This window comes from Sphingomonas sp. UYEF23 (genome assembly GCF_040546165.1).
Taxonomy (GTDB): domain Bacteria; phylum Pseudomonadota; class Alphaproteobacteria; order Sphingomonadales; family Sphingomonadaceae; genus Sphingomonas; species Sphingomonas glacialis.
Genome location: NZ_JBEPNG010000006.1, coordinates 57672 through 115342 on the forward strand (window position 1 = coordinate 57672; position 57671 = coordinate 115342).

General features: G+C 66.7%; 45 protein-coding genes and 1 tRNA gene (2 of these 46 cut by a window edge). 31 read left to right on the forward strand and 15 right to left on the reverse strand.

Annotated features, from left to right (window positions below):
* Positions 1-1308: the 5' portion of a rhamnogalacturonan lyase gene (locus ABIB28_RS12265; RefSeq protein ID WP_354288374.1), read on the reverse strand. The gene continues 600 nt to the left of window position 1, outside the view; 1308 of the gene's 1908 nt are visible here — the first part of the coding sequence; it begins with the start codon at positions 1306-1308; its stop codon lies beyond the left edge, outside the window.
* 313 nt (positions 1309-1621) lie between these two features.
* Here ABIB28_RS12265 and ABIB28_RS12270 point away from each other — a divergent pair, with 313 nt between their 5' ends.
* From ABIB28_RS12270 to ABIB28_RS12320, 11 genes are all read left to right on the forward strand, one after another.
* A complete protein-coding gene (locus tag ABIB28_RS12270) occupies positions 1622-4882 on the forward strand; it encodes a TonB-dependent receptor (RefSeq protein ID WP_354288375.1) in 3261 nt (1086 codons plus the stop codon).
* Positions 4883-5019: 137 nt separating this feature from the next.
* Positions 5020-5823 carry an IclR family transcriptional regulator gene (locus ABIB28_RS12275; protein ID WP_354288377.1) on the forward strand — a complete coding sequence of 268 codons (804 nt, stop codon included), beginning with the start codon at positions 5020-5022 and terminating at the stop codon, positions 5821-5823.
* Between the two features lie 29 nt (positions 5824-5852).
* Entirely contained in the window at positions 5853-6614 is a 762-nt protein-coding gene (lra1, locus tag ABIB28_RS12280) for an L-rhamnose 1-dehydrogenase Lra1 (RefSeq protein WP_354288378.1), read from the forward strand.
* Position 6615: 1 nt separating this feature from the next.
* Positions 6616-8121, forward strand: coding sequence for a rhamnogalacturonidase (locus tag ABIB28_RS12285; RefSeq protein ID WP_354288379.1), 1506 nt, complete (start codon positions 6616-6618; stop codon positions 8119-8121).
* Positions 8122-8207: 86 nt separating this feature from the next.
* Positions 8208-8522, forward strand: coding sequence for an L-rhamnose mutarotase (locus tag ABIB28_RS12290; protein WP_354288380.1), 315 nt, complete (start codon positions 8208-8210; stop codon positions 8520-8522).
* Complete coding sequence (locus ABIB28_RS12295; RefSeq protein WP_354288381.1) at positions 8515-11532, forward strand: beta-galactosidase; 3018 nt, start codon at positions 8515-8517, stop codon at positions 11530-11532. Before ABIB28_RS12290 ends, ABIB28_RS12295 begins: the two co-directional genes overlap by 8 nt.
* Entirely contained in the window at positions 11529-12758 is a 1230-nt protein-coding gene (locus ABIB28_RS12300; RefSeq protein ID WP_354288382.1) for a glycosyl hydrolase 53 family protein, read from the forward strand. The genes ABIB28_RS12295 and ABIB28_RS12300 overlap by 4 nt, the downstream gene beginning before the upstream one ends.
* Positions 12759-13874, forward strand: a complete 1116-nt coding sequence (gene bglB, locus ABIB28_RS12305) for a beta-galactosidase BglB (RefSeq protein WP_354288383.1) — start codon at positions 12759-12761, stop codon at positions 13872-13874. It begins immediately after the preceding gene.
* Positions 13874-16387 (forward strand): glycosyl hydrolase 115 family protein, encoded by a 2514-nt coding sequence (locus tag ABIB28_RS12310; protein ID WP_354288384.1) that lies wholly within the window; start codon positions 13874-13876, stop codon positions 16385-16387. The genes bglB and ABIB28_RS12310 overlap by 1 nt, the downstream gene beginning before the upstream one ends.
* Before the next feature lie 5 nt (positions 16388-16392).
* The gene (locus ABIB28_RS12315) at positions 16393-17937 is read left to right on the forward strand and encodes an MFS transporter (RefSeq protein WP_354288385.1); all 1545 of its coding nucleotides are present in this window, start codon (positions 16393-16395) and stop codon (positions 17935-17937) included.
* Complete coding sequence (locus ABIB28_RS12320) at positions 17934-18902, forward strand: glycoside hydrolase family protein (protein ID WP_354288386.1); 969 nt, start codon at positions 17934-17936, stop codon at positions 18900-18902. Before ABIB28_RS12315 ends, ABIB28_RS12320 begins: the two co-directional genes overlap by 4 nt.
* 176 nt (positions 18903-19078) lie before the next feature.
* On the opposite strand, the gene ABIB28_RS12325 is transcribed toward ABIB28_RS12320, so the two are convergent.
* The 7 genes from ABIB28_RS12325 to rhmD form a co-directional block, all read right to left on the reverse strand.
* Positions 19079-19906 (reverse strand): alpha/beta hydrolase, encoded by an 828-nt coding sequence (locus tag ABIB28_RS12325; RefSeq protein WP_354288387.1) that lies wholly within the window; start codon positions 19904-19906, stop codon positions 19079-19081.
* Positions 19900-20967: a glycoside hydrolase family 43 protein gene (locus ABIB28_RS12330; RefSeq protein ID WP_354288388.1), complete on the reverse strand. Its 1068-nt coding sequence runs from the start codon at positions 20965-20967 to the stop codon at positions 19900-19902. The genes ABIB28_RS12325 and ABIB28_RS12330 overlap by 7 nt, the downstream gene beginning before the upstream one ends.
* Positions 20964-22028, reverse strand: coding sequence for an L-rhamnose/proton symporter RhaT (gene rhaT, locus ABIB28_RS12335; RefSeq protein WP_354288389.1), 1065 nt, complete (start codon positions 22026-22028; stop codon positions 20964-20966). The genes ABIB28_RS12330 and rhaT overlap by 4 nt, the downstream gene beginning before the upstream one ends.
* Positions 22025-22930, reverse strand: coding sequence for an amidohydrolase family protein (locus ABIB28_RS12340; RefSeq protein WP_354288390.1), 906 nt, complete (start codon positions 22928-22930; stop codon positions 22025-22027). Before ABIB28_RS12340 ends, rhaT begins: the two co-directional genes overlap by 4 nt.
* 64 nt (positions 22931-22994) lie before the next feature.
* Entirely contained in the window at positions 22995-23744 is a 750-nt protein-coding gene (locus ABIB28_RS12345) for an SDR family NAD(P)-dependent oxidoreductase (protein WP_354288391.1), read from the reverse strand.
* On the reverse strand, positions 23741-24598 hold the full coding sequence (locus tag ABIB28_RS12350; RefSeq protein WP_354288392.1) for a 2,4-didehydro-3-deoxy-L-rhamnonate hydrolase: 858 nt from the start codon (positions 24596-24598) through the stop codon (positions 23741-23743). The genes ABIB28_RS12345 and ABIB28_RS12350 overlap by 4 nt, the downstream gene beginning before the upstream one ends.
* Before the next feature lie 17 nt (positions 24599-24615).
* Entirely contained in the window at positions 24616-25809 is a 1194-nt protein-coding gene (gene rhmD / locus ABIB28_RS12355; RefSeq protein WP_354288394.1) for an L-rhamnonate dehydratase, read from the reverse strand.
* 190 nt (positions 25810-25999) lie between these two features.
* Here rhmD and ABIB28_RS12360 point away from each other — a divergent pair, with 190 nt between their 5' ends.
* The 5 genes from ABIB28_RS12360 (at position 26000) to ABIB28_RS12380 (ending at position 32897) form a co-directional block, all read left to right on the forward strand.
* Positions 26000-26977 carry an alpha/beta hydrolase gene (locus tag ABIB28_RS12360; protein ID WP_354288395.1) on the forward strand — a complete coding sequence of 326 codons (978 nt, stop codon included), beginning with the start codon at positions 26000-26002 and terminating at the stop codon, positions 26975-26977.
* The gene (locus ABIB28_RS12365; RefSeq protein WP_354288396.1) at positions 26974-27735 is read left to right on the forward strand and encodes a (Fe-S)-binding protein; all 762 of its coding nucleotides are present in this window, start codon (positions 26974-26976) and stop codon (positions 27733-27735) included. The genes ABIB28_RS12360 and ABIB28_RS12365 overlap by 4 nt, the downstream gene beginning before the upstream one ends.
* Positions 27732-29129 (forward strand): lactate utilization protein B, encoded by a 1398-nt coding sequence (locus tag ABIB28_RS12370; protein ID WP_354288398.1) that lies wholly within the window; start codon positions 27732-27734, stop codon positions 29127-29129. Before ABIB28_RS12365 ends, ABIB28_RS12370 begins: the two co-directional genes overlap by 4 nt.
* Entirely contained in the window at positions 29126-29749 is a 624-nt protein-coding gene (locus tag ABIB28_RS12375) for a LutC/YkgG family protein (protein ID WP_354288400.1), read from the forward strand. Before ABIB28_RS12370 ends, ABIB28_RS12375 begins: the two co-directional genes overlap by 4 nt.
* Before the next feature lie 187 nt (positions 29750-29936).
* Positions 29937-32897: a TonB-dependent receptor gene (locus ABIB28_RS12380; protein WP_354288402.1), complete on the forward strand. Its 2961-nt coding sequence runs from the start codon at positions 29937-29939 to the stop codon at positions 32895-32897.
* Positions 32898-32940: 43 nt separating this feature from the next.
* Here ABIB28_RS12380 and ABIB28_RS12385 read toward each other — a convergent pair whose 3' ends face one another.
* Positions 32941-35406: a beta-galactosidase gene (locus tag ABIB28_RS12385; protein ID WP_354288404.1), complete on the reverse strand. Its 2466-nt coding sequence runs from the start codon at positions 35404-35406 to the stop codon at positions 32941-32943.
* Between the two features lie 253 nt (positions 35407-35659).
* Here ABIB28_RS12385 and ABIB28_RS12390 point away from each other — a divergent pair, with 253 nt between their 5' ends.
* The 9 genes from ABIB28_RS12390 (at position 35660) to arsH (ending at position 42698) form a co-directional block, all read left to right on the forward strand.
* Positions 35660-36454 (forward strand): IclR family transcriptional regulator, encoded by a 795-nt coding sequence (locus ABIB28_RS12390; protein WP_354288405.1) that lies wholly within the window; start codon positions 35660-35662, stop codon positions 36452-36454.
* 59 nt (positions 36455-36513) lie between these two features.
* Entirely contained in the window at positions 36514-37356 is an 843-nt protein-coding gene (gene kduI, locus ABIB28_RS12395) for a 5-dehydro-4-deoxy-D-glucuronate isomerase (RefSeq protein ID WP_354288406.1), read from the forward strand.
* Between the two features lie 229 nt (positions 37357-37585).
* Positions 37586-38890 carry an NRAMP family divalent metal transporter gene (locus ABIB28_RS12400; RefSeq protein WP_354288407.1) on the forward strand — a complete coding sequence of 435 codons (1305 nt, stop codon included), beginning with the start codon at positions 37586-37588 and terminating at the stop codon, positions 38888-38890.
* Positions 38891-38993: 103 nt separating this feature from the next.
* Entirely contained in the window at positions 38994-39176 is a 183-nt protein-coding gene (locus ABIB28_RS12405) for a CsbD family protein (protein ID WP_133190700.1), read from the forward strand.
* Positions 39177-39379: 203 nt separating this feature from the next.
* Positions 39380-39778 carry a cupredoxin domain-containing protein gene (locus ABIB28_RS12410; protein WP_354288408.1) on the forward strand — a complete coding sequence of 133 codons (399 nt, stop codon included), beginning with the start codon at positions 39380-39382 and terminating at the stop codon, positions 39776-39778.
* Between the two features lie 94 nt (positions 39779-39872).
* On the forward strand, positions 39873-40226 hold the full coding sequence (locus ABIB28_RS12415; protein ID WP_354288409.1) for an ArsR/SmtB family transcription factor: 354 nt from the start codon (positions 39873-39875) through the stop codon (positions 40224-40226).
* 59 nt (positions 40227-40285) lie between these two features.
* Positions 40286-40714 carry an arsenate reductase (glutaredoxin) gene (gene arsC / locus ABIB28_RS12420; protein WP_354288526.1) on the forward strand — a complete coding sequence of 143 codons (429 nt, stop codon included), beginning with the start codon at positions 40286-40288 and terminating at the stop codon, positions 40712-40714.
* Positions 40714-42000 (forward strand): arsenic transporter, encoded by a 1287-nt coding sequence (locus ABIB28_RS12425; RefSeq protein ID WP_354288410.1) that lies wholly within the window; start codon positions 40714-40716, stop codon positions 41998-42000. Before arsC ends, ABIB28_RS12425 begins: the two co-directional genes overlap by 1 nt.
* Positions 42000-42698 carry an arsenical resistance protein ArsH gene (gene arsH, locus ABIB28_RS12430; protein WP_354288411.1) on the forward strand — a complete coding sequence of 233 codons (699 nt, stop codon included), beginning with the start codon at positions 42000-42002 and terminating at the stop codon, positions 42696-42698. Before ABIB28_RS12425 ends, arsH begins: the two co-directional genes overlap by 1 nt.
* 252 nt (positions 42699-42950) lie before the next feature.
* On the opposite strand, the gene ABIB28_RS12435 is transcribed toward arsH, so the two are convergent.
* From ABIB28_RS12435 to ABIB28_RS12460, 6 genes are all read right to left on the reverse strand, one after another.
* The gene (locus ABIB28_RS12435) at positions 42951-44336 is read right to left on the reverse strand and encodes an alpha,alpha-trehalose-phosphate synthase (UDP-forming) (RefSeq protein WP_354288412.1); all 1386 of its coding nucleotides are present in this window, start codon (positions 44334-44336) and stop codon (positions 42951-42953) included.
* Positions 44333-46114 (reverse strand): glycoside hydrolase family 15 protein, encoded by a 1782-nt coding sequence (locus ABIB28_RS12440; RefSeq protein WP_354288414.1) that lies wholly within the window; start codon positions 46112-46114, stop codon positions 44333-44335. Before ABIB28_RS12440 ends, ABIB28_RS12435 begins: the two co-directional genes overlap by 4 nt.
* The gene (gene otsB / locus ABIB28_RS12445; protein ID WP_354288415.1) at positions 46111-46857 is read right to left on the reverse strand and encodes a trehalose-phosphatase; all 747 of its coding nucleotides are present in this window, start codon (positions 46855-46857) and stop codon (positions 46111-46113) included. Before otsB ends, ABIB28_RS12440 begins: the two co-directional genes overlap by 4 nt.
* A 364-nt stretch (positions 46858-47221) precedes the next feature.
* Positions 47222-47644, reverse strand: coding sequence for a hypothetical protein (locus tag ABIB28_RS12450; protein ID WP_354288416.1), 423 nt, complete (start codon positions 47642-47644; stop codon positions 47222-47224).
* A complete protein-coding gene (locus tag ABIB28_RS12455) occupies positions 47634-48617 on the reverse strand; it encodes a DNA/RNA non-specific endonuclease (RefSeq protein WP_354288417.1) in 984 nt (327 codons plus the stop codon). The genes ABIB28_RS12450 and ABIB28_RS12455 overlap by 11 nt, the downstream gene beginning before the upstream one ends.
* Positions 48618-48756: 139 nt before the next feature.
* Positions 48757-48843, reverse strand: a tRNA-Leu gene (locus ABIB28_RS12460).
* Between the two features lie 109 nt (positions 48844-48952).
* Between ABIB28_RS12460 and ABIB28_RS12465 the strand changes: the two genes are divergently transcribed.
* From ABIB28_RS12465 to ABIB28_RS12490, 6 genes are all read left to right on the forward strand, one after another.
* On the forward strand, positions 48953-49903 hold the full coding sequence (locus ABIB28_RS12465; protein WP_354288418.1) for a complex I NDUFA9 subunit family protein: 951 nt from the start codon (positions 48953-48955) through the stop codon (positions 49901-49903).
* A gap of 24 nt (positions 49904-49927) precedes the next feature.
* Positions 49928-50737: an undecaprenyl-diphosphate phosphatase gene (locus ABIB28_RS12470; protein ID WP_189676101.1), complete on the forward strand. Its 810-nt coding sequence runs from the start codon at positions 49928-49930 to the stop codon at positions 50735-50737.
* A gap of 154 nt (positions 50738-50891) precedes the next feature.
* Positions 50892-52346 (forward strand): NAD(P)-dependent oxidoreductase, encoded by a 1455-nt coding sequence (locus tag ABIB28_RS12475; protein WP_322161187.1) that lies wholly within the window; start codon positions 50892-50894, stop codon positions 52344-52346.
* On the forward strand, positions 52346-52924 hold the full coding sequence (locus ABIB28_RS12480) for a DUF2059 domain-containing protein (protein ID WP_189676103.1): 579 nt from the start codon (positions 52346-52348) through the stop codon (positions 52922-52924). Before ABIB28_RS12475 ends, ABIB28_RS12480 begins: the two co-directional genes overlap by 1 nt.
* On the forward strand, positions 52921-57432 hold the full coding sequence (gene gltB / locus ABIB28_RS12485; protein WP_354288419.1) for a glutamate synthase large subunit: 4512 nt from the start codon (positions 52921-52923) through the stop codon (positions 57430-57432). Before ABIB28_RS12480 ends, gltB begins: the two co-directional genes overlap by 4 nt.
* Before the next feature lie 206 nt (positions 57433-57638).
* Positions 57639-57671: the beginning of a hypothetical protein gene (locus ABIB28_RS12490; RefSeq protein WP_354288420.1), read on the forward strand. Its footprint extends 405 nt past the window's final position; 33 of the gene's 438 nt are visible here — the first part of the coding sequence; it begins with the start codon at positions 57639-57641; the stop codon falls past the right edge of the window.

A 57671-nucleotide genomic window follows, 5' to 3' on the forward strand; every position in this document is an offset into this window, starting at 1 on the left:
GCCCCACTTTTCGAGTCCCGGCCGCGTCGGATCGAGATCGGCGACGTGCATCGCATCGCCGTGGAACAGCGGATCGGTCCACAGCCCCTTGCCGTCATCGTCGAGCGCCATCGATCCGTAGATCACCTCGTCGCGCCCGTCGCCGTCGACATCGGCGATGCTGAGCTGGTGATTGCCGCGATCGGCATAATCGCCATTGCCCGGTGCGGACGAATCGAAGGTCCAGCGCTTGACCAGCTTGCCCGCGCGGAAATCCCAGGTGGCGACGACGGTGCGCGCATAATAGCCGCGGCCGAACACCATGCTCGGATGCTGCCCGTCGAGATAGGCGGTGCCCGCGAGGAAGCGGTCGGCGCGGTTGACATAGCCGTCGCCCCACGTGTCGCGCAGCTGCTCGAAGGTGGGGTTGCCGCCGGGATAGCGCGGCGGATCATAGGGCTTTGTGTCGAGCGCGCGGCCGCTGCGGCCGTCGAATACGGTTAGATATTCGGGCCCCTTGAGGATCCGCCCGACCAGCGGCGCGACCTTGCTGCCGTCGGCAAGCACCTTCGCGCCGGTCCGGTCGGGCTGCGGCACTTCGCCGCCATGCTCGCGCCAGTCGGCCGTGGCGTCGCCGATCACCGTGCCGGTGCCGTCGACGGTTCCGTCGGCGGTCTTCATCGCGATCTCGGCGCGGCCGTCGCCGTCATAGTCGGCGATCTGGAACTGCGTGTAATGCGCGCCCGCGCGGATGTTTTTGCCGAGGTCGATCCGCCACAGCCGCTTGCCCTCGAGCGTATAGGCATCGACGAAGACGTCGCCGGTATAGCCCGCCTGGCTGTTGTCGTGGCTGTTGGTCGGATCCCACTTCAGCACGATCTCATAGCGGCCGTCACCGTCGAGATCGCCGACGCCGGCATCGTTGGCGGTGTAGCTGTACGCCTCGCCAGCGGGGGTCGTACCACCCGGCGGCGGGGTCAGCGGGATCGACAGATAGCCGTTGGGCGCCATCAGGGCGGACCGCTTTTCAGGAGCGCCGTTCGCGACTGCCAGCGTGTAGCGCGCGTCGGCACTCCCCTGCGGATCGACGAAGGCGGTGGCATCGATGAGCGGGCGCGGCGTGATCTTGCGACCATCGCGATAGACGTCGAACGCGGTCGCGCGCGGATCGCTCGCCAGCAAGCGCCAGCTCACCAGCCAGCCGCCACCCTTTGCGGGCGTCGCGACGAGCCCGCGGTCGAGCGTCTCGATCGCACGCTGCGGCGGAGCCGCTGCTGCTGCTGCCGCCACGGCACCGAGCGCGACGCTCGCCCAAAAGTAGCTGCGCATCCGGATCATCCTGTCTCTCCCGTGGCGACGGTCAGCCTCGCCATATCTCAACAATTATGATTGCATTTCACCAAATGGCAACATAGAACGGAACAGCGATCCACAATGTGGATGTTACAGAACGAAGTCGATGGCGCTGGCACGAACCGCGCTGCACTACGAGGGGGGATGACGTGAAACGGCCAACGCATGCATGAACGCCGGTTCGATCCGCGCCGTCACGACAGCGCGCGGCATAGCTGAAGCAGCATCAGATCATAGCAGGACGTCCGAATGGTTCGAAAAGCCAGGACGCCCCAGGGGGAGGAATTTCATGACCATTATTCGTTCGGCACCGCGTCGGCAGCTTTTCCGCACGACCTCGGTCCTCGCATTGACGCTTGGCTGCGTCCTGCCCGCGATCGCCCAAGCACAGACCGCTCAGCCGCAGGCCACGCCGTCCAATCCCGCGGTCCAGCCGCAGCCACAGACCGCGCCGCAGAACGACCAGACCATCGCGCCCTCCTCCGCCACGGTCGAGCCGGCCACGCGCGACCGCGCTTCGGGTGACGTTTCGCCGCCGGCCGAGACGCAATCCGCGCAGGACGAGCCGCAGAACGCCGGACGCACCAGCCCCGACGTCGCGACCGCGCAGGACATCGTCGTCGTCGGCACCCGCGCTTCGTTGCAGTCGGCGATCAACCGCAAGCGCAACGCCGGCACGATCGTCGACTCGATCGTCGCCGACGACATTGCCAGCTTCCCCGACAAGAATGTCGGCGACTCGCTGTCGCGTATCACCGGCGTCCAGCTCAGCCGCGATTTCGGCGAAGGGACGCAGGTGTCGATCCGCGGCGTCGAGCCCGATCTCAACCGCGTCGAGATCAACGGCGTCAGCCAGGTCTCGGCCGGCGGCAGCCGCGCCGGCGATTTCCGCGAGCTCGCGACCGAACTCGTCAAGTCGATCGACGTCTTCAAGGGCTATGCCGCCGATTTGACCGAAGGCGGTCTTGGCGGCACCGTGCTGGTCGAAACGCGCAAGCCACTTGAACTGAAGAAGGCGCTCGGCAGCGTCGTCGTGTCGGCGCAGCATCTCGAGACAACGCAGGACTGGCGTCCGCGTGGCACGCTCGTGCTCGGCACGCCGCGGTTCCTGATGGATGGTCTCGGCGTCCTGCTCAACGTCACCTATGACGACAAGTCGACGCGGCAGGATTACGCCAGCAACACCAACTATAACCGCCTTGCGGACTTCGACCATTCGGACAAGCCGACGGTCGCTAACGCCGCCTATGCGGCCTTTCCGACCTATGCGAGCTGCGGCAACGTCGGCACCACCTCGACCCAGACCTTCGCGACGCGGCGTGCGGCGTGCGAAAACCAGTTCTTCGACTGGGCGCCGACCGTGCCGCGCTATCGCAACCTCGTCCGCCGCGACAAGCGCCTGTCGGGCGACTTCACGGTGCAATATGAGCTCGCGCACAATTTCCGCGCTTATGCCGAAGCGCAGATCAACAACCGCGACCAGCGGCTGTTCGACACCAATTACTCGCTCGATATGGGCCGCGTCCAACGCTACCAGCTCGACCCGGTGCTCGGCACCAGCTCAACCCAGCAGGTCAAGCTCGGCACCGCGACGATCAATCCCGACCATGTCGTAACGGGCTACACCACCGCGCTCAATTCGGTCGCGGTCAGCAGCACGGTCACCAGCGGCTCGAGCAATATCCTCGGCGTGCAGCGGCGCGATTTCCAGTACGACCAGAAGTCGCAATATTTCCAGGGCGGCTTCGACTGGAATCTCGATCGCTTCAAGGTCAAGGGCATGGTGTCCTATGCCAAGGCCAAGACGGTCGGCGAAACCAATCTGATCTCGATCAACACCGGCATCTCCGGCGTGAACGTCGATACGTCGAACGCGCTCGGCATCCCGGTCTTCACCTATCCGAGCAGCGTCAATCCGGCCGACCCGGGCATCTACACCGATCTCACGCGTCCCGGTAACGTCGCGCAATCAGGGCCGACGGTGCAGTATCGTCCGACGCAGACCTCGAACAGCGAGAAGCAGGCCAAGCTCGACGTCGATTGGGAGGTCGATTTCGGGCCGCTCAAGACCATCGAATATGGCGGCCAATATCGCGACCAGGACTATGTGTCGTACAATGGCGGCGGCTCGCGCCTGCTGACCGCGGTCGGTGTGACGCCGCAAGTCTATCAGGACACCGCGAACGTCTCCTATTCGACCAACATCGTCTCGGCGGTCACCGCGCGCACGACGAAGACGGGCAACGGCACCTACACCAACCAGCTGACACAGGCCGAATACGCGTCGCTCATCAACGCGCTCGGCGTCACAAGCGGCGGCGCGCCGCTGTTCACCGGGCTGCGCGGCGCACCCGGCGGCATTCCCGACCGGATCGCCTTTGCCAACTTCAATGCCGGCGAGATTTCCAAATATTACGATCTGTCGGGGTTCGACCAGGACCTGACGCTTGCCGCCAATGGCCTGCCGCAGATCCCGTCCTACACGATCAACGAGAAGATCGCCGCGGGCTATCTCAAGGGCAATTTCGAAACGCGCGTGTTCGGCATGCGGCTGACCGGGAACGCCGGCGTGCGCTATACCTACACGCGCGACGACGGCACCGGCGTCAACATCAGCCGCGTGACGCGCTTCACGCCGACCGGTGCGGTCGAGACGGTGGTGCTCAAGGCGCAGCAATCGACGCTCAAGAACAGCTATGGCGACGTGCTGCCTGCGTTCAACGCGGCGCTCGAATTCACGCCGAACCTGGTGCTGCGGGCGAACTGGGCGAAGAACCTCGCGCGCCCCAAGCCGACCGATCTGGTCGCGACGATCACCTGCACCGATGACGCCACCGTCGCCGCAGCCGATGACACCTGCACCGCGGGCAATCCCGATCTGGTGCCGTACCGCGCCGATCAGTGGGAGCTCAACATGGCCTGGTATCCGAACCGGGATACGCTCGTCAGCGTCGGCTATTACAAGAAGTATGAGAGCAGCTTCGTCGTGCCGAACGTCACCCGCTCGGGCGTCGATCTGTTCAAGGACGGCGTCCTCTATACCGTGCGCCAGCCCATCAACGGGTTCGGCGCCTTGCTCGACGGCATCGAAGGCAGCGCGCAGACCGCATTCACCTTCTTGCCAAAGCCGTTCGATGGCTTCGGCGCGTCGGCCAACGTCACCTTCGCGCGGGCGATCCGCACCAACCTGACCAACTCGGCGACCGGTCAGCCGCTGCTCGAATATCCCGGCCTGTCGAAGTGGACCTACAACGCCAGCATTTTCTACGACAAGGGCTTCCTCAATGCGCGGCTGAGCTACAATTATCGCTCCGACTGGCTGGTGACAGCGGCGGATTCGAACAACGGCAATTTGCCGATCTACCGCCAGGGCGAAGGCTATCTCGACGGGAAGATCACGCTGCGCTTCCCGAAATATCACACCAGCCTGTTCGTCGAGATGCAGAACATCAACAAGGCGTACTCGCGCTCCTTCGTGAAGGGGATCGGCACGTCGGAAGCCTATTACGCTGGCCAGCGGCTGTTCGCCGGCCTTCAGCTCAAGTTCTAGCGCTTGCGCCAAGCACCTTCCCTCCCCCCCTGCGGCTGGCTATCCTAACGGATGGCCAGCCGGTTTTTCCCGGGGGCGCTGGACCGACACTGGCTGGTCGATTGCCAACATACGGCGCGACATTCTAAGGGATGGACATGAACGCCCCCATCATCGACACCGAAATGCCCGAAACCGCAGGGCCAGCCGTCGGCGCCGGCAGCCAGACGCTGATGCGCGGGCTCGACCTGATCGAAGCGGTGAGCCACGAAGTGCTCACGCTGAGCGAACTCGCGGTCAAGCTCGACCTCACCAAGAGCACAACGCACCGCTTGCTGTCGGCGCTGGTCGATCGTGGCTACCTCGCCTTTACGCCGCGCGCAGGCTATCGGCTCGGGCCGAAACTGCTGCTGCTTGGTACGCTGGCGCAAGCGCAGGCCGATCTCGTCCAGGTCGCGCGGCCGTATCTCGAGGATCTTTCCGCCGCGACCGAGGATACGGTCCATCTCGGCATCCTCGATGGTGACTCGGCGCTGTATCTCGACAAGGTGCCCGGACGCCGGCGCATCACCATCTCGAGCCGGATCGGCGATCGCCAGCGGCTGACCTCGACCGGCCTCGGCAAGGCGCTGATCATCGATCACACGCCCGCTTACTGGCGCGAGCGTTTCGCCGCCGACCAGGCCGACGGCGCACCGCATGTCGACCCCGCTTTGTGGTTCGAGCGCATGTCGGGCTATGCCAGCCGCGGTCGCGCGTTCGATCTCGAGGAGAATGAGGATCAAGTGCGCTGTGTCGCCGCGCCGATCCGCGATGCCGGCAAGCGTATCGTCGGCGCGATCAGCGTGTCGAGCGCCGCGCAATATATGAGCGACGACCGCATGACGACGCTGACCGACGACGTCTGCGCTGTCGCGGCGGCGATCAGCCGCGAACTCGGCTTCGACCCCGCCGACGCCTGACCCTTCCTTCGTATTCCCAGGAGACCAGCATGTTACTCGCAGGCAAGACGGTGCTCGTCACCGGTGCATCGGCCGGCATTGGCCGCGCAGTGGCGATCGGCTGTGCGCGGCACGGCGCCGACGTCGCGCTCAACTTCGCGCGCGACGTGGCAGGTGCCGAAAGCGCCGTCGCCGAAATCGAGGCGCTCGGCCGCAAGGGCGTGGCGATCCAGGGAGATGTCGCCGATCCCAAGACCGCGACCGACTTCGTCACCAAGGCGGTCGCCGCGCTCGGGCGGGTCGACGTGTTCGTCAACAATGCCGGCATCTGCCCGTTCCACGCCTTTCTCGACATGCCGGTCGAGACCTTCGAGCGGACGATGCAGGTCAATCTGCACGGCGCCTATTTCATGGTCCAGGCCGCCGCCAACCAGATGGTCAAGCAAGGCGATGGCGGCTCGATCATCGCGATGTCGTCGATCTCGGCGCTGGTCGGCGGCGAGTATCAGACGCATTACACGCCGACCAAGGCGGGGCTCCACTCGCTGATGCAGTCGGTCGCGATCGCGCTCGGCAAGCACAAGATCCGCTGCAACTCGCTCTTCCCCGGCACGATCCTCACCGACATCAACAAGGACGACCTCGCCGACACCAAGAAGCGCGAATACATGGAAAGCCGTATCCCGCTCGGCCGGCTCGGCCAGCCCGACGATCTCGTCGGGCCGACGGTGTTCCTCGCGTCCGACCTCGCCCAATATGTCACCGGCGCCTCGCTGCTGGTCGACGGCGGCGCCTATGTGAACCTGCAGTGAGATGAACTGGACGCGGCGCGACCTAGCCCTGGGGCTGATGGCGGCCGCGCTCCCCTTCCCGGCGCATGCCGCGCGCCTATTCGACGTGCGGCGCTTCGGCGCGCGCGGCGACGGGCGGACGCTCGACACCGCTGCCTTCAACGCGGCGATCGCCGCGGCGGCGGGCGGCGGAACCGTGATCGTCCCGCCGGGGCGCTATCTCTGCTTCTCGATCCGGCTGAAGAGCAAGGTCACGCTCCAGCTCGCGAAGGGCGCGATCATCGAGGCGGCGGATCCTGCACGGCATTCCGGCAGCTATGACCTGCCCGAGTCCGGGGTCGAACAGCTCTACCAGGATTTCGGCCATAGCCACTGGCACAACAGCCTTATGTGGGGCGACGATGTCGTCGAAGTGGCGATCGCCGGTCCCGGGCTGATCGACGGCGCCGGGCTTACCCGAAACGGCCCCGGCGCGCGCTGGAAGGCGCAGACCGGCGAGCGCCCGCTGTCGATGCAGGGCATGAGCCAGCGCCAGATCGACCAGCTCGAACCCGCCACCGCGGCGATGAACGGCCAGGGCAACAAGGCGATCGCGCTCAAGAACGGTCGCGACATCGTGCTGTCGGGCTTCACGATGCGCCAGTGCGGGCATTTCGCGATCCTCGCCACCGGCACGCGCCAACTGGCGATCCGCGACCTGACGATCGACACCGATCGCGACGGCATCGACTTGGATTGCGTGCGCGACGTCGTGGTCGAGCGCTGCCGCGTCAACACCCCCAATGACGACGCGATCGTGGTCAAGAGCAGCTATGCGCTCGGCCACGCCGTGGCGGCGGAGAACATCGTCATCCGCCACTGCGCCGTCTCGGGCTTCGATCTCGGCACGCTGCTCGATGGTACGCGCCGTACGACACAAGAACTCGCACCAGACCGCGACCGCGTGACCGGGCGGATCAAGCTCGGGACCGAGAGCAATGGCGGCTATCGCAACGTGCGGATCGAGGATTGCAGCTTCACGCATTGCCGCGGCCTCGCGCTCGAGACGGTCGATGGCGGGGTGATGGAGCAGGTCGTCGCGCGCCGCCTGACGATGACAGACGTCACCACCGCGCCGCTGTTCCTGCGGCTCGGCGATCGGCGGCGCGGGCCTGCCGGCACCGGCATCGGCGCGATACGCGACGTGACGATCGAGGACGTCACCGCGACCGGGATCGACCATCGCTACCCGGCCGCGCTCGCCGGCTTGCCCGACCATCCGATCGAGCATGTCACGCTGCGCAACATCGCGCTCACCTATCGCGGCGGCGGCACCCCCGCGGACGCCGCGCGCCGCCCGGAGGAACACGCCTCCGCGTATCCCGAACCGAGCATGTTCGGGACCTTGCCCGCCTGGGGCCTGTGGCTGCGCCATGCGCGCGACATCACGATCGACGGCATGGGGCTGGAGACTGCCACGCCCGACGCCCGGCCGCGCTTTCTCGCCGATCATGTCGACCGTTTGAGCGTGCACAATACCCAGCTCTGACGCGCTTTGGGTTTGACCTTCCCCGCATTCGACGGTACCAAATAATACAAATCGGTGCCATATAATGGCCGGAGAGGGAGAAGGCTGTGTCGATCCATGCGTTCAAGATGCAGCTGAAACCCGGCGTTCTCGACGAATATCGCAAGCGCCATGACGAGATCTGGCCCGAGCTCTCCGCGCTGCTGACCGAGAGCGGCATCTACGATTATTCGATCTTCCTCGACGAGCAGACGCTGAGCCTGTTCGCCGTGCTGCGCGTCCGTGCGGACAGCACGCGCGATACGCTGCCCGAGCATCCGGTGATGAAGCGCTGGTGGGATTACATGGCGCCGCTGATGGAGGTCGAGCCCGACAACCGGCCCAAGGAATGGGCACTGCCGCTGATCTTCCACCATGCGTAAGCGCCCCGCGCGCTCGATCGTCGCGCTCGCCATCGCGCTTGCCGCCCCTGCCGGCGCGCAGGTCGCGCGCCCGACGCAGAACCTGCAAGCCCCGGTCAAGACCTTTGGCCGCGTCAGCTACGACGCGCGCTCGCTGATGATCGACGGCCAGCGCCGCATCATCTGGTCGAGCGAATTCCACCCCTTCCGCCTGCCCTCGCCCGATCTGTGGCGCGACGTGCTGCAGAAGATGAAGGCGAGCGGGTTCAACACCGTCGCGCTCTATTTCGACTGGGGCTATCACTCGCCCAAGCAGGGCGTGTACGATTTCAGCGGCATCCGCGACATGGATCGCGTGCTCGACATGGCGGCCGAGGAAGGGCTCTACGTCATCACCCGCGCCGGGCCGTATGTGAACGCCGAACTGTCGCGCGGCGGCTTCCCCGGCTGGCTGGTCAACCAGAAGGCGCGCGCCCGCACCGACGATCCCGCCTATCTCGCCGCGGCCGATGAATGGCTGACGCGGATCAACGCGATCGTCGCGCGGCACCAGATCAACGGCGACGGCAAGGGCCATAGCGGCACCGTCATCCTCCACCAGATCGAGAACGAGCTCGCGCTGACCACCCCGGCACAGCGCCGGTACATGGATCATCTCGCCGTCAAGGCGCGCGCCGATGGCATCACCGTGCCGCTGTTCCACAACGACCAGGGTCGCAACGGCTATTGGGTGCCGGAGTCGTCCAAGGTCGAGAACGTCGTCCACGGGCCCAACGATCTCTACGCGTTCGACGGCTATCCCGGCGGCACCTGCACCGTCGCGGGCAAGCCGACGCGCGGTTCGGCGGCGCCCGATTGGGGCTATTACGGCCCGGGCGGCGCCAAGGGCGGCGCGTCCGCCTCGCCCGACACCCCCGCCTTCCTCGCCGAATTCGGCGGCGGCTGGTTCGATTATTGGGGGTCGAACGGCGGCTATGACTGCAACGCGATCCAGCGCGGCAAGCGCTTCCAGCGCGTGTTCTACGGCACAAACCTCGCCAACGGCATCGACATCCAGAGCTTCTACATGGGCTATGGCGGCACCAGCTGGGGCTGGCTGCCAGCGCCGGTCGTGTTCACCAGCTACGATTACGGCTCGGCGATTTCGGAGGCGCGCGAGCTGCGCGAAAAGGCCGGGGAGATGAAGCAGCTCGGCGGGATGATCGCCGCGGTGCCCGATCTTGCGGGCATGGTCCCGGCCGGCGCGGTGACGGTGTCGTCGCCCAATGTGCAAGTCTATCACGACCGCAACCCGCAGAGCGACGCGCGCTTCCTGATGGTCACGCACAAGCCGTCGAACGGCCAGAGCGACGACAGCTTCACCGTCGCCGCGACCCTGCCCGACGGCGCGTACAGCTTTCCGATGCGGCTCAACGGCTTCGACGCCAAGTGGCTGCTTGCGGGGGTGACGCTCGGCGGCCAGCGGCTCGTTTACTCGACTTCCGAATTGCAGGCGACACTGACCGCCGATGGCCGCGACCTGCTGCTGCTCTACGGCCGCGCGGGCGAAGCGAACGAGACCGTGCTGCGCTACGCGTCGGCGCCCAAGGTGGAGGTGCTCGAGGGCGCGGCCACCAGCGCGTTCGATGCCGCCAAGGGCGATCTCAAGCTGACCTACACGCTCGCTGGGCGCAGCGTCGTGCGGATCACCGGTGGTGGCCGACCGCCGTTGACGCTGCTGCTCGCCGACGAGGCCGAGGGCGTGCGCTATTGGCGCCGCGACACCGCCGCCGGCCCGGTGCTCGTCCGTGGGCCCGCGCTGGTTCGCCGCGCCGATGCGACCGGCGCGACGCTCGCGCTGACCGGCGACACGAAGGAGGCCACGCCGCTCGAACTGTGGACACCCGCGCGGCTCACCTCGGTGCGCTGGAACGGCGTCGCGGTGCCGCTCGAGACCAGTGCGATCGGCAGCCGTCGCGCGCTCCGCCCGCTCGCCGGCCCGGCCCCGGTCACCCTCCCCGTCCTCACCAACTGGCGCGTCGCCGAAGGGACGGCCGAGGCGCGCCCCGATTTCGACGACAGCGGGTGGCAGGCGATCGACCGACGCGGGTCGGCGACGACCACCGCCAAGCCCGACGGCGAGCCGACGCTGGTGATGGACGCTTACGGCTTCCACGACGGCGATGTCTGGTATCGCGGCCGCTTCACCGGCACGCCCGACGCCAGGCAGCTGGCCTTGTTCTACGGCGGCGGCGGCGCTGGCATGGTGCAGGTGTTCCTCGACGGGAAACTGGTCGGCCAGGACGAGCTCCCCGGTGGCCTGCCGCGCCCGATCACCACCGCCGCGCCACGCTTCGACCTCCCCGCCGCCGCGCAGACGCCCGGCGCGCATGTGCTGGCGATCATGGTCCGCAACAACGGGCACAATTGGGATCTCGACTCCGACGATTTCCATAAGGAAGCGCGCGGCCTCGTCTCGGCCTCGCTCGAGGCACCGGGCGGACGCAGCTTCGCCGTGCCGATCGCGTGGAAGATCCAGGGCAAGCAAGGCGGCGAGGATCTCCCCGATCCCGCGCGCGGCGCCGCCAACAATGGCGGCCAATATGGCGAGCGGATGGGCTGGCATCTGCCCGGCTTCGACGACGCGCGCTGGACCACGGCGACGCTGCCCGCCGCCACGACGACCGCCGGCACCACCTGGTATCGCACGCGCTTCACGCTCGCTGTGCCCAAGGCGCAGGACACCACCGTCGCGGTCACGTTCGGCGACACCACCACGCCGCGCTCGGTCGCGCGCTATCGTGCGCTGCTGTTCGTAAACGGCTGGAACATGGGCCAGTTCATCGCGCATGTCGGCCCGCAGCGCGTCTTCCCGATCCCCGAGGGTATCCTCAACCATCACGGCGCCAACACGATCGCGCTCGCCGTCACGTCGGATGGCGCGGCGGGCAATGCGCTCGAACAGGTCAAGCTCGTCACGCTGCGCAGCGTGAAGGGCGGCGTGCCCGTCCAGATGGTCGCCGCGCCCAGCCGGCCGGACCAGCTGCAATGAGCGACGCGCTTGTCACCCGTCGTGGCTTCGGCGGCATCGCCGGCGCCGCCGCGCTCGCGGCGATGGCGCGCCCGGCCTTCGCTGCCGGGGCGGCGCGGCCGTGGCCGTATCTGATCGGCGCCGATGTCTCGTGGATCCCCGAGGACGAGGCAGTCGGCGCGACCTATTGGCAGGATGGCCGGCAACGCGATCCGCTCGCGATCCTCGCCGACGCCGGGTTCAATGCGGTCAAGCTGCGCATCTTCGTCGACCCCGCCAACGGCTATAGCAAGCGCAAGCCCGGCGGTCCGTGGTGCGACCTGCAGCAGACGCTGGCGTTCGGCCGTCGCATCAAGGCCGCCGGCTTCCATTTCTCGCTGACGCTGCACTATTCGGACGACTGGGCCGATCCGCAGAAGCAGACGAAACCCGCCGCCTGGGCCGACCTGCCGTTTCCCCGGCTGGTCGAGCGCGTCGGTGGCTATACCGCCGACACGATCGCCGCGCTCGTCCGCGGCGGGGCCGCGCCCGACATGGTGGTGATCGGCAACGAGACCACCTTCGGCATGCTCTGGCCCGACGGCCGCGTGCCGCTGACCATTCCGACCGGCAACCCGCAGACCGACGGCGTGCATCTCAATGCTGCCGGCGCCGGCGGCTATGACCAGTTCGCCGCGCTGCTCAAGGCGGGGATCGCCGGCGCGCGCGCTGCGGCGCCGCGCGCCAAGGTGGTGCTGCACAACCATCTCGGCCGCCATTGGCCGATCACGCAATATTGGACGGATACCCTGCTCCAGCGCGGCGTCCGCCCCGATGCCATCGGCTTCTCCTGCTACCAGCAGGCGGCGCAGGGCGACTGGCAGCATACGTTTGCCGAATTCGCCAAGGCCTATCCCGATCTCGGCTTCCTCGCGTTGGAATATTCCGCGCGCAAACGCTATCTCAACGATCTCGTCCATGCCGAACCGCACGGCTGGGGCAGTTACATCTGGGAGCCGACGCGCCACCAGGAAGCGATCTTCCGCCACGACGGCAAGCCCGCCGGCGAAGGCGCCCGCCCCGATCTGCTCAGCCAAGGCATCAACGCCGCGGAAGCCCCCGGCGCCGCGCCCGGCGTGCCGACCCAGACGCCGCCCGACGGCCATCAGGGCCGGTACGACATCGATCCCCAGTTCCGCACCCTCTATCGCACCATGGCGCACGATTACGGTCTGAAGCCCGTGCGCCTTCCTACCAGGAGAAGTTAATTGGCCGCCCTTACCCACGACGTGCCGCGTGCAGACGTGACCGCCGCGATCGCCCGACTGATGGACAATCTCGTCAACATCACGGACGAGACCGGCGAGTTCCTGCTCCATCTCGAAGACGGGCGCATCATCGACACCAAGGGCTGGGCCGGCTGGGAATGGACCCACGGCGTCGGCCTGTTCGGGATGTGGCGCTATTACGAGCAGACCGGCGACAGCACGGCACTCGCGATCATCAAGCAATGGTTCGAGGATCGCTTCGTCGAGGGCACGCCGACCAAGAACATCAACACGATGGCGCCGTTCATCACGCTCGCCTATTTGTACGAGCTCGAGCGCGACCCGCGCTACATCCCCTATCTCGACACCTGGGCCGAGTGGCTGATGGCACCCGACGGCCTGCCCAAGACCGAGGAAGGCGGCTTCCAGCACATCGTCTACAATGACGAGAATCCCGGCGAGATGTGGGACGACACGCTGATGATGTCGGTGCTGCCGCTCGCCAAGATCGGCCTGCTGCTCGGGCGCCCGCATTATGTCGAGGAAGCCAAGCGGCAGTTCCTCGTCCACATCAAATACCTGTTCGACAAGAAGACCGGGCTGTGGTTCCACGGCTGGGACTTCAACGGCCGGCACAATTTCGCCGAGGCGCTGTGGGCGCGCGGCAATTGCTGGGTGACGATCGCGATCCCCGAGATCATCGAGATCCTCGATCTGCCGCAGGGCGACGCGCTGCGCACCTTCCTGATCGACACGCTCGCGGCACAAGTGAAGACACTCGCCGAAACGCAGGATCCCGCGACGGGGCTGTGGCACACGCTGATCGTCGATCCGACCAGCTATCTCGAGGCGTCGGCGACGGCTGGGTTTGCCTACGGCATCCTCAAGGGTGTGCGGAAGGGCTATCTGCCGCGGCACTATGAGGCGGTCGGCATCAAGGCGGTGCAGGGCGTGCTCGCCAATATCGACGCGGCGGGCGAGCTCAAGCAGGTGTCGTTCGGCACGGCGATGGGCGACACGCAGCAATTCTACAAGGACATCGCGCTCACCTCGATGCCCTATGGGCAGAGCCTTGCGATGATCGCGCTCGGCGAGTTCCTGCGTACCTACATCTAATGCAGCAGGCGGCGCTTCCCGGCTTCCACCGCATAGCGTCGCGTTGGGCCGTCTGGCGCCGCCCGGCCGGCGCGCTCGCGCTCCTTCTGGCACTCGGCGGCGTAGCTCGGCCGGCGGTGGCGGAGACGCCGCTGGTCGCGTTCGATGCCGGGCCGGGCGTCGTGCTGGCGGATGCGCGCGGCGTCGCGCGCGTGATGACCGACGCGCGCGACCATGCGGTGGTGCGGATCGCCGCCGCCGACCTCTCGGCTGATCTTGCCCGCGTGTCGGGCACGGCAACCGGCAACGGTACGCAGATCTGGCTCGGCACGCTCGGTCGCAGCGCCGCGATCGACGGCCTCGCGCGGCGCGGCCTGCTCGACGTCCGCAAGTTGCGCGGCGCGTGGGAGAGCTTCGTGATCGCCACGGTCGATCGCCCCGCCCCCGGCGTCGCCTCGGCGCTGGTGATCGTCGGCAGCGACCGCCGCGGCACCGCGTTTGGCGCCTACGAACTGTCGCGCGCGATCGGCGTGTCGCCGTGGCATTGGTGGGCGGACGTCACGCCCGAACATCACGCGCTGCTGCGCGCGCCCGTGGGCGTCGCGCGCTTCGGTCCGCCCTCGGTCAAGTATCGCGGCGTTTTCCTCAACGACGAGGATTGGGGGCTGCAACCCTGGGCGGCCCGCACCTTCGAGCCCGCGGCGGGCACGATCGGCCCAAAGACCTACGCCAAGCTGTTCGAACTGATGCTGCGGCTCAAGGCCAACCTCGTCTGGCCGGCGATGCACAAGGTGACGCGCCCGTTCAACGCCGACCCCGGCAACGCAGCGCTCGCCGATCGCTATGCGATCGTGATGGGCTCGAGCCATGCCGAGCCGATGCTGCGCAACAATGTCGGCGAATGGACCGCGCCGACGGAGCGCTTCAATTACGCCACCAACGCTGCCGGTGTCGCGCGCTACTGGCGCGAGCGTGTGGCGACCAACGCGCGCTACGAAAGCGTCTGGACGCTCGGCATGCGCGGCATCCACGACAGCGGGATGGTCGGCCCGAGCGACGATGCCGGTCGCCGGACGCTGCTCGAGCGCATCTTCGCCGACCAACGCGCGATGTTGCCCAAGACCGCGCCGCAGGTGTTCACCCCGTATAAGGAAGTGCTCGACGTCTATCGCAGCGGGCTGAAGGTGCCGCGCGACGTCACGCTGCTGTGGCCCGACGATAATTTCGGCTATATCCGCCACCTCCCCGACGCCGCCGAGCGCCAGCGGCCCGGCGGATCGGGCGTCTATTACCACCTCTCCTATCTCGGCGCGCCGCTGTCGTATCTGTGGCTGTCGACCACCCCGCCCGCGCTGATCCGCGAGGAACTGGGCCGCGCCTGGGATGCCGGCGCGCGGCAGATGTGGGTCGCCAACGTCGGCGATCTCAAGCCGGGCGAGCTTGCCACCGACTATTTCCTGCAACTGGCGTGGGACGTGCCGGCGACGCGCGCGCAACCGATCGACGCCGTCGTGCGCGAGTGGGCGGCCGGCACGCTCGGCGGCGATGTCGCGGCGGACACCACGACGATCCTCGCCGAGCATCACCGCCTCAATTTCGCGCGGCGGCCCGAGCATCTGCAATGGTGGCTGCCGGGCGAGCTGTCGCGCCCCAGCCCGCTTTCGCCGCCCGAGATCGCCACCCGCCTCGCCGCGTTCGACACGCTCGCCGCCCGCGTCCGCGCGCTCGCACCGCGCGTCGCCGCCGACCGCCGGGATGCGTTCTTCGAGCTGGTCGACTATCCCGTCACCGCCGCCGCGCTCGCCAATGTCCGGCTGTTCGATGCCGAAGCCTATGATCGCCTCCACGACAGCGATCCGGCAGACGCGGCGCAAGCCGGCGCCCGCGCACGCGCACGCGCCGCCGATGCCGAGCTCACGCGACTGACGCGCCGCTACAATGAGACGATCGCCGGCGGCAAATGGCGCGGGATGCTCGCGATGGAGCCGGCCGATGGCCAATGGCGGCGCTATCGGTCGACCCCGCCGATCCTGCCCGCCGCTGCCCTCCTCCCGGCGGAGACGGTAGCCCGACCGCAAGCTCCCCCTGCCGCCACCGCACCCGTCGTGGAAGCCGAAGCCGCCGAGGGCGCGCGCACCGGTTGGCGCGTGATCGACGGGCTCGGCCGCAACGGGGCCGCGGTCGGCGCGGCACTGCCGGCGCAGCTGTCCTATACGATCAACCTGCCGCCCGGCCGCTGGCACCTCGTCGCCGAACTGCTGCCGAGCTACGCCACGCACGATGGCGATCCGCTGCGCCTGACGCTCGCGCTCGACGACGCCGCGCCCGTCACACTTGCCGCACCGCGCGTCACCGGCGATGCCGCCTGGGCGCGCGCGGTACTCGACAATCGGCTCGAGCTTGCGCTGCCGACCGCGCTCGCGGCCGGCCGCCATCGCTTCACCGTCGGACTCGCCGATCCCGCGCTGATCCTCGATCGCTTCCGTTTCGATCCGCTTCCCGCCAGCTTGCCGCCCGCCGGCGCAAAGGACTGACCGCCATGGCCACCGACCCTATCGCCGCCGCGCCCGCCAACCCGATCGCGCCGACGCGCCCGGTGCGTTGGTACACGCTGCTCGCCTATGGCTCGAATGACGTGCTCGGCGCGGGTTCGATGGCGGTGATCAGCACCTGGATCCTGTTCTTCTACACCACCTTCTGCGGGCTGTCGGCGCTGCAGGCGACCGCGATCTTCGGCATCGCGCGCGTGCTCGATGCCTTCACCAGCCCGCTGATCGGCCACCTCTCGGACAGCCTTGGCCGCTCGTGGCTTGGGCGCAAGTTCGGGCGGCGGCGCTTCTTCATTCTCGCCGCGATCCCGCTGCTGCCGTCGTTCGCGATCATGTGGGTCGCGGGGCAAGGCTTCTGGTACTACCTCGTCACCTACGTGCTGTTCGAGATGGTCTATGCGATGGAGATCATCCCGTACGAGACGCTCGCCAGCGAAATGGCGACCGATTACAAGACCAAGGCGAAGTTCGCCGGTGCGCGCATCCTGCTCGGCCAGCTCTCGGCGATCGGCGCGGCGTTCCTGCCCAAGGCGCTGATCCAATATCTCGGCGAGGGCTCGCCCGACACCTATCTCTACATGGGGATCATCTTCTCGGGCCTGTTCATGGGCGCGGCGGGGCTGCTCTATGCGTTCAGCTGGGAGCGGCAGCGCCCGCCCGGGCTCGATGCCGAGGAGGATGCGCGCGCCAAGCCGACGCTCGGCGCGGCGTTCAAGGCGCTCTATCGCAATTTGTTCTCGACGCTCCGGATCCGCGCCTTCCGGCTGCATCTCGGCATGTATCTCGGCGGCTATATCAGCCAGGACATCTACAACGCGGCCTTCACCTATTTCGTGATCTTCGCGCTGGCCGGCTCGGCGGCGATCGTCGCCAACCTCGTCGGCGTGACCTATATCGTCCAGTTCGTCGCGGTGATCCTGGCGATCAACTTCGCGCTGAAGCTCTCCCCCGCCGCCGCGTACCGGATGGCGGCGATCAGCTTCGGCATCGGCGTGATCCTGTTCCTCGCGATGTACGCTGCGGGCTATACCGCGACCGCGATGCTGTTCTGGGTGCCGGTGCTGTTCGCCGGGCTCGGCCGCGGCGCGCTCAACTATATCCCGTGGGCAACCTACAATTACATGGCCGATGTCGACGAGATCGTCACCGGGCGGCGTCGCGAGGGTGCGTTCGCGGGCGTGATGACCTTCGTGCGCAAGATGAGCCAGGCCGCCGCGATCATCCTCGTCGGCCAGGTGATGCAGGCATCGGGCTTCGTCTCGGGCGCGAAGACGCAAAGCGCCGGCGCGCTGGTCGGCATCGTCGGGGTGATGGGCGCGGGCACGATCGCGATGCTGCTGTTCGGCATGTTCGTGTCGACGCGCTTCCGGCTCGATCCGCGCACGCATGCGATCCTGCTCGAGGAGATCGAGCATCTGCGCAGCGGCGCGCGCACGCCGTCCGATCCCGAGCATGCCGCGGTGGTCGAGGATCTGTCGGGCTGGTCGTATGACCGGCTGTGGGGCAACAATCCGGTGGCGGACGCGCACAAGTGATCGCGCTAGTCGCCGCGGCCTTGCTCGCCCAGGCCGCGGTGCTGGCGCCCAAGCCGCTGTTCCGCGATCCCGTGCATGACGGCGCGGCCGACCCTTCGACGGTCTACGATCCGACGACGCGCGAATGGGTGATGTTCTACACCAACCGCCGCGCCGACCTGCCGATGGAGGATGCCAAGGACGTCCGCTGGGTCCACGGCACAGCGATCGGTATCGCCCGCTCGAAGGACGGCGCGCAGTGGCGCTACGGCGGCACCGCGGCGATCCCGGTCGCGTGCACCGGCGCGACGCTGTGGGCACCCGATGTCGAGCGGTTCGCGGGGCAATGGCACATGTGGGTGACCGTCGTCCCCGGCATCTATCGCGACTGGAACGCGCCGCGCTTCCTCGTCCACCTGACCAGCTCCGACCTCAAGCGCTGGCGCTGCGGCGAGCGCGTCGCGCTGGGCTCGGACCGGGTGATCGATGCGAGCGTCGTCGCGTTGCCGCGCGGTGGCTACAGGCTGTTCTTCAACGACGAGCGGATGAACAAGGCGATCCGCACCGCCGACAGCCGTGATCTGGTGCATTGGACGGTCAGGGACCGGCTCACCGACACGCCCGGCGAAGCGCCCAAGGCGTTCCGCTGGCGCGGGCGCTGGTGGCTGGTGTCCGATGCGTGGAAGGGGCTGTTGGTGATGCGCTCGGCCGATGGCGAGCATTGGACCCGCCAGAGCGACTATCTGCTCGCCGCCCCCGGCACCGCCGCAACCGACCGCGCCAAGGGGCAGCATCCGGATGTGATAGTGGCGGGCGAGCGTGCGTATCTCGTCTATTTCGTCCACCAGTCGGGCGAACCGCCGGCCGCGCATGATCCCGAGTGGCACCGTCGCAGCGTGCTCCAGATCGCCGAGCTGAACGAGGTCGACGGCATCCTCACGGTCGATCGCAACGCGCCGGTCTATGTGCGTTTCCTGACCCGCTGAACGCGGGCGCTAAAGGGTCGAGTACGCTTGGCGCTTTCCCGAACGCCCCCCCGCCCGTTCGCCCTGAGCCGGGCGAAGGGCACCTCTCCACAACGAGCCAGCCCTCACGCGGAGAGCAGGGCTTCGACAAGCTCAGCCCGAACGGCGTTGGCGGATCACGCCAATTCGAATGTGACCTAGAGAAATCCGACCTGCCGCAACCACGCCGCGCACAGTTGCGGCCACACCGACACCGGCAGGCCCTGCGTATCGAGCGCGAAGCCGTGCGGGGCATCGGCGAAGATGTGGCACTCCGCTGCACCGCCGGCTTGCTCCCAAGCGGCGTGCAGCCGCCGCGCATTCTCGACCGGGACGACCGGATCGTTGCCCGAATAGACGATGAACGCGGGCGGCGGGTCTTGCAGCAGTTGCGCGTCGGGCTGGAGCCGATCGTACATCGCCTGCTTCTCGACCGGGGGCAGCGGCGGCTTGTCGGCGACGATCGTGCGGCCTGCGGCATTGGTCGAGATCGGCGCATAGCCGATCACCAGCACATCGGGCCGCGTCGTCGCGTCGCGATCCACGCCCCATTCTTCCGGCACCGCCGCCGCGAGGCACGCAGCGAGATGCCCGCCCGAGGACAGCCCGACGACACCGAGCGCGCTGATATCCTCGCGCAGCAGCCGCATCGCCGCCAATGCATCGGCAAGCGCCGCGACAGGCCCGTTCGCCGCGTCGGGGAAGCGGTGGATCAGGACATGCGCGTGATAGCCGAGCGTATTGAGCCAGCGCGCCACCTGGACGCCCTCGCGCCCCGCCATCAGCTGGACATAGCCGCCGCCGCCGAGCACCAGCATCGCGCGACCATTGGGCTGCGCAGGTACGAAGCTCAGCAGCACCGGCTGCGCCACGGCGGTCACCACCGCTTGCGCCGGATCGGCGAAGGCGGGATCGAACGTCACCGCATCGGCGCGCACCGCCGCGCCATCGAGCGTACGCACTTGATCGGCACCGAGCATCAGCATCCCGGATGCGCCCCGTCGAACGACGAGTGGCCAGCGACGCACGGATGCGTCGGATAGGCCTCGCCGTCGAGCTCGACCGCCTCGCGCACCACCGACAGCCGGTCGCCATCGTCGCGCATCTCGTACAGCTTGCCGAGCGCATAATTGAACGGCCGATGCAGGATCATCATCAGCCTGCCGTCGAAGGTGCGGAACAGCATGCCGTGCCCGCTGTCGCGCTGCACCAGCGGCCCGAGCTGCTCCCACGGCCCGGCGATCGTGCCCGAGGTCGAGCGCGCCTGCGCCTCGACATAGCCCTTCTGGCCATAGCTCGACCACAGCATCAGCAGCGTGCCGGTCTTCGATCGATAGAGTTCGGGGCCGTCGGTGACATAGATGACGTCGCCGTTCGACTGCTTCTGGCCGACCGCCCACGGCGCGTCGTTCGCCTTGAACAAGGTTTGCGGCGAGCCGGCAGCGGCGAGATCGTCGGTGAGCGGCAGCGCTTCCATCGTGCCGACCGTCGTCTGCCACCATTCATGCGCATAGACGAGCCACGGCTTGCCCTTCGGATCGACGTAGAGCGAACCGTCGAGCGTCATCAGGCTGCCATCGACGATCGGCTCGCCGCCGCGCACCAAGCGGTAGGGCCCGTCGACTCTGTCAGCGACCGCCAGCACCGTACCGCGCCGATAGGTCGCCCGCGTGCCGTTCTTGCCGAGCGGCAGGTCGGGGTTGTGGAAGGTTGTGAACAGATACCATTTGCCGCGCCAGCGATGTACTTCGGGCGCCCAGCTGCCGGCCTTGGCCCACAGCCCGGCGGGCAGGACGAAGGCGAGCTTGGGCTTGCTCCAATGCTTCAGGTCGCGGCTGGCATAGACCATCGTGCCGAGCCGCTGGTCGCCGCTCATCGCCGCCTCGTTGCGGGTAAACAGGTAATAGGTCTTGCTTGCGGCGTCGGCGACGATCCACGGATCGTGCAGGTGCATCGCGGTCAGCACGAGCGGCGCGTCGCCCTGCGGTGCGGCGGGGGCCGCCCCCGTCAATCCGAGCAACGCGGCAGCGGCGAACAGCCACTTCATGGCGCGACCGCGATGCTGTTGCCATAGCCGATCACCACGGTGGCGATCAGCAACAGGCCGACCCCGCCCCACACGGTCGCCTTGATCCGCGCGCCGGCTTCCTTCCACTCGCGAAAGGCGAAGCCCCACAGCGTGCCGAAGATGATGATGCTCGCCATGTGCAGCGTCCAGCTCGAGAAGCCCAGCCGGCCCATCTGGCTCTCGCCCATCGTGTAGAAGAAGAATTGGAAGTACCAGGTCACTCCCGCCAGCGCGCTGAGCAGATAGTTGCGCAGCAACGGCGGCCGGCCGACATCGGCCTTGGTGACGCCGCGCCATTCGGGCGCGCTGCGGTTCTTGGTGATGAGGAACGCGCACCATGCTCCGTTGGTGATCAGCCCGCCGAACATCACCAGGCACAGCACCGGCAGCCCGGTCCATAGCGGCCCCGTCCCCGCCGCAGCCGACAGCGCCTTGATCGGCTCGCCCGCAGCGAGGCCGAAGGCGAAGCAGGCCGACATGATGCCCGCGAAGATCGCGACGAGGATGCCCTTGTTGAAATCGAACTCGGCGACCACCGCCGCCTTCTGTTCGGGGGTCAGCAGCGCATCCTTTTTCGCACCCGCGATCGCCACGACGATGATGCCGAGCAGCGTCAGCGCGATACCGAGCAGCACGATCCGGCCCGAGGCGTTGGCGAGCAGCTTCGCGTGGAATTCCCCCGCGAACAACGGCGGGATCAGCGTGCCGAACACGGTGCACAACCCCAGCACCACCGCCATGCCGAGCGACAGCCCGAGATAGCGCATTACCAGCCCGTAGCCGAGCCCGCCGAACCCCCACAGCACGCCGAAGACAATCGGCCACCAGAATGCCGTCGGCGTCGCGCCGTGGAGTACGCCGAGCAGATCGTTGGTCTGGAGGCTGGCGAAGAACCACGGCGCGAACAGCCAGGAGAAGACCCCGCCGGTCAGCCAGTAAATCTCCCACGACCAGCGCTTCACCCCGCGATAGGGCACGTAGAAGCTCGCCGAGGCGAGGCCGCCAAGCCAGTGGTAGAGGACGCCGAGCAGCGGGTTCATAAATCTAATCCCAGGCGATAGAGGCGGTTGGCGTTGCGCGCGAACAGGTCGCGTTGCTCGTCGTCGCTGAAGTCGGCGGCGATCGCGTGGAATGCCGCCATCGTGCGCTCGATCGGCGCGAAGAGCGTGTCGGTCGGGGTATCGCTGGCGAACAGGCACCGCTCGGTGCCGAACAGGTCGATCGCCGCGAGCAGGAACGGCCGCACGCGGGCGAGCGTCCAGGCGCGATCGATGAAGCCGAGCCCCGACAGCTTGATCGCGACATGCGGCAGCGCGGCGAGCGTTTCGAGCCCGGCGCGCCACTGGGCGATGCCGTCAGGGTCGCCGATCACCGGCATCCCGAGATGGTTGATGACCACCGGCACGTCGGGATGCCGCGCAATCAGCGGGGCGAGCCCGGCCATCTGCGCGGGATAGCATTGCAGGTCGAACGACAGGCCGTACTTCGCGAGCAACGCAAAACCCGCCCCCCACTGCGCGTCCTGCGTCACGTCGCGCGGCGTGTAGCTGCGCAGCGGATCGGCGTGCCAGTTGACGATGTGGCGGATGCCGCGAACGCGCGGGTGCGCCGCCTGCTGCGCGAGCAACGCTTCGACCTCGGGATCGTCCAGCTGCGTGAACGCGACGATCGCGCTCGGCAAGCCGCCCGTGTTGGCGACGCCTTCGAGCCATTCGGTCTCGTCGAGCGCCTGCGCCGCATCCGCCCCGGCGTCGATATGCACCGCGCCGACGACATTCCACCGCGCCATGTCGGCAAGGTAGTCGGCGAGCGTGTAGTCCTTGGCGATCGCTTCGACCGAGCCGTTGGGCCCGTCCTCCGCAAACGGCGGCGTCAGCCACGGATAGCGGATCCGGCCGAGCTCCCACAAATGGATGTGCGCATCGACGAACGGGATGGTCACGAAGCCTCTCCGGCTGAGCAAGGCCGCGCCGTCGTCTTTCGGACGGTCGCGGCCATATGGGCGATCAGAAAGTCGTGCGACCGCCCGACGTGTCGAAGGTCGCCGCCGTGGTGAAGCTACACTCCTCCGACGCCGCGAAGCACACCATCGCGGTCGATTCGTGGATTTCGCCCAGGCGCCCCATCGGGATCTTCGAGCGCATATATTCGACCTGGCTCGGCGGCAGCTGCTCGAGGATCGGGCTCTCGAAGGTCGCCGGGGTGATCGCGTTGGCGATCACGCCCTTGCCCGCCAGTTCCTTGCCGAGGCTCTTGGTCAGGCCGATCACCGCCGCCTTGGTCGCCGAATACGCGCTGGCGTTGGGATTGCCTTCCTTGCCCGCCACCGACGAGACGTTGACGATCCGGCCATAGCCATTCTCGAGCAGATACGGCACGACCGCGCGGTTGCAGTAGAACAGCCCGTTGAGGTTGACGTTGACCACCTGCAGCCAGCTGTCGATCGGGAATTCGTGCACCGGGACGGTCGCCCCGGTGATCCCGGCCGAGCAGATCAGCACGTCGATCTTGCCCAGAACCTCGGCACTTTCCTTAGCGGCAGCAGCGACCGCATCGGCATCCGACACGTCGAGCGCGACGACATGCGTCGCGCCGATCTCGTCCTTGGTCGCGGCCAGCGCCGCAGCGTTGCGATCCCACAGCACTGCCTTGCCACCCTCGGCGATGATCCGCCGGGCGACATCCTTGCCGAGTCCCGAAGCGCCGCCGGTGATGACCGCGCAGCGCCCTGCGAAACGTCCTTCGTAGACGCTCATGCGAGTTTGCCTTCGCCGAGGTGGCGCCACTCGACGACGGTCTGCGTCTGCGTGCCGAGCTTGGCGATCGACAGCGCCATCACGTCGCCGGCCTTCAAGAAGATCTTGTCGGGCTTCTTGCCCTCGCCCACGCCCGGCGGCGTGCCGGTGATGACCAGGTCGCCCGGCATCAGCGTGACATATTCGCTGGCATAGGAGATCAGCTCGGCGAGATCGAAGATCATCGTCTTGGTGTTGCCGGTCTGCATCCGCACGCCGTTCACGTCGAGCGTCATGTCGAGATCCTGCGCGTTGCCGACTTCATCGGGCGTCACCAGCCACGGGCCGGTCGGGCAGAAGGTGTCGTGGCCCTTGCCCTTCGACCATTGGCTGCCGCGCTCCTTCTGATTGAAACGTTCGGACACGTCGTTGACGAGCGTGAAGCCCGCGATCGCGTCGAGCGCGTCTTCCTTCGCAATATAGCGGCAGGTCTTGCCGATGATCACGCCGAGCTCGACTTCCCAGTCGGTGTGGGTCGAGCCCTTGGGCAGCACGACATCGTCGTTGGGGCCACTGAGGCTCGACAGCGCCTTGGCGAACATCACCGGCTCGGTCGGGATCGGCAAGCCGGACTCGATCGCATGGTCGCGATAGTTGAGCCCGATCGCGACGATCTTGCTGATCCCGGCGATCGGCACGCCGTAGCGCGGCGTTCCCTCGACCACCGGCAACGACGCGACATCGGCGGCGAGCGCCTGCGGCAGCGTTGCGATCGTCAGGTCGGCGATGACGCCCGAGAGGTCGCGGAGCGTACCGTCGGCGTCGACGATACCGGGCTTTTCCTGGCCGGGCTGGCCATAGCGGCAGAGCTTCATGAGACGGTCTTTCGTTATCAGTGTGTGTAGGGACGGTGCATCGCGATATCGCGATTGAGCTCGACGCCAAAGCCCGGCGCATCGAGCGCGCTAGCCTTGAGCCGGCCATTCTCGGGCACCGGCTCGCCGATCAGCTGCGGGTGGAACATCGGCACCACTTCGGTCGGCCCCGGATGCATCATCAGGAACTCGGCGAAGGGCGAATTGTGGCGCGTGATCACGAAGTGATAGCTGTAGACCGACGATCCGTGCGGCACGACCATCTTGCCCGCGGCATCGGCGAGCGCCGAGATCTTGAGCAATTCGGTCACGCCGCCGCACCAGCCGACGTCGGGCTGGATGATGTCGCAGCACTCCATCTCGAGCAGCATGCGGAAGCCCCAGCGGGTCGCCTCATGCTCCCCGGTGGTGACCAGCATGCCCTTGGGCACGTTGCGCTTGAGCTGCTGATAGCCCCAATAATCGTCGGGGCTGATCGCCTCCTCGATCCATTTGAGGCCGTGCTCATGCGCCGCGATCGCGAGGCGCGTCGCGTAATCGAGGTCGAGCGCCATCCAGCAATCCCACATCAGCCAGAAATCGGGCCCGACGCGCTCGCGCATTTCGGCCAGCTCGGCGATGTTCTTGTGGAAGCCTTCGAGCCCCTCGGCCGGGCCGTGGTGCAGCGGCATCTTGCCGCCGATGAAGCCGAGCTCCTTGGCGACATCGGGCCGCGCGCCGGTCGCGTAGAATTGCAACTCGTCGCGCACCGCACCGCCGAGCAAATGATAGACCGGCTCCTGCCGCAGCTTGCCGAGCAGATCCCACAAAGCGAGATCGACGCCCGAAATGGCATTCACCACCAGGCCCTTGCGGCCGTAATATTGCGTCGAGAAGTACATCTGATCCCAGATCTTCTCATATTCGGTCGGGCTGCGGCCCTCGAGGAAGCGCGCGAGATGCTTCTCGACGATGAACGCCGCGGGCTCGCCACCCGTGGTGACCGCGAAACCGATCGTGCCGTCCTCAGCCTCGATCTCGACCACCAGCGTGCCCAGCACGTTGATCCCGAAGCTCTGCCGGCTCTGGCGATATTCGGGATAGCGGCTCATCGGCGTGGCGATATGGTCGTCGATCCAATGGCCGGCGCCTTGGTCGTGATAGTCGGCCCCGCCGCCGCGCACGGTGAATGCGCGGACATGCTTGATCTTGGGCAACTGGACGATCGCCACGTGTCTCTGCTCCTCATCATCGCTTCACGGATGCGAAGCGGTCCTTCACTAAGCAGACGTTCCGGGGCACCGCGCCGAAGCTGGCAGCCTCTCCCGGGCCGTTTGCATGGTCTCACTTTATGAGATAGGTCGTTAGTTGATGGAAAGAGCCGCGTCAAATACAGACTCGGGCGAACGAGAGGATGCTGCGGTGCGCGACAGTCTATGGGATCGTCGGAGCGTGCTCGCGGGCGCTGGCGCGCTGTCGTTTGCGAGCGCGCTTCCCGCTCCGGCGCAGGCCGCCGATGTCGGGGCAGGCGCGTTCCGCACGATGCCGCTCTGGCCGGGCAAGCCCCCAGGCGGCGCGCGCGTCACGGCGACCGAGAACCGGGTCGAGCGCCAGCCGGCGACTTCCGACGGCAATTACATCGTCGAACATGTCCGCCAGCCGACGCTGACGATGCTCAAGCCCGCCAAGCCCAACGGCGCTGCGGTGCTGCTGATCCCCGGCGGTGGCTATCGCTTCGTCTCGATGGGCAATGAAGGCTTTCCCGTCGCGCGGCGCTTCGCCGAGGCGGGGTACACTTGCTTCATCCTGCTCTACCGCCTGCCCGCCGACGGCTGGTCCGCAGGGGCCGACGTACCGCTGCAGGATGCGCAGCGCGCCGTGCGCATGATCCGCAGCCTTGCTCCGCGCGAGGGCTTCGACCCTCAGCGGATCGGCGTAGTCGGCTTCTCGGCCGGCGGGCATCTCGCCGCCTGGCTCGCGACGCGCGACGTCCGCGAGATCGCGGCGCCGGTCGATGCGATCGACCGGCTGCCGGCCAGCGTCACCGCCGCCGCCTTCGTCTATCCGGTGATCACGCTGCGCGATCCGGTCGCGCACAAGGGCTCGCGCGAGCAGTTGCTCGGCGCCGATGCTACTCCTGCGCGGATCGCGGCCTATTCGCTCGAGGAGAACGTGATGGCGACGCCGCCGCCAGCGGTGCTGGTCCACGCGCTCGACGATCCCGCCGTGCCCTATCAGAACAGCCTGCTGATGGCCGCGGCGCTGCGCGCGCGCAAAGGCGCGGTGGAGGTGCATTTGCTTGAGTCCGGCGGCCACGGCTTCGGGCTCGGCACCACCAAGCCGGCCGTCGCGAACTGGCCCGAGCTGGTTGCGGGTTTCCTCGGGCGGCACGGCGTATGACCACCACGCCGCGCGTCGCACTGTTCGTCACCTGTCTGGTCGACCTGATCCGCCCGCGCATCGGCTTCGCCTCGATCGCCGCGCTGGAGGCGGCGGGGTGCGAGGTCGTCGTGCCTGAGGCGCAGACCTGTTGCGGCCAGCCCGCGCTCAATTCGGGCGATCGCAAGACCGCCGAGGACTTCGCACGCCGCAACATCGCGTTGCTCGAAGGCTATGACCAGGTCGTCGTCCCATCGGGTTCGTGCGCGGCGACGATCCGCGTCCACTATCCCGAAATCCTCGAGCATGACGCGACGTGGTTCCCGCGCGCGCAAGCGCTGGCCGCCAAGACGTTCGAGATCCTCGCCTATCTCGACGAAGTCCGCGGCTGGAAGCCCGCAGGCGTCGCGCTGCCGACGACCGCGACCTATCACGACAGCTGCTCGGGCCTGCGCGAGCTCGGTATCAAGCGCCAACCGCGCCGCCTGCTCGCCGCGATCGACGGGCTGGAGCTCAAGCCGCTGGCGGGAGCCGAGACGTGCTGCGGCTTCGGCGGCACCTTCTGCGTGAAGTACCCGGCGATCTCGAACGCGATCGTCGGCGAGAAGACAGCGGCGATCAATGCCGCCGGCGCCGACCTACTGCTCGCGGGCGATCTCGGTTGCCTGATGAACATGGCGGGCAAGCTCCACCGCGACGGCTCGCCGGTCCGCGCGTTCCACGCGGTCGAGCTGCTCGCGGGGATGGGCGACGGCCCCGCGATCGGCGAAGACGCGTGAGCGGCGGGTTCGCGGAACGGGTCGACGCAGCCCTCGCCGATCCGATCCTCAAGCTCGCGGTCGAGCGCACCGCCGGCACCGCCGAGGCCAAGCGCACGCTCGCGATCGACGCGTTCGCCGATTTCGAGGCGGCGCGCGACCGTGCGGCGGCGATCAAGGATCACGTCATCGCCAATCTCGGCGGCTACCTCGAACGCTTCGAGGCAAATGCCGTGGCGGCGGGCGCCGTCGTCCACTGGGCGCGCACCTCGCAGGAGGCGTGCGACATCGTCATCGGCCTGTGCAAGGCGGCCGGCGCCAAGAGCGTCGCGCGCTCGAAATCGATGCTCGGCGAGGAAATCGGCCTGCCGCACGCGCTCGGCGAGGCCGGCATAACCCGCGTCGAAACCGACCTTGCCGAACATATCATCCAATTGTCGGGCGAGCGCCCGTCGCACATCATCTGGCCCGCGATGCACAAGACGCGCGAGCAAGTCTCGGTGCTGTTCAAGGCCAACCACCGCGATCCGCACACCGAAGAGACGATCGCGGCGATGGCGGAGAGCGCCAGGCGCCATCTGCGCGAGGGGATGCTCGCGGCCGATGTCGGCATTTGCGGTGCGAACTTCCTGATCGCCGACACCGGCGCGGTGTGCACCGTCACCAACGAAGGCAATGCCGAACTGTCACTGGTGCCGCCGCGGATGCAGATCGTCACCGCCGGGATCGAGAAGATCGTGCCGTCGATGGGGCACGCCGTGCACATGCTGCGGATGCTCGCGCGCTCGGCAACCGGCGCGCCGCTGACGCAATATACGACCTTCTACACCGGTCCCAGGCGCCCCGGCGACCGCGACGGGCCCGAGGAAATGCACATCGTGCTGGTCGACAACGGCCGCACTGCGATGCGCGAGGACGGGCTTGCCGAAATGCTGCGCTGCATCCGCTGCGGGGCGTGCATGAACCATTGCGTGGTGTTCCGGCAGATCGGCGGCCACGCTTACGGCGGCACCTATCCCGGCCCGATGGGCGCGGTGCTGACCCCGGCGATCGATGGCTTGGCGGCGAACCGCGACTTGCCCAACGCTTGCACGCTCAACGGCAAGTGCCAGGAAGTGTGCCCGGTGCGCATCCCGCTCCCCACGCTGCTGCGCGGCTGGCGCGAGAAGAGCTGGCGCGAGGGGCTCGAACCCAAAGCGACCCGCGCCGGGATCGGGCTCTGGGCGTGGGTCGCACGCCGCCCGCGGCTCTACCGCACGGCGACCGCGACCGCGCTCACCGCGCTGCGCTTGCTGGGGCGCACCGGCTGGCTGAGCAATGTGCCGCTCGCCAGCGGCTGGACGCGGCATCGCGACTTGCCCAAGCCGGCGGCGGAAAGCTTCATGGCGCAATATAAGAAAGGGCAGCGCCAATGACCGCGCGCGACGCAATCCTGTCGCGGCTCGGCGGCACCATGACGCCCTCGCAAATCGCGGACGAAGCCGCCGCTTTGCTGATCGCGCCCGAACGACCACCCGTCGATCTGGCCGCGATCGAGCAAACCTTCGCGGAGCGGCTCGCGCTGCCTAGTGTGGCCGCAAGCTATGACCGCATCTCGGACTGGAGCGAAGTCCCCGAGGCCGTGCGGCGCTATTGCGCGGCGAACGGCCTGCCGGCGGTGCTGTGCCTGCCCCCCGACCCGCGCCTCACCGCGCTCGACTGGCGCGGCGTGACGCTCCACGACGCCGCCGCCCCCGATGAAGACGCGGCGTTGGCGATCGCGCGGTGCGGCGTCGCCGAAACCGGATCGCTGGTGTTCGAGACCAGCCCCGAAGCGCCGATGCTGCCGAACTTCCTCGCGCTGCATCATCTCGTGATCGTCCCCACGCTGGTCGCGCATCTCGAGGACGCGATCCTGCCAGGCGCACAGCCGCGCGCGCATTATTGGGTGACGGGCGTTTCGGGCACGACCGACATCGAGGGCACCTATGTTCGCGGCGCGCATGGCCCGCGCTTCCTCCACGTTATCCGACTGGCGACCCCGCTAAAGCCATGAACGGACCCGACGAACGCTTGCGCTGAACGGGCAACCCGATGGGCGAGCGTGTGTCGCGCACGACACGGAATTTCACATTTCGGACATTTATCCTTTCATATGGCATTTCTTTAGCCGTATATAGATATCGCACTTCACATATTGGGATCAGCAACGACTGACCCGCGTGATTTTCGGGGAGGATATCATGACCTATCGTCGCGTAGCGCTCGCAGCCGCTCAAGTTTCCACGCTGGCCCTTATGGTCGCCGCGACCCCGTCCTGGGCGCAGCAGGCGAGCGCCCCCCAAGCCACCCCGCCCGAAACCGCCGCCGCTCCGGCCGATGACGCGCAGGCGCCCGACATCGTCGTGACCGGCTTTCGCGCCTCGCTCAACGCCGCGATCAACCAGAAGCGCCGCGAGACCGCCGCGGTCGACAGCATCGTCGCCGAAGACATCGGCAAGTTCCCCGATTCCAATCTCGCCGAATCGATGCAGCGCATTCCCGGCGTCGCGCTGGCGCGCGGTGATGGCGGCGAGGGGCGCAACATCTCGGTCCGCGGACTCGGCGCCGCCTTCACGCGCGTGCGCATCAACGGCATGGAGGGCACCGCGCAGACCGGATCGTCGGACATTTACGGCGCCGGCAACAGCGGCCGCAGCTTCGACTTCAACGTCTTCCCGACCGAAATCTTCTCCGAACTGGCGGTTCGCAAGACGCCGTCCGCCGATGTCGAGGAAGGCTCGCTCGGCGCGACGGTCGATCTGACCGCGCCCAAGCCGCTCGCCGGCAAGCGTGACTTCACGCTGACCGCGACCGCGCGCGGCATCTACAACGAGCTGTCCAAGAAGGTGAACCCGCGCGCCTCGCTGCTCGTTTCGAAGAAGTTTGCCGACGGCACCTTCGGCGTGCTCGCTTCGGTCGCCTATCAGCAGCGCGACATCCGCGAAGTCGGCTATTCGGCGGTCGACATCCTGTCGTCGAACACCAATGGCGGATTCTGCTCGCCGGTCGGTTTCACGCCGGTGAACCCGGCGGTCGGCAGCAAAGGCGCCTCGGCGACCGAATGCTATCCGGGCGTACCGCGCACCAGCACCGCGGCTGCCTACAACACCATCGTCAACGCGCGGCGTGCCGACTTGCCCAACACGCCGGGCAGCGGCGCCTTCCTGCCGCGCATTCCGCGCTACCTCAACTCGACGCAGAACCAGAAGCGGATCGGCGGCACGCTGACCTTCCAGTGGCAGCCCGACAGCGCCACCGACATCTCGCTCGACTTGCTCTATTCGCGGTTCGATGTCGTGCGCCGCGACAATTACATCGCCGGCCTGTCGTTCGGACGCTCGGCGACGAACAACGGCCAGCCGGTCACGTCGGTCAAGGACGTGCAGCTCAGCCCGAAGGGCAGCCTGATCTATGGGCTGTTCGACGGCGTCGACGTCCGCTCGGAAGGGCTGGTCGATAGCTTCGTTTCGACCTTCAAGCAAGCCAACCTCAACTTGAAGCACGATTTCACCGATCGCTTCGGCGTCACCGGCCTGTTCGGCATCAACGAATCGGTGTTCGACAACAAGCAGCGCTTCCAGTCGTTCATGGATGCGATCGACACGCCCAATTTCTCGGTCGACTATCGCAAGGGGAATGACACGCCGCTGCTCGGCTTCGGCTTCAACGTCGCCGATCCCAACGCGTTCGCCTATGGGCCCGCGCTGGCCGACGGCACGGTGCGCGGCGGCTACAACTTCCAGGGCAAGCCGTCGGTCAACACCAACAACGGCACGACCGGCGAACTCAACTTCCACTGGAAGGTCAGCGACAGCCTGACGCTCAAGGCGGGCAGCCAGTATCGCCGCGCCGACTTCACCGTGCGCAACCTCGTCCCCTACACCGCCGACGTCGTGACGAAGGCCTTGCCCGCTGGGATTACGCTGGCCAGCCTGACCACGCAGATCAAGGGTGTCGACCAACTCTGGGGCAATGGCGCCCCGGCAAGCTGGGCGGCGCTCGATCCCGACAAGCTGATCTCGACCTTCAACCTCGATGCCGTGCGCTATTGCGGGATCGAGTGCGGCGCGCAGTCGAGCCGCGTGCTCGAGGAAGTGTCGTCGGCCTATGCCATGGCGGCGTTCGACCTCGGGGAGCGGCTGGGGGGTATCGGCGTGCGCGGCGATGCCGGGGTGCGCTACGTCCACACCGACCAGACTTCGTCGGGCTATATTTCGGTCGCCTTGCCTTCGTCGCCGACCGGCGTGACCGGCAGTTTCCAGAGTGCGTCGAAGCGCTACAGCGACTGGCTGCCATCGGGAAATCTGGTGATCGAGCCGGTCCGCAACCTGCTGTTCCGCTTCTCGGGCGCCAAGGTGCTCGCACGGCCCGAACTCGCGCAGCTGACCCCGACCAGCAGCATCACCGCAACGACACGCGTCGGCAGCTTCCAGAACCCGCAACTCGATCCGATCCGCGCGACGACGTTCGATGCCGCGGTCGAATGGTATTTCCGCCCGGGTGCGCTGCTGTCGGCGGCGTTCTTCTACAAGGACATCAAGTCCTATGTGCAGAACGTCAACACGCAAGAAGTGTTCAACACGCTCGGCCTGCCGGCGGCCTTGCTCAACGGCACCAACACCGCCCCGACCGAAATCTTCACGATCTCGCGCCCGACCAACACGCCCGGCGGCAAGCTGAAGGGGATCGAGGCCAATGTGCAAATGCCCTTCACCTTCCTCCCCGGTTTCCTCAAGAATTTCGGCGCGCTGGCGAACTACACGCATGTCACCTCGCGCATCCGCTATATCCTGGCGAGCGTGAACGGCGTGCCGACCGTGACGACCACTGCCGATCTGGTCGGCCTGTCGAAGAACACCGCTTCGGGCACGCTGTATTATGAGGACCGCAAGTTCAGCATCCGCAGCACCGCCAATTGGCGCGACGGCTTCATCCGCGGCATCCCGGCGTCGCCGGGCAGCGATCTGCAGGGCAATTCGCAGACGCTGTTCGTCGACGCCTCGGCCTCGTACAACGTCAACGACAACATCAAGCTGATCGTCGAGGGCACCAACCTGACGGGCGAGCAGAACCGGCTCTACACCGACAGCGTCCGCCAGGACACGCTGTTCCAGACGCGCATCGGGCGGACGTTCACCTTCGGCGTGAACTTCAAGCTGTAGTCGGAGGGCGCGGGGGGCGGATCGGTCGCCCCTCGCTTACCCGTCAGCGCGCGCGGACGCCGAGCGTATATTCGGGCACCACGCGGATCGTCCGCAGGTCCGCCACCTGGCCCGTCGCCGGGAGCAGCGTGCGTGCGCTGTCGTCGAGGTAGATCGGCGCGTCGCTGCGCAGCGGGAGCGCGGTGAGCGTCCACGGCTTGCCGAGCCGATCGGCGAAGCGCCGCAATCCGATCCGCCAGACCCGGCCATCCCAGAATGCGTCGTCGAGCATGTCGGCGCCATCGAACAGCCGGGCGATGTCGGCGCGATAGTCGATCTCGAGCCACGCATCGCCCTGCCCCGCCAGCATGCTGCGCGGCAGCGTGAACGACCAGGCGGCGGCTGCGCGATGCGCCTCGGGCAGCGGCTGCAGCGCCGCCTTGGCGGGACCGCCGATTGCGACCGGCGGTGCGACGCCGGCCTCGCGCACCACGGTAGGCGTAACGGCAGGGATGGCGCGCAGCGGCATCGTCGCGGAATAGGCGCCGTCCTTGGCGCGCCCGATCGCCGCGTCTGCGCTGATCGATTGCGGCGCTGGCAGGATGGCGAAATCGAACCGGGCGTTGCCGCGCTGGCTCAAGCTCAGACGATCGGCTTCGAAGCTCACCCCGGCCGTGGTGAGAACCAATCGTCGCTGCCCCGCGAGCGCGCCGACCCAGGCGCGCGCGGCATCTTCTGCGCTCAGCACCAGCACGCGAACGACGCTGCCGTCGCGCAGCGTCACGCTGATGGGGCGTCGTGATGGCAGCACTGCGGCGATCAACCGACCGGCGCCGTCGCTGCGCGACGCGACCGAGAGCCGCGTGACGCTGCTCGCGGCGAAGGCAAGCTCGACTGCACCCGGTAGCGTCGCCGCCAGGACATGGATCGGGCCCGCGCCATCCTGCAGCCGCGTGAGCGGTTGCGCCGTCGCCCAGACGAGCGTCGCCCCATCGAGCCCCATGTTGATCGGCCAGAAGAAGCTCGCGCCGCTCGGCACCGTCACCCCGTGCGACGGCAGCGACAGCGTCTCCGCCCCAAGCTTCACCGCAAAGCGCATGTCCGGGTGCGCTGCCATCGGATATTGCCGGACATGGTTGTTGACGAACAGGAAGCCCGCGCGCGCGTCCGATCGCACCGACCAGCGCAGCGTAGCCACATCCGCGGCGGCCGCCGGCAACCGCGTCGGCGCATGCGCAGCCATCGGCGCCAGGCGATCGCCATAAGCGGCGAGGAACGCATGGATCGGCCGCAGCGCGCCGCTCACCGAATTGACCTCGCCATATTGGCCGAGCGGTGCCTGGAAGTCGTAGCCGATCTGCGGCACGTCGTTGTACCCGCCTGACGCCTGCGTCTCCTCGATCGCGCGGCCGTCGACCAGCGGATTCGCGCCGCCGTGAAACATGTAATAACCGAGCAGATTGACGCCCGAGCCGAGCTGCGTGGTGATCGCCGCACCGATGTCGCGCGGCGACACGATCGGGCGGCGGCGATACATGACCGGCACCCCGGCGCCATATTCCGCGCCGAGGAAAGGCGTGTCGTCGGCGTCATCCTCGGCGTCGCCGCGCGCCCGCCCGCGCGTCTGCGCGCCGAGATCGCCGCTCACCCGGCTGCCGAAGCGGAACAGGTAATTTTCCTTGGGCGGTAGCGGCCCGGTCTTGGCCGACCACGGCTCGTCGACATAGCCGCCCATCACCGGCACCACTTGCCCGCGCGGATAGACCGTATGGTCCCAGCCGGTAACGGTATAGAGCGGCACATCGAACCCGATCCGCTGCGCCAGCGCCTTCAGCGTCGCGATATGCTGACGCCCCTGGCCCGGGCCGTCGAGATTATATTCATTCTCGATCTGAAGGCCGATCACCGGCCCGCCGTCTTTCCACAGCAGCCCCTCGACCTGTCCGTAAAGCCCGCGCCAGAAGCGGTCGACCTCCGCCAGATACGCGGCATCGTCGCTGCGCGGGCGCGAGCGCGCGACGACCCAATCTGGGATGCCGCCGAAGCGCGCCTCGGCATGCGCCCACGGTCCGGGACGGAGGAACAGCAGCAGCCCGTGCTTGCGGCAGAGCTCGGCAAAGCGGCGCAGATCGCGGTTGCCCGTGAAGTCGAGCCGACCGGGCGCCAGTTCGAGCTGATTCCAGATCGCGTAGGTCGACACGATGTCGACCCCCGCGGCCTTCATCTTAAGCAGTTCCTGCTCCCACTCGGCCGCGGGCGTCCGCGTGAAGTGGAACTCGCCCATCACCGGCAGCCACGGCTTGCCGTCGCGCGTCAGATAGAGGCTGTTGACGCCGATCGTGCCGCCAGGGCCCGTAGCGGTCCCCATGTGCAGATGGGCGCTGCGCAGCGGCGGCGGCGGCTGGCTGGCATCGATTTCAACAACCGTCTGCCCAAGCGCGGACGTCGAGACGAGCAGCGCCGCGATACCCAGCCAGCGGCAAGTCGCGGTCCCGACGGCGCCCGCGCGCGCTCTGCCATTGCTGTGCATACCGACCTCCCGATCCACGATGTGTCGCGTGGTGTTCGGTAGGGGTACCCACCTGACGCTCAAGCGACAATCCCGCACTGCGAATCGAACTACTACAAAATGGAAGTTAGCGTATGCCATCCCGACGCGATTGGCGAACCGATCCGACCGCTCCCGCCATCATCGAGCCGCTGGCAAGCGCAGCCGCAAATCTGCTAGGACAGCGCATGTCCGCGCTTCTCCCCGCCTCCCCCCGCCCCCTTGGTCTTGCCGCATGAGCGACAAGGCGGTGAACAGCGACGCCGATGATTCGCGCAAGACCGGGACGCAGACGCTCGAGCGCGGGCTCGATTTGCTCGAACTTGCGGTCAACGAGTCGCTCACGCTCGCCGAGCTGACGACGCGCTCGGGCTTGCCGCGCGGTGTGGCGTATCGCCTGGTGACCGCGCTCGCCGGGCGCGAGTTTCTCGCACAATCGGGCAACGGTCGCTTTCGCGGCGGGCCAAGCCTGTTGCGGCTGAGCCACCGCGCAGGCGAACAGACCGACATCGCCGCGATCGCACGCCCGCATCTCGACGCGCTGTCGGAGCGCACCGGGCTGAGCGCGTTCCTCGGCCGGCGCGACGGCGAGTATTCGGTGCATTTGCTGCGCTCGCAGGGCAGCGAGCGTGTTGCCGTGACGACCCAGCCTGGCACGCGCCGCCTGTTGCCCGAGACCGGCATGGGCAAGGCACTGATGCTCGACGACACGCCCGCCGAATGGGCGCGACTGCAGACGCTGATCGGACCGGAGCATCGCCCCGACGCCTTGTTGCCGGCGCTCGAGGCCGCGGCGGAGAGCGGCGTCGTGCTGCAACGCGGACCGCCGCCCGATTCGATCTGCTCGGTCGCAGCCCCGGTGCGCGATGCCACCGGCCGCATCGTCGCCGCGATCAACGTCGCCGCCGCGGCCTCCTATCTCAGCGACGCGCGAATGGCCGAGCTTGCGCCGTGGGTGAAACAGGCGGCCGAGGCGGTCGGGACCGTACTCGGGCATTCTGGCGTGCGGCGCAGCGGATCGAACGCGTAGCCGCTTGACCTCGGCGCGTTCGCGGCGCAGTCGGTCCGATATCTGAAACGGAGTTTCACATGTTCGACCGAACCTATTACGCAACGCACCCCGACATGATGGAGTGCGTCTCCAACGACGAATTGCGCGACCGCTATTTGATCCAGGATCTGTTCCGCGCCGGCGAATGCGTGCTCAATTATACGCATGCCGAGCGCTTCGTGATCGGCGGCGTCGCGGTGGCGGGCGGTGCGGTCAAGCTGCCCGATCAGACCGAGCCGGCCTCGGCGGCGGGGCATCCCTTCCTCGAGCGGCGCGAACTGGCGATCGTCAATGTCGGCAAGGCCGCGGGCACCGTTACCGTCGATGGCGAGGCCTTCACGCTCGGCAACAAGGATTGCCTGTATGTGACGATGGGCGCGAAGGACGTGCAATTCTCGGGCGACGGCGCGCGTTTCTATCTGGCGTCGTGCCCGGCGCACAAGGCGTTCACGACCAAGCTGATCTCGACCAAGGACGCGACCGCGCTCGAGCGTGGTACCCTCGCCGAGTCGAACGAACGGACGATCTTCCAGATGGTCATACCCGGCATCTGCGATTCGGCGCAGCTGGTGATGGGCCTCACCGTGCTCAAGGAAGGCAGTGTGTGGAATACGATGCCGCCGCACATCCACGAGCGCCGCAGCGAAATCTATTTCTACTTCGAGCTCGACGATCTCGAGAAGGATCGCGTGTTTCATTACATGGGCGAGGGCGAGGCCACCCGGCACATCGTGATGGCGAACGAGGAAGCCGTGATCTCGCCGCCCTGGTCGATCCACATGGGCTCGGGCACCAAGGCCTATGCCTTCATCTGGGCGATGGCGGGCGAGAACCAGGACTATACCGACATGAACGTGCTGGATATCTGCCAGCTGGCGTAAGCCGTCGGGCCTGGGGAGGGCGTTGCTCTTCCCGGGCGCGCGGAGAGGCGTCGCCGGGGTCATCCCGGTCGACGGCGTCGACGGCGTCGAGCGAAGTCGGTGCGGCGCGCCCACAGTCGGAACCGTGTAACGTGCGTTGAGTAGCGCATCGAACACGCTATGGAGAAAGCGCATTTCGGGAGTACGCGTCCGGCAACCGGCCTTCGGCCGTACCAAGGCGACTGCATACGTGACCGATCTGGCAGCATCGCCCAATCCACCCGACGCGGTCAAACAGCCCCAGCGCCCCAGGCTCCGCGATGTGCTCGGCCCCGGCCTCATTACCGGTGCGTCAGACGACGATCCGAGCGGCATCGCGACCTATTCGCAAGCAGGCGCGCAGTTCGGCTACACCCTCGGATGGATCATGCTGTCCAGCTGGCCGCTGATGTGCGCGATCCAGGAGATCAGCGCACGGATCGGGCGGATCACCGGCCGCGGGATCGCCGGCAACCTCAAACGACACTATCCGGCGCCCTTGCTCCACGCGATCGTCGCGCTACTGGTCGTGGCCAATACGATCAATCTCGGTGCCGATCTCGGCGCGATGGCGGCGGCGTTGCAGCTGCTGATCGGCGGGCCGCAACTCCTCTATGTCGCCCTGTTCGCCGTGGCATCCGCACTGCTCGAGATCTTCGTGCGCTACGCGCGCTATGTCTCGGTGCTCAAATGGCTGACCGTATCGCTGTTCGCCTATGTCGGCGTCGCATTCATCGTGAAGCTGCCGTGGGGCATCGTCGCGCATGCGCTGGTCATCCCGGATATTACCTTCAACGCCGCCTATCTGACCGTGGTCGTCGCGATCCTCGGCACGACGATCAGCCCCTATCTGTTTTTCTGGCAGGCGGAGGAAGAAGCCGAGGACGTCAAGGAACGCGCCGGCGCCAAGCCGCTCATTCGCGCGCCCGAACAGGCCCCGTCCGAATTGCGCCGGATTCGCTGGGACACGATCGTCGGCATGGGCTTCTCGAACGTCGTCGCGCTGTTCATCATCCTGACGACCGCCGCCACGCTGCACGCGCACGGCGTCACCGACATCCAGACCTCGGCGCAGGCAGCGCAGGCGCTGCAACCGATCGCCGGGCGCTTCGCCTTCCTGATCTTCGCGCTTGGCATCATCGGGACGGGATTGCTGGCGCTGCCGGTGCTCGCCGGATCATCGGCATATGCGCTGGGCGAAGTCTTTGGATGGCATGTCGGCCTCACCCGCAAACCGGGCCGGGCCAAGCGCTTCTACGGAATGATCGCCGCCGCGACGCTGGTGGGCGGAGCGCTCAACTTCACGCCGATCGACCCGATCAAGGCGCTGTTCTGGAGCGCGGTCATCAATGGCGTCGTCGCCGTTCCCGTGATGATCATGATGATGCTTCTGGCGCACAATCCAAAGGCGATGGGCGCCTTCCGCCTGCCGCGGATGCTGTCGATCATCGGCTGGCTGGCGACCGCGACGATGGCGTTGGCGGCGATCGGCATGTTCGCGACATTCGACGCATAACGCACGATCGCGGCCGACCACGGAACCGACGTCGCCTTTGCCTGTTCTGTTCGCGAAACGACCGGGCCGGCAGGCGGTCCCGGCGGTGTCATGGAGAAAAATCATGGGCGAACTCACCGACAAGCTGAACGCCGCAGGCAACAAGATCGCCGGCAACGTCAAGGAAGCGATCGGCAAGGCGACCGACAATGAGAAGCTGGTCGCCGAAGGCGAAGCGCAGCAGCTCAAGGGCACCGCGCAGGACGTCAAGGGCAGCGTCAAGGGCGCACTCGGCGACAAGATCTAAACAAACGCTGATCTTGTCAGGGGCCGCCGCGGAGACGCGGCGGCCTTTTTCGATACGACCTGCGTCAATTTTCGGGCGGTGCTTGAACGCTCTAAAACGGGCAACCCCACCCAAACGTCCGAACACCGCGACAGCCGACGGCGCGCGGAACGATCCACGCCCTCCGTCATTTGCACCTGCGAATGCGACACGGAGACACCGCAATGAAAACCGTCCTGCTTGCCAAGGTTGCCCTGGCCACCCCTGCCCTCGCGCAAACCCCCGCTTCGCGCTCGGTGCAGCCAGTGACGATCACGATGACCGATCATGGCTTTGTCCCCCGCAATATCGCTTTGCGCCGCGGCGGCTCGTACGTGCTGCATATCGCGAACCGATCGGACAAGGGCCACAACCTCACGCAGAAGGCCTTTTTCGCCGCGGCGCGCCTGAGAAGCGAAGACCGTGGTGTCGTGCGCGACGGGCAAATCGTGCTTGCAGCGGGCGAACGCGCCACGATCCGCTTCCAGGCTCCGCTGACGCGCCGGGGCGGGATGTTCCAGTTCAGCAGCACGACGCTGGGCGATGCCGACAACGCGTATACCGGCGCGTTCCGCATCCAATAACGATCGCACGAACGACGGATCCTGTGTCGGGGTCGGCCCGACACAGGTCAGCGCTTTTCATTGCACAATACGATATTTCGGCTATAGTCGAACAATGGAACTAAAAAACGCTGTCACAGCGCTCTCGGCGCTTGCCCATCCGAGTCGGCTTGCCGTCTTTCGGATGCTGGTACAGGCTGGGCATGAGGGGATCGCGGCCGGCGAGATTGCGCGGCGGCTCGACGTCCCGCCCAATACCCTATCGTCCAACCTCACCATCCTGACCAATGCCGATCTGGTCGAGAACCGCCGCGATGGCCGGTCGCTGATCTACTCGGCACGATACGAGAACATGGCCAACCTGCTCGAATATCTCCTGGAGGATTGTTGCGATGGCAATCCGAAAATCTGCGCGCGCATGGGCGACATGGTGCTGCGTGGCCGCTGCGTCAAAGAAGGCACCGCATGAGCGACCGTATCGATACCAGCGTGGCCGAAGACGCGACGCCCGACGCGCGCGCGCCTGGCATGACCGCCGATATCATCATCTATCACAATCCCGCCTGTGGAACGTCGCGCAATACGCTGGCGATGATCCGCAATGCCGGGATCGAGCCCCACGTCGTCGAATATCTCAAGACGCCGCCGTCGCGGGCGTTGCTCGGCCGCTTGATCGACCGGGCGGGCCTAAGCCCGCGCGACCTGTTGCGCGAAAAAGGCACTCCCTACGCCGACCTGGGCTTGGACGACGAAACGCTGAGCGATGATGCCCTGCTCGATGCGATGATCGCGCATCCGATCCTGATCAATCGCCCAATCGTCGTCTCGCCGCTCGGCGTGAAGCTGTGCCGTCCGTCCGAAATCGTCCTCGACCTGTTGCCCGCAACGCATATCGGGGCGTTCACCAAGGAAGATGGCGAGGCGGTCATCGACGCGGATGGCGCGCGGATCGTCTGATGACGATCGCCGTGCTGATTTTCCTCGCGACGCTCACGCTGGTCATCTGGCAGCCCAGGGGGCTCGGGATCGGGTGGAGTGCGATGGCCGGTGCGCTCGTCGCGCTGCTGGCCGGCGCGATCACGCTGGCGGACGTGCCGGTGGTGTGGGGGATCGTGTGGAACGCGACCGGCGCGTTCGTCGCGATCATTCTGATCAGCCTCATCCTCGACGAAGCAGGCTTTTTCGAATGGGCGGCGCTCCACGTCGCGCGCTGGGGTGGCGGGAACGGCAAGCGGCTGTTCGCGCTCGTCGTGCTGCTGGGGGCGGCAGTGTCCTCGCTGTTCGCCAATGACGGCGCGGCGTTGATCCTGACCCCGATCGTGATCGCGATGCTGCGGGCGCTCGGCTATGGCACCAAGGCAACGCTGGCGTTCGTGATGGCGGCGGGCTTCATCGCCGACACGGCCAGCTTGCCGCTCGTCGTTTCGAACCTCGTCAACATCGTTTCGGCCGACTTCTTCAAGCTCGGCTTTGCGCACTATGCGCTCGTCATGGTGCCGGTCGATTTGGCGGCTATAGCGGCGACGCTGGCGGCGCTTCTCCTGTTCTTCGGCCGCGACATCCCCTCGAATTACGACGTGACGCAGCTTCGCGTGCCCCGCGAAGCGATCCGCGACCGCGCGACGTTCCGTGCCGGATGGGTGGTGTTGGCGCTGCTGCTTGCCGGGTTTTTCCTGCTGGAACCACTGGGCGTCCCGGTCAGCGCGACCGCCGCGGTGGGGGCGCTGGTGTTGATCGTCATCGCCGCGCGTGGTTCTGTGATCGAAACCCGCAAGGTCGTCCGCGGGGCGCCGTGGCAGGTCGTGATCTTTTCGCTCGGCATGTATCTGGTCGTCTACGGCCTCAAGAATGCGGGCCTGACCGATCATCTGGCGGTCGCGCTCGATTACGCGGCACACGGCGGCGTATGGGGCGCGGCGTTCGGCACCGGCATGATCGCAGCGCTGTTGTCATCGATCATGAACAACATGCCGACCGTGCTCGTCGGATCGCTCTCGATCGATGCGACCCACGCCACCGGCGCGATCAAGGATGCAATGATCTACGCCAATGTCATCGGCTGCGATCTCGGGCCAAAGATCACGCCGATCGGCTCGCTGGCGACGCTGCTGTGGCTCCACGTCCTCGCGCAGAAGGACGTGAAGATCGGCTGGGGCTATTACTTCCGCGTCGGCGTGACGCTGACTATCCCGATCCTGCTGGTGACGCTCGCGGCGTTGGCGCTACGGCTCAGCCTTCGCTGATGCCGCTGCGCTCGCTGCCCGATCCAACCCATCTCCCCGCGCTCGATCCGCGCTACGCCCAGCGGCGTCCGGCGATCGGCCTTGGACCGGATGATCCCGCCCCGCGAATCCTGCTGCTCTACGGGTCGCTTCGCGAACGCTCGTTCTCGCGCCTGTGCGTCGAGGAAGCCGCGCGGCTGCTCGAGTTCTTCGGTGCGCAAACGCGGATCTTCGATCCCTCGACCTTGCCGCTGCCCGATCAGGTGGCAGGCGACGACCATCCCGCGGTGCACGAATTGCGCGCACTGTCGCTATGGTCCGAAGGACATGTGTGGTGCAGCCCGGAGCGGCACGGACAAGTCACCGGCATCATGAAGACGCAGATCGACCACCTCCCGCTCGCCATGGGTGGGATGCGCCCGACGCAAGGACGCACGCTCGCGGTCATGCAGGTATCGGCCGGGTCGCAGTCGTTCAACAGCGTCAACACGCTACGCCTCCTCGGGCGCTGGATGCGGATGTTCACGATCCCGAACCAGTCGAGCGTTGCAAAGGCGTATCAGGAGTTCGACGAAACGGGCCGCATGAAGCCGTCGGCTTACTATGATCGGATCGTCGACGTGATGGAGGAGCTGGTCCGCTTCACGATCGTGCTGCGACCCCATACCGCGCAACTCGTCGACCGCTATTCCGAGCGAAAGGATGCTGGGCGGAGCTAGGCTCGATCGCGCCGACCGACCAGGCCGGCGGCTTGTCGGGCATCATCGATCTGCCGATCGCCCCTGCGCTCGGCCGCAATCTGGTGCAGTCGGAGCGGTCCGTCGAGGCGCCGCTGCGCCTGCCGAGCGAGGAGATCCCGATCCCACGACCCCGCGCCTTGTCACGCCGGGTTAAAACCAACGCTCCGGTTAGCCGGGGTCTGCGGTCAATCCGATCGGATCGGAGGATCGCTGTACAGTCGGCGCAACACCCTAGGCGCCTGCTCGCGGCAGCATGAGCGCGTCGAGAAACGTCTGCCGCCACCAATTGATGTCCTGCGATTCAATCGAATCCATGCACGCGCGCCAACGACGGATGCGCTCCGCGCGATCCATTCGCATGGCCTTCAGGATCGCGTCGGACACTTCCTCGGCGCTATACGGGTTGATCAGGATCGCCTCGGTCAACTGGGCGGCCGCCCCGGCGAAGCGCGACAGGATCAGGACGCCGGGATCCTCGGGATCCTGCGCGGCGACATATTCCTTCGCCACCAGGTTCATCCCGTCGCGCAGCGGCGTGACCAGCCCGATCTTGGCCGCCCGATAGATGCCGGCCAACGTATCGCGGCCATAGCCCTGGTTGACGTAGCGGATCGGCACCCAATCGACATCGGCATAGGCACCGTTGATCCGCCCCGACAGGCCCTGCAGCGTGTCGCGAATCCGCTGATAGCTGCCAACCGCGCCACGCGACGGCGGCGCGATCTGCAGGAGAAACACTTCCTTGCGCTCTTCGGGATGCTCGACCAGGAACCGTTCGTAGCCGAGGAAGCGCTCCTCCAGCCCCTTCGAATAATCGAGCCGGTCGACCCCGACGATCATGTCGCGGCCATCGGCGCTGTCGCGCATCTTCCGGTACGCCAGCCGCGCCGGCACACCCGCTGCGAGCTCGACGAATTCGGGCGTGTCGATCCCGATCGGGCACACCAAGGCGCGCACGCTGCGGTCGCCGAGCGTCACGATCCCGTCAGCGCCGATGACCCCGCCGAGCTCAAGACGGACGAAGTCGAGAAACGACTCGAGCCATTCGGCGGTGTGGAAGCCGATCACGTCATAGGCGAACATCCGTCGCACCAATTCCGCCGCTTCGGGCAGGATCGACAGCAGCCGACGCGGCGGCCAGGGAATGTGCAGGAAGAAACCGAGCCGATTGCCGCAGCCGCGCTGGCGCAGTTCGTCGCCGAGCGGGAACAAATGGTAATCCTGGATCCACACGACGTCGTCGGCCTCGAGCAGCGGCGCGACCATGTCGGCAAAGCGCGCGTTGACCCGCTGGTAACCGCCCGCGAAATCACGCTCATATTCGGCCAGATCGACGCGGTAGTGGAATAGCGGCCACAGCGTCCGGTTGGCGTAGCCGTTATAATATTCGTCGATGTCCTGGTCCTCCAGGTCCATCGTGGCAGTCGTGACACCCTGATTGACCTGATAGTCGATCTCGCCAGTGAACGTATCGATCCGTTCGCCCGACCAGCCGAACCACAGGCCGTCATGCTCGCGCAGCGCCGACGCGAGCGCGACCGCCAGCCCACCCTGAGCGCCGGACTGCGATCCCTTGGGGGCCGACACGCGGTTCGAGATGACGATCAGCCGGCTCATCGGATCGCGCTCCACGGCTTGCTGAGCAGGACGGCGCAATTGATCATGCCGACCAGCGAATAGGTCTGCGGGTAATTGCCCCACAATTCGCCGGTCTCGGGCTCTATGTCCTCCGACAGCAGCCCCGCCGCGGTGCGCCGGGCGAGCATCTCCTCGAACAGCGCGCGCGCGTCGGCACTGCGCCCGGTGAAGTGCAGCGCCTCGATCAGCCAGAAGGTGCAGACGTTGAACGCGGTCTCGGGCAGGCCGAAATCGTCCTCGATCGCGTAGCGCAGCATGAACGATCCACGGCGCAGCCCCGCTTCGACCGCCGTCAGCGTATCGAGGAAGCGGAGATCGTCGGGCGACAGGAAACGCAGGTCGAGCAATTGCAGCACGCTCGCGTCGAGATCGTCGCCCGCAAAGGTCGCCGACATGCGCTTGGTCTCGGGCCGCCACGCCGCCGTCTCGATCCGCGCACGGATCGTGTCGGCGCGCTCCTGCCAGAAGGTCGCGCGATCGGTCAGGCCGAGCGCCAGCGCGGCATTGGCGAGCCGGTCGCACGCCGCCCAGCACATCGCCGACGAATAGGTGTGGACGCTCTTGCGCGTGCGCAGCTCCCACAGACCAGCATCGGGCGCGTCGTAATTGAGCCAGGCGCGCTCGCCCACGCGCTCGAGCGATTCGAAATCCTCGAGGCCCGCCATGCGGAACAAGCGCGTATCGAAGAAGGCGTGCACCGCGCACAACACGATCTGGCCGTAAGCATCGTGCTGGATTTGCTCATAGGCCTGGTTGCCGACGCGAACCGGCCCCATGCCGCGATACCCCGCCAGCGCCGGTTCGATCCGCTCCTCGAGCCGCGCCTCGCCCAGCACGCCGTACAGCGGCTGGATGTGCCCGCCAGCGGCGTCATCGACGATGTTGCGCAGGTAGCCGAGATAGCTTTCGAGCACGTCGAGCGCACCGAGGCGGTTGAGCGCCTGGACGGTATAATAGGCGTCGCGCACCCAGCAGTAGCGGTAATCCCAGTTGCGCTGCGATCCGGCATGTTCGGGGATCGAGGTCGTCATCGCCGCGACGATCGCGCCGGTTTCCTCATGCTGACACAGCTTCAGCGTGATCGCCGAACGGATCACGACATCCTGCCATTCGAGCGGAATGGCGAGGCCGCGCACCCATTCCTGCCAGTAGCGCCTGGTGTCGGCGAGCATCGTGTCGAGCGTCGCGGCCAGATCGCCCGCAAACCCCTCGTCGGGCCCGAGGAAGAAATGCAGTGGCCGCTCGACGCGGAACGCGCGCTCTTCCTCGACCATCCCGACCGGCGCGGTCGTCGTCAGACGCAGCGCCATGCCGGGCATCAGGAAGCGGATGTGGTTCGACCCGCCGGTCTGCTCGCCGCAGGACCCGCCCCAACCGCAGGTCGGACGCAACCGCACGCGGATGCGCGGGCTGCCGGTCACCGGCCGCACGATCCGCGCATAGGACACCGGACGATAGCTGCGCCCCTGGCGTTCGAAGCGCGGGCAGAAATCGATCACGTCGATCGCGTTGCCGGTCGCGTCGGTATGGCGGGTCACCAGGATCGGCGTGTTGCGGACATAGTGCTGCTCGACCTGGACGCTGTCTTCGATCTCGATCGCCCAGAAGCCGGCTTGCGGCGTCTCGCCGCCGAGCAGCGACGAGAAGACCGGATCGCCGTCGATCCGCGGGACGCAGCCCCACACGAACTGACCCGCACGATCGACGAGCGCGCTGACCTGGCAATTGCCGATCGGCCACAGATCGACCGAGCTCATGCCGCCTGCTCGCACGCGGTTTCGAGCCAGGCGAGCGTGTCGGCGACATCGTGCAGACCGTAGAGTGCGCTGCTCGGGCGCGGATCGCCCACGAGGATGCCCGCACCCCCGAGCGCAGAAGCAGCGGCCATAGCCGGTTCGTCGGTATCGTCGTCGCCGAGGAAGACCGGGCGATGCCCCGCCATCGGCGCCCGCTGCATCAACTGGCGCAGCGCGCTTCCCTTGTCGGCCCCACCGACGCGCAGTTCGACCATCATCTTGCCGGTCTGCAAGTGCAGCCCCGTCTCGTCCGCAAGCGTCCCGGCGAGCGCGTGTGCCGCGGCTTCCATATGGGGGGCGCCGCGATAGTGCAGCGCCTCGCCCAGCGTCTTCGTCTCGACCAACAGGCCCGGCGTTGCGTGTGCTAATTCTGTCATGATGGCATGAATACGATCGAGAGCAGCCGGTCGTTCCGGTACGGATACCGTTCCGTCGCGCCAGCGCACCTCCGTGCCATGGCTCCCGGCGATCGTGAGCGGCAGGCTCCCGAAGAGCGCGGCGATGCCATCGACCGAGCGCCCGCTGATCACGGCGACGCGGCCATCGAGCTGTTCCGTCAACCGCGCGATCAACGCCGCAAGCCGCGCATCGACCGCGACCAGATCGGGGCGCGCGGCAAGCGCGACGAGCGTTCCGTCGAAATCGAGGAACAGCGAAGCGTTCCGCAACAGGGCAGCGGACGGTCGTGGCAAAGGCTTTGTCATCGCGCCTGCGTTAGATCACAAATCCCGCGCTCGCGCCCCTTATGTGAGGGCCGCCTGCACATCCCGATATGATCGGGTTCGATCGAAGACATCCAGTCAACCGCGTCGGGATGGCCCGCCGGGCAATCTTTCAGCCGGGCCACCGATGGTTCGGGCCATGGCCCATATTGAGCTAAGATCGACCGAAATCTGCTCGGACAGCATCCGACACCACACAGGACAAGCTGGCAAAAATCTGCGGTTTTGTCAATGGTTGTCGGATGTCCTGCGAAGAACGAATGGCGCCCCAGAGGGGGCGAAGCTGGGCACTCGAATTATTGGAGAATTTCGGTCTAGCGCCCCCCCTTTGCCGCAGTCCGGGTGACTAGAGATCGTAGCTCGGGATCCCGTCATCCTCGGTGGATAAAGGCGGATATATAACCGGCTTGTCCCCGAAATACCGTTTCACGATGCGATCACGCCGGTCGAGAGTGTCCTCGTTCGGGTCGATCTCGCCGGCATAGGTATAGGTCACCGCGAATGTGTTGCCTTGCACAAGATACTCGATTTCCGCCCAGCGGCTGTTCGCCTTCTCGGCCTCCCACAGGTCAAGGAGCGCATCGCCGAGTTGGCCTAGGTCGGGATCCAGATATGCGATGCTGTTCCCTTGATCTTTGAAAATCGAGGGCGCGACGTAATTGGAATCGACTTGGGCATAGAGCAAGGTACCGTCGAGCGGATACACCGTATCTTTCGCCAGAAGCTGACCGATTTCGTTGAGGAGGCGATCCGTATCATCATTTGCCATGACGCTTACCCCTTGGTTCGTTCGCAAGTTTCACACTTTGTTTGTGACCGTTGATCGTAAATGAGATGTCGATCACTGTTGGGCGCTTTGAAACATCAGTGTAGCTTGGCACGATCGTTACCGTGACATTCTTCCCGGCTCGCTTCGCTCTTGCCCATTGGTCTTCGAGCGCTCGATAGCGGCCGCGATTGAAGCTCGCATCCTGCGCGAAATGGTTGAAAGCGTCGGTCGGCCCTGCGAACCGAGCAGCGATATAATGGCCGCCATCATCAGTCGCCCGCCGATCGGGACCTCCCGCCTGCGCTTGTGCGGTCCTCGATCGCACTTGCTTGTCGCCGAATTTGAGGGTGCCTGAAACCCTATGAGTTTGTCCTGCGTCGTCGATCTGGTATTCGTACCCATTGCGGACTTCCCGATGGAGCGGCCTTGCGGCGCTGAAGCGCCGGGCGGTCGTTGTCAGCGGCGCCGATGCTTGCCGCTCTCTGGCAGTTGCAGGTTCTCTAGACACCGTCCGCTGCTTTGACGGATCGGCGCCCCAATCGCCCGACGCCCCCGCACCGCCGAAGCTGCCACCACCGCCTAGCGTAAAGCCCCCACCACCCCAGCCATTATTGGAAATCGGTCGTTGCGTGTTCGTGTTCGGAGCCGGACGAGGGGACGGGCCGGACGCCTGTGCTGTGGGTGTCGGGCCCGAGCGTGGCCGCTGTCGATTGTTCGTCGAACGAGCTTCGCGCGACCAATCTTCGCGAGACGACGCGCCGCCGCCCGATCCCCCGCTGCTGCGAAAGCCGCCACCCCCGCTTTGGCCATAGGTACGCCCCGACCCAGCAAAGGTGAACTGACCGTCCGCGGGATCATGCCAAGGATTGAATTTGAGTTCGACGCCGTCCGCGATAGCCACGCTCGGCAATCTGCCGGTCCGCAGCCAGATCGAAAAAGCGCGTCGCCGTTCGTTATCGGTTATGGGAACCATGCCGCCCTCGCTGTCTCGTGCGGCGAGAACATTTGAGCAACATTTTCCTACAAGTCAATCGACCATCGCGGCGATCAACGAGGCAAAGCCTAGGCCATTGCCCGACTTTGTTTTGCACGATGTTCGATTCCGCAGAAAATGGTGCCCGGAAGAGGACTCGAACCTCCACGCCCTTGCGAGCGCCAGCACCTGAAGCTGGTGCGTCTACCAATTCCGCCATCCGGGCACTGGGTAGGTCGCGGGCCTTAGGGGAGGCGAGTCGGCCTTGTCAACACACTGCGTGCTGGGGCAAGGGCTGACCACCCCAAGCGAATGGCAGGCACAAGGCGCACGCGATGAAGAATACACTGGTTACGCTGATCGGCGGCGGAGGGTTTCTCGGCCGCTATGTCGCACAGGCGCTGCTCGCAAGCGGTGCGCGCGTGCGAATCGCGCAGCGCGATCCGCGTCAGGCGTTTTTTCTCAAGCCACTCGGTGGCTTGGGTCAGACGCAATTCGCCGTCGCCGACATTTCCAAGCCCGATTCGATCCGCCGCGCGGTCGCGGGCTCCGACGCGGTGGTCAATCTCGTCGGCATCCTGAGCGGTGACTTCCAGAAGATCCAAGTCGAGGGTGCGCGGATCGTCGCCGAGGCCGCTGCCGCCGCGGGGGTCGCATCGCTCGTCCACGTCTCGGCGATCGGGGCCGATCCGCACTCCGCCTCGGCCTATGGCCGCTCGAAGGGCGAAGGCGAGGCCGCCGTCCACGCCGCCTTCCCGACCGCCACGATCCTGCGCCCGTCGATCGTGTTCGGGCGCGAGGACCAGTTCATCAACCGCTTCGCCGCGATGGTCGCGACGGCGGCGTCGATGCCGCTCGTCCATGTCGTGCCCGTGCTGCGCGCCGGCACCAAGTTCCAGCCGGTCTATGTCGGTGACGTCGCCGACGCCGTGATCGCGGCGCTGAGCCATCCCGAGCTCGCCGCCGGCAAGACGCTCGAGCTCGGCGGGCCCGACGTGCTGTCGATGGGGGCGCTGGTGCGCTGGATCGCCAAGGCGACCAACCGCACGCCGAAAATCGTCGAGCTGCCCGATGCGATCGGCGCAGCGATCGCTGCGGCCGGCTTCCTCCCGGGTGCACCGATCACGCAGGATCAGTGGAAGATGTTGGCAAACGACAATGTGGTTTCGGCGACCAACGGACTAGAGCTGCTCGGCATCACGCCGACGCCGCTCGACGCGGTCGCGCCGGGCTGGCTGGTGCGCTACCGCAAGGGCGGACGCTTCGCGGTGCCGGCGGCGGCATAAGCGCCGCCTATTAGGGGGAATTTCGTGGGCGACATCATCAGCATCATCCTGCTCGGCATCGTCGAGGGGGTGACCGAATTCCTGCCGGTGTCGTCGACCGGCCACCTGATCCTCGCGACCAAGCTGCTCGGCTATGACGCGGCGCGCTGGCAAGTGTTCAACATCGTCATCCAGCTGGGCGCGATCCTCGCGATCGTCGTGCTGTACTGGCGGACCTTCCTCGCGGTCGCGATGGGTCTGGCGCGGCGCGATCCGGTGTCGCTGCGCTTCGTGCGCAACATCCTCGTCGCCTTCATTCCCGCCGCGATCCTCGGGCTTGCGATCCACAAGCAGATCGAAGCGCTGCTCGGCAATGCGGTGGTCGTGTCGATCGCGCTCGTCGTCGGCGGGATCGCGATCATCGCGGTCGAGCGGCTCGCCCCCAAAAGCGACATCGTCGGCGTCGCGGACATTCCGCTCGGCAAGGTCGTCGGGATCGGCTGCCTGCAATGCCTGGCGATGGTGCCGGGCGTCAGCCGTTCGGGCGCGACGATCCTCGGTGCGCTCGCGCTCGGGGTCGAGCGGCGCACCGCTGCCGAGTTCAGCTTCTTCCTCGCAATCCCGACGATGCTCGGCGCGACCACGCTCGAACTCGTCAAGAACCGGCACGAATTGCTGAGCGGGCAAGGCGTCGGGCTTGGCGCGATCGGCCTCGGCTTCGTCGTCGCGTTCATCGTCGCGCTGCTGGTCGTGAAGTGGTTTGTCGGTGTCGTGACACGCTATGGCTTCGTGCCGTTTGCTTGGTACCGCATTATTGCCGGAACCGCGGCTTTCGTGTGGCTTATGACTATTTAGTCCGTTTCGGCCATATTTAGGCTGCGAACAACGCTGAAACTCGTTGCATTCCCGGCGTCACGATTTAAATAGGTCAGCGTTGCTGCCATAAATTACGTTTTCGTAATGACAGCGTGACGATCGCTCGGTATTTGCGCATCCGAAAGGTGCGCACATGGCTGACACGTCCCTGTTGAAATTCGTCGATCGCGAGCAGGTTTATCCCGCAAAGCGCGAGCCCGAGCTCCGCGCGGAAGACTTTCGCGAGATTGCGGAGCGCTATCCCGTACCCGATGCGGAAGCCCAGGCCGGGCGCTGTTCGCAATGCGGCGTGCCCTATTGTTCGGTCCACTGCCCGCTCCACAACCACATCCCCGACTGGCTGCGGCTGACCGCCGAGGGCCGGCTGCGCGAGGCGTACGAGCTCAGCAACGCGACCTCGACGATGCCCGAGATCTGCGGACGGATCTGCCCACAGGACCGCCTGTGCGAAGGCAATTGCGTGATCGAATTCTCGGGCCACGGCGCGGTGACGATCGGCGCGGTCGAGAAGTTCATCACCGACACCGCATGGGAAGAAGGCTGGGTCGAGCCGCTCGTCCCCGGCCGCGCGCGCGGGCAATCGGTCGGCGTGATAGGCGCGGGCCCGGCAGGCCTTAGCGCCGCCGAATACCTGCGCGGCAATGGCTATGACGTCCATGTCTATGACCGTTACGACCGCGCGGGCGGGCTGCTGACCTACGGCATCCCCGGCTTCAAGCTCGAAAAGCCCATCGTGACGCGCCGCGTCGAGCGGCTCAAGGCCGGCGGCATCGTCTTCCACGAGAATTTCGAAGTCGGCCGCGACGCCAGCATGGACGAGCTGCGCCAACGCCACGACGCGATCCTGATCGCCACCGGCGTGTACCGCGCCCGCGCGATCAAGGCGCCGGGCGTCGACGCGAACGGCGTGGTCGATGCGCTCGCCTTCCTTACCGCATCGAACCGCAAGGGCTTTGGCGATGCCGTGCCGAGCTTCGACGATGGCAGCCTCAACGCCGCGGGCAAGCATGTCGTCGTGATCGGCGGCGGCGACACCGCGATGGACTGCGTCCGCACTGCGATCCGCCAGGATGCGGCGTCGGTGAAGTGCCTCTACCGCCGCGACCGCGCCAACATGCCGGGCTCGCAGCGCGAAGTCGCCAATGCCGAGGAAGAAGGCGTCGAGTTCGTCTGGCTGTCCGCGCCCGAGAGCTTTGCCGGCGAAGGCGCGGTCTCGACCGTCAAGGCGAGCGCGATGCGGCTCGGCGCACCCGATGCCTCGGGCCGCCGCGCGCCCGAGATCGATCCAGAAGGCGGATTCGAGCTCAATGCCGACCTGGTGATCAAGGCGCTCGGCTTCGATGCCGAGGACCTGCCGACGCTGTTCGGCGCGCCCGAATTGAACGTCACGCGCTGGGGCACGGTGCTGGTCGACAACAAGACGCTGATGACCTCGCTCGACGGCGTGTTCGCGGCGGGCGACATCGTGCGCGGCGCGAGCCTCGTCGTCTGGGCGATCCGCGATGGGCGCGACGTCGCGGCCAACATGCACCGCTATCTCAAGACCAAGGCCGCGGCCGATATGGCGGCGAGCAAGCAAGCGGCATGATGCGGCGTCGGACCCGCCTGTGGCTCGGTCGGAGTGCCACGCTCGGCGTCGCGCTGCTTGCTGGCGCGACGGCGCATGCCGAGACGCGGCGCCCTGCTTTGCCCGCGCCCGCCGCCAATGCCGATGCCGCCGCCGACTATGACGAACGCCGCGCGGCCGCCGGTCGGCTGCTCGTCGTCAGCCGCTTCCGTGCACGGCAAGCGGTGCTGATCAAGGATGCGATCCGCGCTGCCGAGTCCGAACTGACCGAGAATTGCCTCGATCGCGCGGCGACAGGGCGCGACATGAAGCCGTGCCAGGCGTTTGTCAGCCCGAGCGCGGGGACGCGGGCGCGGCTCGCCGCGAGCGAATCCGCGATCCTCGACGATTTGATGGCGGCGAGCCAGACGATCTACGCCCGGCGCTTCACCGCTGCCGAGCTCGACGAGATCGCGCGCTTCTTCCGCACGACGGTCGGGCAGCGCTACGCGCTCACCTCGCCGCAGCTCCTCAACGAAGTTCAATCCCGCAAGCGCGAGATCGTGCGCCGCTATCTGAGCGCCGCCACAGCCGCCGACACCAAGGGGTCCCAACGATGACCGACCAGCACGCCTATCTCGCCGAGCACGGCATGTACCGCCCCGAATTCGAAGGCGATGCCTGCGGCGTCGGCCTCGTCGCCGCGACCGACGGCACGCCCTCGCGCCGCGTCGTCCAGTCGGCGATCGATGCGCTGAAGGCAGTGTGGCACCGTGGCGCGGTCGATGCCGACGGCAAGACCGGCGACGGCGCCGGGCTGCACATCGACTTGCCGCTCAAGTTCTTCGACGACGCGATCGCTGCGTCGGGCCACCGCCCGCTCCCCAACCGCCTCGCGGTCGGGATGATCTTCCTGCCGCGCACCGATCTCGGCGCGCAGGAAGCGTGCCGCACGATCGTCGAGAGCATCATCATCGACGAGGGCTACACCATCTACGGCTGGCGCCAGGTGCCGGTCGATGTGTCGGTGATCGGCCAGAAGGGCTTGGCCACCCGCCCCGAGATCGAGCAGATCATGATCGCCGGGCCCTTGCCCGAGGAGGCGAGCTACGCCGAGTTCGAGAAGAACCTCTATCTCGTCCGCCGCCGGATCGAGAAGCGCGTGATCGAAGCGCAGATCCAGGGATTCTATATCTGCAGCCTGTCGTGCCGCTCGATCATCTACAAGGGGCTGTTCCTCGCCGAATCGCTGTCGATCTTCTACCCCGATCTGCGCGACACGCGCTTCGAGAGCCGCGTCGCGATCTTCCATCAGCGCTATTCGACCAACACCTTCCCGCAATGGTGGCTGGCGCAACCATTCCGTACGCTCGCGCACAATGGCGAGATCAACACGATCCGCGGCAACAAGAACTGGATGCTTAGCCACGAGATCCGCATGGCAAGCCTCGCCTTCGGTGAGCATAGCGAGGACATCAAGCCGGTGATCCCGGCGGGCGCGTCGGACACGGCGGCGCTCGACGCGGTGTTCGAAGCGATCTGCCGCTCGGGCCGCGACGCGCCGACCGCCAAGCTCATGCTCGTCCCCGAGGCAATGGCCGATTCGATCGACATGCCCGCCGATCATCTCGCGATGTACCAGTATCTCGCGAGCGTGATGGAGCCGTGGGACGGCCCCGCCGCGCTCGCGATGACCGATGGCCGCTGGGCGGTCGCGGGCATGGACCGCAACGCGCTGCGTCCGCTCCGCTATGTCCGAACGATCGATGGCCTGCTGATCGTCGGGTCGGAGAGCGGGATGGTAGTCGTCCCCGAATCGACCGTGATCGAGAAGGGCAGGCTCGGGCCGGGCCAGATGATCGCGATCGATCTCGACGAAGGCGTGCTGCTGCACGACCGCGCGGTGAAGGACCGGATCTCGGGCGAGCATGATTATGCCGCGATGATCGGCGAGTTCACCAGCATCGAAGACCTGCCGCTGCCTGCCGGCGATCCAGTCACGCGCTTCGACCGCGCCGATCTAACGCGCCGCCAGGTCGCCGCCGGCCAGACGCTCGAGGATATGGAGCTGATCCTCGCGCCAATGGTCGAGGGGGCCAAGGAAGCGATCGGCTCGATGGGCGACGATACGCCGCTCGCCGTCATTTCCGACAAGCCACGCCTCATCAGCCAGTTCTTCCGGCAGAATTTCAGCCAGGTCACCAACCCGCCGATCGACCCTTTGCGCGAACGCCACGTGATGTCGCTCAAGACGCGCTTCGGCAACCTCGCCAACATCCTCGACACAGAGGATCGGCGCGATGGCGTGCTCGTGCTCGAATCGCCCGTGCTCGACGGGGCCGACTGGGCGAAGCTCAAGGCGCATTTCGGCAGTCAGGCAGCCGAGATCGACTGCACCTTCGAAGCCGGCGGCGGCCCCGAGACGCTGCGCGCCGCGATCGCGCGGATCCGCGCCGAGGCGGTCACCGCGGTGCGCCAGGGGCATAGCGAGCTGTTCCTGACCGATCGCGCCATCGGCCCCGACCGGATCGGCATCGCCGGCGTCCTCGCCGCGGCGGCGGTCCACACGCATCTCGTGCGGATGGGCCTGCGCTCCTACGCCAGCATCAACGTGCAGACCGCCGAATGCCTCGACACGCATTACTACGCCGTGCTGATCGGCGTCGGCGCGACGACGGTCCACGCCTATCTGGCCGAGGCGTCGATCGCCGATCGCCACGCGCGCGGGCTGTTCGGCGCGCTGAGCCTCGCGGAATGCCTCGCGCGGCATCGCCATGCGGTCGAGGAGGGTCTGCTCAAGATCATTTCGAAGATGGGGATCGCGGTAATCTCGTCCTACCGCGGCGGTTATAATTTCGAGGCGGTCGGCTTGAGCCGTGCGCTGGTCAACGATCTGTTCCCGGGCATGCCCGCAAAGATCTCGGGCGAGGGCTATGCCTCGCTCCATCTCAACGCGCAGCTGCGCCACGACAAGGCGTTCGACGAGGGCGTCGCGACGCTGCCGATCGGGGGCTTCTATCGCCAGCGCCATACCGGCGAGACGCATGCCTATTCGGCGCAGCTGATGCACCTGCTGCAGAACGCGGTCGCGACCGATTCCTACTCGACCTATCTGCAATTCTCGCGCGGGGTGGAGGCGTTGCCGCCGGTCTATCTGCGCGACCTGCTGCAGTTCAACTTCCCCGCCGAGGGCGTTCCCGTCGACCAGGTCGAGGCGATCACCGAGATCCGCAAGCGCTTCGTGACGCCGGGCATGTCGCTCGGCGCGCTCTCCCCCGAGGCGCACGAGACGCTCGCGATCGCGATGAACCGGATCGGCGCCAAGGCGGTGTCGGGCGAGGGCGGCGAGGACAAGGCACGCTACCAACCGTACGCAAACGGCGACAACGCCAACTCCGGCGTCAAGCAGATCGCGAGCGGCCGCTTCGGCGTGACGGCGGAATATCTCAACGCCTGCGACGAGATCGAGATCAAGGTCGCGCAAGGCGCCAAGCCCGGCGAGGGCGGGCAGCTGCCTGGCTTCAAGGTGACCGAGTTCATCGCCAAGCTGCGCCATGCGACGCCCGGCGTGACGCTGATCTCGCCGCCGCCGCATCACGACATCTATTCGATCGAAGATCTCGCGCAGCTCATCTACGACCTAAAGCAGATCAACCCGGTCGCGCGCGTCTGCGTCAAGCTGGTGAGCTCGGCCGGGATCGGCACCGTCGCGGCGGGCGTCGCCAAGGCGCATGCCGACGTCATCCTGATCGCCGGCCATGTCGGCGGGACCGGCGCCTCCCCGCAGACCAGCATCAAATATGCCGGTACGCCGTGGGAAATGGGGCTCTCGGAGGTCAACCAGACGCTGACGCTCAATGGCCTGCGCGGTCGCATCAAGCTGCGCACCGATGGCGGGCTCAAGACCGGGCGCGACATCGTCATCGCCGCGATCCTCGGCGCCGAGGAATTCGGCATCGGCACGCTGTCGCTCGTCGCGATGGGCTGCATCATGGTGCGGCAGTGCCATTCGAACACCTGTCCCGTCGGCGTCTGCACGCAGGACGAGAAGCTCCGCGCCAAGTTCAGCGGCAGCCCTGAGAAGGTCATCAACCTGATGACCTTCATCGCCGAGGAAGTCCGCGACATTCTGGCACGCCTCGGCTTCCGCAGCCTCGACGAAGTGATCGGCCGCACCGAACTGCTCCGCCAGGTCAGCCGTGGCGCCGAGCATCTCGACGACCTCGATCTCAATCCGATCCTTGCCAAGGTCGATGCGCCGGACGATCAGCGGCGCTTCAGCCTGACCGGTCGCCGCAACGAGGTGCCCGACAGCCTCGACGCGCAGATCATCAAGGATGCCGCCGCGGTGTTCAGCCGGCGCGAGAAGATGCAGCTGACCTATTCGGTGCGCAACACGCACCGCGCGGTCGGTACGCGACTGTCGAGCGAGATCACGCGGACCTTCGGCATGTCGGCACTCGCCGACGGGCACGTCCATGTCCGTCTGCGCGGCTCGGCCGGGCAGAGCCTCGGCGCATTCCTGTGCAAGGGCATCACGCTCGAAGTGTTCGGCGACGCCAACGACTATGTCGGCAAGGGGCTGTCGGGCGGGATCATCGCGGTACGCCCGGTGGTGAGCTCGCCGCTCGCCTCGCAGGACAACACGATCATCGGCAACACCGTGCTCTATGGCGCGACCTCGGGCAGCCTTTATGCCGCGGGCCAGGCGGGCGAGCGCTTCGCGGTGCGCAATTCGGGCGCTACCGTCGTGGTCGAGGGCTGTGGCGCGAACGGATGCGAATATATGACCGGTGGCACCGCAGTGGTGCTCGGGCCGGTCGGTGCGAATTTCGGCGCGGGGATGACCGGCGGGATGGCATTCGTCTATGACGCCGACGGCAGCTTCGCACGCCGCGCCAACCCCGAGAACATCACCTGGAACCGACTGTCGTCGCTGCATTGGGAAGCGGTGCTGCTCGGCCTGGTTCGCGCGCACCATGCCGCGACCGATTCGAAATGGTCGGGCGCGTTACTCGACGACTGGGGCCGTGTGGTCGATCGCTTCTGGCAGGTGGTGCCGAAGGAAATGCTCACTCGCCTCAGCCACCCGCTCGATGATCGGGTGGAGCAAGTCGCGGCGGAGTAGGCCCCTTCCGTCGGGGGACAGCCCCTCCGTCACCCCCGCGGAAGCGGGCGTCCCGCTTCTTCTGCCGACGCTGGAAAGAAGCGGGATGCCAGCTTTCGCGGGGATGACGGGGTAGGTGCATCTGTCCCGATGCAACTCGCGGATCGACAAAACGCCCCGAATCGTGCTATGCGCTCCGCTCGATCGGGGGCGTTCGAGGGTTGATTATGCGTAGAATTTTGCTCGGTCTGGTCGCTTGC

Coding starts and splice junctions, on each gene's coding strand:
- ABIB28_RS12270 (WP_354288375.1), top strand. CDS start 1,622: ATGACCATTATTCGTTCGGCACCGCGTCGGCAGCTTTTCCGCACGACC.
- ABIB28_RS12275 (WP_354288377.1), top strand. CDS start 5,020: ATGAACGCCCCCATCATCGACACCGAAATGCCCGAAACCGCAGGGCCA.
- lra1 (WP_354288378.1), top strand. CDS start 5,853: ATGTTACTCGCAGGCAAGACGGTGCTCGTCACCGGTGCATCGGCCGGC.
- ABIB28_RS12285 (WP_354288379.1), top strand. CDS start 6,616: ATGAACTGGACGCGGCGCGACCTAGCCCTGGGGCTGATGGCGGCCGCG.
- ABIB28_RS12295 (WP_354288381.1), top strand. CDS start 8,515: ATGCGTAAGCGCCCCGCGCGCTCGATCGTCGCGCTCGCCATCGCGCTT.
- ABIB28_RS12300 (WP_354288382.1), top strand. CDS start 11,529: ATGAGCGACGCGCTTGTCACCCGTCGTGGCTTCGGCGGCATCGCCGGC.
- ABIB28_RS12310 (WP_354288384.1), top strand. CDS start 13,874: ATGCAGCAGGCGGCGCTTCCCGGCTTCCACCGCATAGCGTCGCGTTGG.
- ABIB28_RS12315 (WP_354288385.1), top strand. CDS start 16,393: ATGGCCACCGACCCTATCGCCGCCGCGCCCGCCAACCCGATCGCGCCG.
- ABIB28_RS12325 (WP_354288387.1), bottom strand. CDS start 19,906: ATGCTGATGCTCGGTGCCGATCAAGTGCGTACGCTCGATGGCGCGGCG.
- ABIB28_RS12330 (WP_354288388.1), bottom strand. CDS start 20,967: ATGAAGTGGCTGTTCGCCGCTGCCGCGTTGCTCGGATTGACGGGGGCG.
- rhaT (WP_354288389.1), bottom strand. CDS start 22,028: ATGAACCCGCTGCTCGGCGTCCTCTACCACTGGCTTGGCGGCCTCGCC.
- ABIB28_RS12345 (WP_354288391.1), bottom strand. CDS start 23,744: ATGAGCGTCTACGAAGGACGTTTCGCAGGGCGCTGCGCGGTCATCACC.
- ABIB28_RS12350 (WP_354288392.1), bottom strand. CDS start 24,598: ATGAAGCTCTGCCGCTATGGCCAGCCCGGCCAGGAAAAGCCCGGTATC.
- ABIB28_RS12365 (WP_354288396.1), top strand. CDS start 26,974: ATGACCACCACGCCGCGCGTCGCACTGTTCGTCACCTGTCTGGTCGAC.
- ABIB28_RS12375 (WP_354288400.1), top strand. CDS start 29,126: ATGACCGCGCGCGACGCAATCCTGTCGCGGCTCGGCGGCACCATGACG.
- ABIB28_RS12380 (WP_354288402.1), top strand. CDS start 29,937: ATGACCTATCGTCGCGTAGCGCTCGCAGCCGCTCAAGTTTCCACGCTG.
- ABIB28_RS12385 (WP_354288404.1), bottom strand. CDS start 35,406: ATGCACAGCAATGGCAGAGCGCGCGCGGGCGCCGTCGGGACCGCGACT.
- ABIB28_RS12390 (WP_354288405.1), top strand. CDS start 35,660: ATGAGCGACAAGGCGGTGAACAGCGACGCCGATGATTCGCGCAAGACC.
- kduI (WP_354288406.1), top strand. CDS start 36,514: ATGTTCGACCGAACCTATTACGCAACGCACCCCGACATGATGGAGTGC.
- ABIB28_RS12405 (WP_133190700.1), top strand. CDS start 38,994: ATGGGCGAACTCACCGACAAGCTGAACGCCGCAGGCAACAAGATCGCC.
- ABIB28_RS12410 (WP_354288408.1), top strand. CDS start 39,380: ATGAAAACCGTCCTGCTTGCCAAGGTTGCCCTGGCCACCCCTGCCCTC.
- ABIB28_RS12415 (WP_354288409.1), top strand. CDS start 39,873: ATGGAACTAAAAAACGCTGTCACAGCGCTCTCGGCGCTTGCCCATCCG.
- arsC (WP_354288526.1), top strand. CDS start 40,286: ATGACCGCCGATATCATCATCTATCACAATCCCGCCTGTGGAACGTCG.
- ABIB28_RS12425 (WP_354288410.1), top strand. CDS start 40,714: ATGACGATCGCCGTGCTGATTTTCCTCGCGACGCTCACGCTGGTCATC.
- arsH (WP_354288411.1), top strand. CDS start 42,000: ATGCCGCTGCGCTCGCTGCCCGATCCAACCCATCTCCCCGCGCTCGAT.
- ABIB28_RS12435 (WP_354288412.1), bottom strand. CDS start 44,336: ATGAGCCGGCTGATCGTCATCTCGAACCGCGTGTCGGCCCCCAAGGGA.
- ABIB28_RS12440 (WP_354288414.1), bottom strand. CDS start 46,114: ATGAGCTCGGTCGATCTGTGGCCGATCGGCAATTGCCAGGTCAGCGCG.
- otsB (WP_354288415.1), bottom strand. CDS start 46,857: ATGACAAAGCCTTTGCCACGACCGTCCGCTGCCCTGTTGCGGAACGCT.
- ABIB28_RS12450 (WP_354288416.1), bottom strand. CDS start 47,644: ATGGCAAATGATGATACGGATCGCCTCCTCAACGAAATCGGTCAGCTT.
- ABIB28_RS12455 (WP_354288417.1), bottom strand. CDS start 48,617: ATGGTTCCCATAACCGATAACGAACGGCGACGCGCTTTTTCGATCTGG.
- ABIB28_RS12465 (WP_354288418.1), top strand. CDS start 48,953: ATGAAGAATACACTGGTTACGCTGATCGGCGGCGGAGGGTTTCTCGGC.
- ABIB28_RS12475 (WP_322161187.1), top strand. CDS start 50,892: ATGGCTGACACGTCCCTGTTGAAATTCGTCGATCGCGAGCAGGTTTAT.
- ABIB28_RS12480 (WP_189676103.1), top strand. CDS start 52,346: ATGCGGCGTCGGACCCGCCTGTGGCTCGGTCGGAGTGCCACGCTCGGC.
- gltB (WP_354288419.1), top strand. CDS start 52,921: ATGACCGACCAGCACGCCTATCTCGCCGAGCACGGCATGTACCGCCCC.